The 56,555-nt window shown below is 45.3% G+C and carries 57 protein-coding genes, 1 tRNA gene, 2 rRNA genes and 1 riboswitch; of the genes, 42 read left to right on the forward strand and 18 right to left on the reverse strand.

Going from position 1 to position 56,555, the window contains the following annotated elements:
- From EJ063_RS18770 to EJ063_RS18780, 3 genes are all read left to right on the forward strand, one after another.
- Window positions 1–120: ribosomal RNA gene (locus EJ063_RS18770) — 23S ribosomal RNA — on the forward strand; the annotation flags it as partial.
- A gap of 111 nt (window positions 121–231) precedes the next feature.
- Window positions 232–347: ribosomal RNA gene (gene rrf, locus EJ063_RS18775) — 5S ribosomal RNA — on the forward strand.
- A 42-nt stretch (window positions 348–389) separates the two neighbouring features.
- Window positions 390–466: transfer RNA gene (locus EJ063_RS18780), tRNA-Asp, on the forward strand.
- A 282-nt stretch (window positions 467–748) separates the two neighbouring features.
- Here the strand turns inward: EJ063_RS18780 and EJ063_RS18785 are convergent.
- From EJ063_RS18785 to hemC, 5 genes are all read right to left on the reverse strand, one after another.
- On the reverse strand, window positions 749–1,084 hold the full coding sequence (locus EJ063_RS18785) for a c-type cytochrome (protein WP_126575834.1): 336 nt from the start codon (window positions 1,082–1,084) through the stop codon (window positions 749–751).
- 125 nt (window positions 1,085–1,209) lie between these two features.
- Window positions 1,210–2,397, reverse strand: a complete 1,188-nt coding sequence (locus EJ063_RS18790) for a heme biosynthesis protein HemY (RefSeq protein ID WP_126575835.1) — start codon at window positions 2,395–2,397, stop codon at window positions 1,210–1,212.
- Complete coding sequence (locus tag EJ063_RS18795; RefSeq protein ID WP_126575836.1) at window positions 2,397–3,593, reverse strand: uroporphyrinogen-III C-methyltransferase; 1,197 nt, start codon at window positions 3,591–3,593, stop codon at window positions 2,397–2,399. Before EJ063_RS18795 ends, EJ063_RS18790 begins: the two co-directional genes overlap by 1 nt.
- Window positions 3,594–3,596: 3 nt before the next feature.
- A complete protein-coding gene (locus EJ063_RS18800) occupies window positions 3,597–4,340 on the reverse strand; it encodes a uroporphyrinogen-III synthase (RefSeq protein WP_126575837.1) in 744 nt (247 codons plus the stop codon).
- Between the two features lie 6 nt (window positions 4,341–4,346).
- Window positions 4,347–5,285 carry a hydroxymethylbilane synthase gene (hemC, locus tag EJ063_RS18805; RefSeq protein ID WP_126575838.1) on the reverse strand — a complete coding sequence of 313 codons (939 nt, stop codon included), beginning with the start codon at window positions 5,283–5,285 and terminating at the stop codon, window positions 4,347–4,349.
- A gap of 335 nt (window positions 5,286–5,620) precedes the next feature.
- Between hemC and EJ063_RS18810 the strand changes: the two genes are divergently transcribed.
- Window positions 5,621–8,149, forward strand: coding sequence for a class I adenylate cyclase (locus tag EJ063_RS18810; RefSeq protein ID WP_126575839.1), 2,529 nt, complete (start codon window positions 5,621–5,623; stop codon window positions 8,147–8,149).
- A gap of 64 nt (window positions 8,150–8,213) precedes the next feature.
- Here EJ063_RS18810 and cyaY read toward each other — a convergent pair whose 3' ends face one another.
- Window positions 8,214–8,528 (reverse strand): iron donor protein CyaY, encoded by a 315-nt coding sequence (gene cyaY / locus EJ063_RS18815; protein ID WP_126575840.1) that lies wholly within the window; start codon window positions 8,526–8,528, stop codon window positions 8,214–8,216.
- A 75-nt stretch (window positions 8,529–8,603) separates the two neighbouring features.
- Between cyaY and lptM the strand changes: the two genes are divergently transcribed.
- From lptM to EJ063_RS18850, 7 genes are all read left to right on the forward strand, one after another.
- A complete protein-coding gene (lptM, locus tag EJ063_RS21575) occupies window positions 8,604–8,723 on the forward strand; it encodes an LPS translocon maturation chaperone LptM (protein WP_439333296.1) in 120 nt (39 codons plus the stop codon).
- 30 nt (window positions 8,724–8,753) lie between these two features.
- A complete protein-coding gene (gene lysA, locus EJ063_RS18825; protein WP_126575842.1) occupies window positions 8,754–10,007 on the forward strand; it encodes a diaminopimelate decarboxylase in 1,254 nt (417 codons plus the stop codon).
- 10 nt (window positions 10,008–10,017) lie between these two features.
- Window positions 10,018–10,848: a diaminopimelate epimerase gene (dapF, locus tag EJ063_RS18830; RefSeq protein ID WP_126575843.1), complete on the forward strand. Its 831-nt coding sequence runs from the start codon at window positions 10,018–10,020 to the stop codon at window positions 10,846–10,848.
- 150 nt (window positions 10,849–10,998) lie between these two features.
- On the forward strand, window positions 10,999–11,703 hold the full coding sequence (locus EJ063_RS18835; RefSeq protein WP_126575844.1) for a DUF484 family protein: 705 nt from the start codon (window positions 10,999–11,001) through the stop codon (window positions 11,701–11,703).
- Window positions 11,675–12,604, forward strand: a complete 930-nt coding sequence (xerC, locus tag EJ063_RS18840; protein WP_126575845.1) for a tyrosine recombinase XerC — start codon at window positions 11,675–11,677, stop codon at window positions 12,602–12,604. The genes EJ063_RS18835 and xerC overlap by 29 nt, the downstream gene beginning before the upstream one ends.
- On the forward strand, window positions 12,604–13,326 hold the full coding sequence (yigB, locus tag EJ063_RS18845; RefSeq protein ID WP_126575846.1) for a 5-amino-6-(5-phospho-D-ribitylamino)uracil phosphatase YigB: 723 nt from the start codon (window positions 12,604–12,606) through the stop codon (window positions 13,324–13,326). Before xerC ends, yigB begins: the two co-directional genes overlap by 1 nt.
- Window positions 13,327–13,421: 95 nt before the next feature.
- Window positions 13,422–15,884, forward strand: a complete 2,463-nt coding sequence (locus tag EJ063_RS18850; protein WP_126575847.1) for a bifunctional diguanylate cyclase/phosphodiesterase — start codon at window positions 13,422–13,424, stop codon at window positions 15,882–15,884.
- Here the strand turns inward: EJ063_RS18850 and EJ063_RS18855 are convergent.
- Together EJ063_RS18855 and EJ063_RS18860 are read right to left on the reverse strand one after the other, a co-directional pair.
- A complete protein-coding gene (locus tag EJ063_RS18855) occupies window positions 15,881–16,495 on the reverse strand; it encodes a tRNA-uridine aminocarboxypropyltransferase (protein WP_126575890.1) in 615 nt (204 codons plus the stop codon). The two genes, EJ063_RS18850 and EJ063_RS18855, sit on opposite strands and share 4 nt — an antisense overlap.
- A 23-nt stretch (window positions 16,496–16,518) precedes the next feature.
- Window positions 16,519–18,063, reverse strand: a complete 1,545-nt coding sequence (locus EJ063_RS18860; protein WP_126575848.1) for a COG3650 family protein — start codon at window positions 18,061–18,063, stop codon at window positions 16,519–16,521.
- A 38-nt stretch (window positions 18,064–18,101) separates the two neighbouring features.
- On the opposite strand from EJ063_RS18860, the gene EJ063_RS18865 reads away from it, so the two are divergent.
- Window positions 18,102–18,572 (forward strand): EVE domain-containing protein, encoded by a 471-nt coding sequence (locus EJ063_RS18865; protein ID WP_126575849.1) that lies wholly within the window; start codon window positions 18,102–18,104, stop codon window positions 18,570–18,572.
- A gap of 51 nt (window positions 18,573–18,623) precedes the next feature.
- On the opposite strand, the gene EJ063_RS18870 is transcribed toward EJ063_RS18865, so the two are convergent.
- The gene (locus EJ063_RS18870) at window positions 18,624–19,451 is read right to left on the reverse strand and encodes a Cof-type HAD-IIB family hydrolase (RefSeq protein WP_126575850.1); all 828 of its coding nucleotides are present in this window, start codon (window positions 19,449–19,451) and stop codon (window positions 18,624–18,626) included.
- Between the two features lie 138 nt (window positions 19,452–19,589).
- Window positions 19,590–20,576, reverse strand: coding sequence for an alpha/beta fold hydrolase (locus EJ063_RS18875; RefSeq protein ID WP_126575851.1), 987 nt, complete (start codon window positions 20,574–20,576; stop codon window positions 19,590–19,592).
- Window positions 20,577–20,663: 87 nt separating this feature from the next.
- Between EJ063_RS18875 and rhtB the strand changes: the two genes are divergently transcribed.
- From rhtB to EJ063_RS18910, 7 genes are all read left to right on the forward strand, one after another.
- Entirely contained in the window at window positions 20,664–21,281 is a 618-nt protein-coding gene (rhtB, locus tag EJ063_RS18880; RefSeq protein WP_126575852.1) for a homoserine/homoserine lactone efflux protein, read from the forward strand.
- Between the two features lie 26 nt (window positions 21,282–21,307).
- Window positions 21,308–22,546 (forward strand): EAL and HDOD domain-containing protein, encoded by a 1,239-nt coding sequence (locus tag EJ063_RS18885; RefSeq protein ID WP_126575853.1) that lies wholly within the window; start codon window positions 21,308–21,310, stop codon window positions 22,544–22,546.
- A gap of 95 nt (window positions 22,547–22,641) precedes the next feature.
- A complete protein-coding gene (locus EJ063_RS18890) occupies window positions 22,642–22,983 on the forward strand; it encodes a metalloregulator ArsR/SmtB family transcription factor (protein ID WP_126575854.1) in 342 nt (113 codons plus the stop codon).
- A 22-nt stretch (window positions 22,984–23,005) separates the two neighbouring features.
- Window positions 23,006–24,007, forward strand: coding sequence for an ArsJ-associated glyceraldehyde-3-phosphate dehydrogenase (locus tag EJ063_RS18895; protein WP_126575855.1), 1,002 nt, complete (start codon window positions 23,006–23,008; stop codon window positions 24,005–24,007).
- Between the two features lie 152 nt (window positions 24,008–24,159).
- The gene (locus EJ063_RS18900; RefSeq protein WP_126575856.1) at window positions 24,160–24,657 is read left to right on the forward strand and encodes a cyclin-dependent kinase inhibitor 3 family protein; all 498 of its coding nucleotides are present in this window, start codon (window positions 24,160–24,162) and stop codon (window positions 24,655–24,657) included.
- 97 nt (window positions 24,658–24,754) lie between these two features.
- Window positions 24,755–25,975, forward strand: coding sequence for an organoarsenical effux MFS transporter ArsJ (gene arsJ, locus EJ063_RS18905; RefSeq protein WP_126575857.1), 1,221 nt, complete (start codon window positions 24,755–24,757; stop codon window positions 25,973–25,975).
- Between the two features lie 96 nt (window positions 25,976–26,071).
- Window positions 26,072–27,085 (forward strand): acyltransferase, encoded by a 1,014-nt coding sequence (locus EJ063_RS18910; RefSeq protein ID WP_126575858.1) that lies wholly within the window; start codon window positions 26,072–26,074, stop codon window positions 27,083–27,085.
- On the opposite strand, the gene EJ063_RS18915 is transcribed toward EJ063_RS18910, so the two are convergent.
- On the reverse strand, window positions 27,082–27,411 hold the full coding sequence (locus EJ063_RS18915; RefSeq protein ID WP_126575859.1) for a DUF2500 domain-containing protein: 330 nt from the start codon (window positions 27,409–27,411) through the stop codon (window positions 27,082–27,084). The genes EJ063_RS18910 and EJ063_RS18915 overlap by 4 nt on opposite strands.
- A 266-nt stretch (window positions 27,412–27,677) precedes the next feature.
- Here EJ063_RS18915 and EJ063_RS18920 point away from each other — a divergent pair, with 266 nt between their 5' ends.
- The 4 genes from EJ063_RS18920 to EJ063_RS18940 all read left to right on the forward strand — a co-directional run bounded on the left by EJ063_RS18920 (window position 27,678) and on the right by EJ063_RS18940 (window position 30,577).
- A complete protein-coding gene (locus EJ063_RS18920) occupies window positions 27,678–28,043 on the forward strand; it encodes a DUF4145 domain-containing protein (RefSeq protein WP_126575860.1) in 366 nt (121 codons plus the stop codon).
- Between the two features lie 904 nt (window positions 28,044–28,947).
- Window positions 28,948–29,571 (forward strand): lysoplasmalogenase, encoded by a 624-nt coding sequence (locus EJ063_RS18930; protein ID WP_126575861.1) that lies wholly within the window; start codon window positions 28,948–28,950, stop codon window positions 29,569–29,571.
- Between the two features lie 60 nt (window positions 29,572–29,631).
- Window positions 29,632–29,868, forward strand: a complete 237-nt coding sequence (locus EJ063_RS18935) for a YecH family metal-binding protein (protein WP_126575862.1) — start codon at window positions 29,632–29,634, stop codon at window positions 29,866–29,868.
- A 121-nt stretch (window positions 29,869–29,989) separates the two neighbouring features.
- A complete protein-coding gene (locus EJ063_RS18940; RefSeq protein WP_126575863.1) occupies window positions 29,990–30,577 on the forward strand; it encodes a YhgN family NAAT transporter in 588 nt (195 codons plus the stop codon).
- Window positions 30,578–30,609: 32 nt separating this feature from the next.
- Here the strand turns inward: EJ063_RS18940 and EJ063_RS18945 are convergent, their stop codons facing one another.
- Complete coding sequence (locus EJ063_RS18945) at window positions 30,610–30,876, reverse strand: DUF1145 domain-containing protein (protein ID WP_126575864.1); 267 nt, start codon at window positions 30,874–30,876, stop codon at window positions 30,610–30,612.
- A 12-nt stretch (window positions 30,877–30,888) separates the two neighbouring features.
- Complete coding sequence (gene rsmD / locus EJ063_RS18950; protein WP_126575865.1) at window positions 30,889–31,491, reverse strand: 16S rRNA (guanine(966)-N(2))-methyltransferase RsmD; 603 nt, start codon at window positions 31,489–31,491, stop codon at window positions 30,889–30,891.
- Window positions 31,492–31,699: 208 nt separating this feature from the next.
- Between rsmD and ftsY the strand changes: the two genes are divergently transcribed.
- The 6 genes from ftsY (at window position 31,700) to glpG (ending at window position 37,232) form a co-directional block, all read left to right on the forward strand.
- A complete protein-coding gene (ftsY, locus tag EJ063_RS18955; protein ID WP_126575866.1) occupies window positions 31,700–32,917 on the forward strand; it encodes a signal recognition particle-docking protein FtsY in 1,218 nt (405 codons plus the stop codon).
- A gap of 45 nt (window positions 32,918–32,962) precedes the next feature.
- Complete coding sequence (ftsE, locus tag EJ063_RS18960) at window positions 32,963–33,637, forward strand: cell division ATP-binding protein FtsE (RefSeq protein WP_126575867.1); 675 nt, start codon at window positions 32,963–32,965, stop codon at window positions 33,635–33,637.
- Window positions 33,627–34,595 (forward strand): permease-like cell division protein FtsX, encoded by a 969-nt coding sequence (ftsX, locus tag EJ063_RS18965; RefSeq protein WP_126575868.1) that lies wholly within the window; start codon window positions 33,627–33,629, stop codon window positions 34,593–34,595. The genes ftsE and ftsX overlap by 11 nt, the downstream gene beginning before the upstream one ends.
- 200 nt (window positions 34,596–34,795) lie before the next feature.
- Window positions 34,796–35,653, forward strand: coding sequence for an RNA polymerase sigma factor RpoH (gene rpoH / locus EJ063_RS18970; RefSeq protein ID WP_126575869.1), 858 nt, complete (start codon window positions 34,796–34,798; stop codon window positions 35,651–35,653).
- A 414-nt stretch (window positions 35,654–36,067) separates the two neighbouring features.
- Complete coding sequence (gene glpE / locus EJ063_RS18980) at window positions 36,068–36,394, forward strand: thiosulfate sulfurtransferase GlpE (protein ID WP_126575870.1); 327 nt, start codon at window positions 36,068–36,070, stop codon at window positions 36,392–36,394.
- Window positions 36,395–36,398: 4 nt separating this feature from the next.
- Window positions 36,399–37,232, forward strand: coding sequence for a rhomboid family intramembrane serine protease GlpG (gene glpG, locus EJ063_RS18985; RefSeq protein WP_126575871.1), 834 nt, complete (start codon window positions 36,399–36,401; stop codon window positions 37,230–37,232).
- 41 nt (window positions 37,233–37,273) lie between these two features.
- Here the strand turns inward: glpG and EJ063_RS18990 are convergent, their stop codons facing one another.
- On the reverse strand, window positions 37,274–37,681 hold the full coding sequence (locus tag EJ063_RS18990) for a flagellar basal body-associated protein FliL (RefSeq protein WP_126575872.1): 408 nt from the start codon (window positions 37,679–37,681) through the stop codon (window positions 37,274–37,276).
- Between the two features lie 165 nt (window positions 37,682–37,846).
- On the opposite strand from EJ063_RS18990, the gene EJ063_RS18995 reads away from it, so the two are divergent.
- Entirely contained in the window at window positions 37,847–38,389 is a 543-nt protein-coding gene (locus tag EJ063_RS18995; RefSeq protein ID WP_126575873.1) for a chorismate lyase, read from the forward strand.
- Entirely contained in the window at window positions 38,386–39,240 is an 855-nt protein-coding gene (gene ubiA, locus EJ063_RS19000) for a 4-hydroxybenzoate octaprenyltransferase (protein ID WP_126575874.1), read from the forward strand. Before EJ063_RS18995 ends, ubiA begins: the two co-directional genes overlap by 4 nt.
- Window positions 39,241–39,291: 51 nt before the next feature.
- On the opposite strand, the gene plsB is transcribed toward ubiA, so the two are convergent.
- Window positions 39,292–41,727 carry a glycerol-3-phosphate 1-O-acyltransferase PlsB gene (plsB, locus tag EJ063_RS19005; protein ID WP_208640378.1) on the reverse strand — a complete coding sequence of 812 codons (2,436 nt, stop codon included), beginning with the start codon at window positions 41,725–41,727 and terminating at the stop codon, window positions 39,292–39,294.
- A 203-nt stretch (window positions 41,728–41,930) separates the two neighbouring features.
- Between plsB and EJ063_RS19010 the strand changes: the two genes are divergently transcribed.
- The 6 genes from EJ063_RS19010 (at window position 41,931) to fghA (ending at window position 47,684) form a co-directional block, all read left to right on the forward strand.
- Window positions 41,931–42,293 (forward strand): diacylglycerol kinase, encoded by a 363-nt coding sequence (locus tag EJ063_RS19010; RefSeq protein ID WP_126575876.1) that lies wholly within the window; start codon window positions 41,931–41,933, stop codon window positions 42,291–42,293.
- Window positions 42,294–42,379: 86 nt separating this feature from the next.
- Window positions 42,380–42,997, forward strand: a complete 618-nt coding sequence (gene lexA, locus EJ063_RS19015; protein ID WP_126575877.1) for a transcriptional repressor LexA — start codon at window positions 42,380–42,382, stop codon at window positions 42,995–42,997.
- Window positions 42,998–43,076: 79 nt separating this feature from the next.
- Window positions 43,077–43,895, forward strand: coding sequence for a class I SAM-dependent methyltransferase (locus EJ063_RS19020; RefSeq protein ID WP_439333297.1), 819 nt, complete (start codon window positions 43,077–43,079; stop codon window positions 43,893–43,895).
- Window positions 43,896–43,969: 74 nt separating this feature from the next.
- Window positions 43,970–45,274 (forward strand): MATE family efflux transporter DinF, encoded by a 1,305-nt coding sequence (dinF, locus tag EJ063_RS19025; RefSeq protein ID WP_208640379.1) that lies wholly within the window; start codon window positions 43,970–43,972, stop codon window positions 45,272–45,274.
- Window positions 45,275–45,508: 234 nt separating this feature from the next.
- Window positions 45,509–46,657: an S-(hydroxymethyl)glutathione dehydrogenase/class III alcohol dehydrogenase gene (locus EJ063_RS19030; protein WP_126575880.1), complete on the forward strand. Its 1,149-nt coding sequence runs from the start codon at window positions 45,509–45,511 to the stop codon at window positions 46,655–46,657.
- 187 nt (window positions 46,658–46,844) lie between these two features.
- The gene (gene fghA, locus EJ063_RS19035; protein WP_126575881.1) at window positions 46,845–47,684 is read left to right on the forward strand and encodes an S-formylglutathione hydrolase; all 840 of its coding nucleotides are present in this window, start codon (window positions 46,845–46,847) and stop codon (window positions 47,682–47,684) included.
- A gap of 77 nt (window positions 47,685–47,761) precedes the next feature.
- Here the strand turns inward: fghA and sthA are convergent, their stop codons facing one another.
- Window positions 47,762–49,192: a Si-specific NAD(P)(+) transhydrogenase gene (gene sthA, locus EJ063_RS19040; RefSeq protein ID WP_126575882.1), complete on the reverse strand. Its 1,431-nt coding sequence runs from the start codon at window positions 49,190–49,192 to the stop codon at window positions 47,762–47,764.
- Window positions 49,193–49,447: 255 nt separating this feature from the next.
- Here sthA and fabR point away from each other — a divergent pair, with 255 nt between their 5' ends.
- Complete coding sequence (fabR, locus tag EJ063_RS19045; protein ID WP_126575883.1) at window positions 49,448–50,089, forward strand: HTH-type transcriptional repressor FabR; 642 nt, start codon at window positions 49,448–49,450, stop codon at window positions 50,087–50,089.
- On the forward strand, window positions 50,089–50,475 hold the full coding sequence (locus EJ063_RS19050) for a YijD family membrane protein (protein ID WP_126575884.1): 387 nt from the start codon (window positions 50,089–50,091) through the stop codon (window positions 50,473–50,475). The genes fabR and EJ063_RS19050 overlap by 1 nt, the downstream gene beginning before the upstream one ends.
- A 70-nt stretch (window positions 50,476–50,545) precedes the next feature.
- Here EJ063_RS19050 and trmA read toward each other — a convergent pair whose 3' ends face one another.
- Complete coding sequence (gene trmA, locus EJ063_RS19055; RefSeq protein ID WP_126575885.1) at window positions 50,546–51,655, reverse strand: tRNA (uridine(54)-C5)-methyltransferase TrmA; 1,110 nt, start codon at window positions 51,653–51,655, stop codon at window positions 50,546–50,548.
- Between the two features lie 201 nt (window positions 51,656–51,856).
- Window positions 51,857–52,056, forward strand: a riboswitch (cobalamin riboswitch).
- A 56-nt stretch (window positions 52,057–52,112) separates the two neighbouring features.
- Here trmA and EJ063_RS19060 point away from each other — a divergent pair.
- Genes EJ063_RS19060 through murI form a run of 3 tightly spaced genes read left to right on the forward strand, consistent with a single transcriptional unit; the run spans window position 52,113 to window position 55,619 of the window.
- Window positions 52,113–54,056 carry a TonB-dependent receptor gene (locus EJ063_RS19060; RefSeq protein WP_126575886.1) on the forward strand — a complete coding sequence of 648 codons (1,944 nt, stop codon included), beginning with the start codon at window positions 52,113–52,115 and terminating at the stop codon, window positions 54,054–54,056.
- 50 nt (window positions 54,057–54,106) lie between these two features.
- A complete protein-coding gene (locus EJ063_RS19065) occupies window positions 54,107–54,784 on the forward strand; it encodes a Dph6-related ATP pyrophosphatase (RefSeq protein WP_126575887.1) in 678 nt (225 codons plus the stop codon).
- A 40-nt stretch (window positions 54,785–54,824) separates the two neighbouring features.
- Entirely contained in the window at window positions 54,825–55,619 is a 795-nt protein-coding gene (gene murI, locus EJ063_RS19070; protein ID WP_126575888.1) for a glutamate racemase, read from the forward strand.
- Here murI and EJ063_RS19075 read toward each other — a convergent pair.
- Window positions 55,585–56,034: an RNA recognition motif domain-containing protein gene (locus EJ063_RS19075; RefSeq protein ID WP_126575889.1), complete on the reverse strand. Its 450-nt coding sequence runs from the start codon at window positions 56,032–56,034 to the stop codon at window positions 55,585–55,587. The two genes, murI and EJ063_RS19075, sit on opposite strands and share 35 nt — an antisense overlap.
- Window positions 56,035–56,555 lie beyond the last annotated feature (521 nt).

Raw genomic sequence — 56,555 nt, forward strand, 5'->3', positions numbered from 1 at the left:
TTCCCTGACCCCTTGAGGGTCCTAAAGGGTTGTTCGAGACTAGAACGTTGATAGGCAGGGTGTGTAAGTGCTGTGAGGCATTGAGCTAACCTGTACTAATTGCCCGTGAGGCTTAACCATACAACACCCAAAGGGTTTTGATGGACTCGATACAAGAATTAACTTGATTGTGTTTTAGAGAACGCAAACAGCTTTCCAGATTATTCTCTRGAAATAGAGAGAAAGAATTTGCTTGGCGACCATAGCGMTTTGGACCCACCTGATTCCATGCCGAACTCAGAAGTGAAACGAAKTAGCGCCGATGGTAGTGTGGGGTTTCCCCATGTGAGAGTAGGACATCGCCAGGCTTTAAATTATGGAACCATGCCYAAGGGCATGTTTACCACTGCGGAGTGGTAGTTCAGTTGGTTAGAATACCGGCCTGTCACGCCGGGGGTCGCGGGTTCGAGTCCCGTCCACTCCGCCACTTATCAGAAAGCCTAGTCTTACGACTAGGCTTTCGTCGTTTCTAGTGTTAGCAAATCCAGCCTCTCATAAACATCCCTTCAACCTAATGCTCAGATCTCGAGTGTTTGCTCATCCCTATTTCTCAGGCTTGAGTTTGTTTCCTAATTACTGTGTTGACGGTTTCATCGAATATCTTTATCAATAAAGTCTTATATGGACTCAGATTGGGTAGCTTCCTGGATCAACAGAAAGAACCCAGCCTAGAGGCAGGGTTCATTTGTAATGGTTATAGTGGCTATTGCTACGGGGTATTCACCTTCTTCACATATGCGAAGATATCTTTCACGTCATCTGCTGTTAGTATCGACTTCCAGGCAGGCATACCTTCATTTCCATTCAGTACCGTATCGATTAACTCTGCTTCACTCTCAAACCACGAATTGAGTCCATCATTTATATTAGATGGCTTTTCTGAGAGAGCTTTTCCTGCAATACCGTCACCATGGCCTTTCTCCCCATGACAGGCTATACATAGGGTCTTATAGTTCTGTTCACCTTTTTCCACATCGATGGTATTCGCTTGAGTGAGTGAGAACACAGAAAGGGAAATAACGGGAATCAGCACAAGGTTTTTCATCAGTATCGCTCTCACTATCAGTATTTGCATTAATGATAAGCTATACACTGTTAACGCTAGGTGAACAGGCTCGTCAGATATAAAAAAACCACCTACAGGAGGTGGTTTTTGTCTCAGTGGTCAAGTTAGGCTGCGGGTTCTTTGATAAGCGTTAGCGCTTTCTTTGAAACCTCATGGGCAGCTTTCGTGAGGTTCTGTTTTTCTAGGGCATCAGATAGGTAACCGTAATCGGACACATTAGAACGAACAGAAAGTGCTTTTTCGAAGTGTGTTTGTGCCTCAGACCATTTTTCTTCGCGGAGATAGAACTGAGCAACGGCGCTGTGTGCATCAGCATTATTGCCATCCTTGCGAAGAACGCCTTCTAGGAAGGTAACGGCTGGATGGCTATCTGCTAGCTTCAGCTCAGGCAGCAACGCATAGAGATTGGAGTTAGGGTGTTTCTTCAACGTCTCTTTGATTAAGGTAAAGGCTTCATTGTCAGCTTGACGAGAGATCAGCTGTTTAGCAAAACATTCAATCAAATGAGTATCCGCTTTCACTTTGCGTGGTAAAGCGTTCCAATGCGCCACTAAACCTTCACTTCCTTTTTGCTCTGCGACCTCTTGCAGAAGACCACATTGAGCTCGTTGGACTAATGGCTCTTGTTCTTCTTTCGATACGATTTTGTGCTTCACTAGGTTTGGCAGCAAATCCAATAGTGGTTGCCAGAGCTTGAGTTCAGTGTAGACCTGTTTCAGAAGGTTGAGCACTATAGCGTTATTAGGGTAGCTTCCCTTCAACGTTGATAGTGTATCGAAGGCGCTAGAATAGTTTGCCTCGCGGATTTGCTGCTTAGCTCGAGTTAACTCCACTGCCAGTTGAGAGTTTTCCTGTTTAGCGGCTAATTCAAGGTAGCGATCACGTTGTACGTCATCGCCCATACCTTGCGCGGCTTCCGATGCAACTAAGTAACATAGCAGTGGCATATCGTGGTGGTTTGCCCAGCGAGTTACCTTTTTCTCTGCTTGTTTGAAGTCACCTTCAAGTAGCTTAATGATACCTTCATTCGTATTGCGTCGTGAACGGCGCATCTTACGCACACTGAAGTAGTTCCACGTCGCTGAGCTAGCGTAGAACGCTTTTTTCACTAGGTACTCAAGACCAAATAGACCAGCCAAAGCAGCAATCACAAAGATGACTAAGGTCGTAACACTCATTTCTATGGTTTTACTCGCTACAGAAATCAGCACGTAGCCTTGTTGACCAGCATATTGCGTTCCAGCAAATAGCCCTAGCCCAAGTACAACAAAGAGGAAAATCAGACGAAACATTATTTATCCTCCGCTATTAGAGTCGTGACCTCACGGCGTAGGCGATCACGAATGACATCAGATAACTCTTGCTGAGTTTCTAACTTCACTGGGTATTCGACTTGGATTGTCTGCTTCGAGAGTAGTTCTAGAGCGCTGTTAAACTCTTTTACTTCGTTAGAGTCTTGGTTAAAGAAAGTGCTCGACCACTTATCTGCGGTCGTTAAAGCCGTTGAGTAAATCTCTTGTTGCTCAACATAGACCGCTTTAATCGCTGTTTCTAATTTCGCCTTAATGTTCTCTTTTAAGTAGAAATGTTGTTGAGGTGATAGTAGAGGAATGACATTGCCATCACGGGTGCGGAAGGTAATGAAGTTCTCTGAAAAATCTTTCAACGAAGTCATTAGGTTGTCTTGCCAGTCAGTAACATCTTGCGATACGACTTGCTTTTCAACTTTATCGGCTTCAGGCAGTAGCGCGTTAGCGAGAGGAAGCTTGTCAACTTGTTGTTGTAATGCAGTGATGCGCAGAACCAAACCCTCACGGTCAATCAAAGGTACGGTCTTGAGCTTGGTAATGTCATTCGCCATCGATTTACGTAATGGCACCAAGCTAGGATCATTGAGCGCTGCGATGCGTTGATCTGCACTTTCCATTAACTGAGTAGCGCTTACTGCGTCATGTTCTAAGAACAGTTTACGACCCGCGAGTTTAACCAAGTAATCTGCTTCAGCCAAAAGCCAATCATTTGGGCGGCGTCCTTTGACGTCAGCCATGGCAAGCTGAAGGCTTTCGATGCTTTTCTGTTGCTGTTCAAGAACGGTTTCCGCGCGGTGAGTAATTTCAGTCGCTTTTGCGATTGCTTTTTGTTGGCTTGTTTCGAGATCAGATTGAATGCTCGATTGAGTTTGCTGTAGCTGAGTCTGGAGGGCATTGATTTGAGCTTGATACTCGGCATTCTTCTGCTGCGTATAGATAGTTAGACCACCGCCGAATAAGATTGAGATAACTAGCGCAACCGCGCCTAATTTAACACCTCGCTTACCGTGTTTTTCTTCGAATTCAACGGAAGTCGACGTGGCTGTGGCTGGGGACTCGGGTTCTTTTGCCGTCGTTTCTTTAGCATCGGTCGAGGCAGCTTGATTCGCTTGTGTTTCCTCTGCCTTATTCTTTTCTTGGTCAGGGGCAATGGTTTCGTTTTTATTCTTGCTTGTCATTACTTATTGTCCTGTTTCATCTGACTGGAGAGCAGCCAATAACACTGGGTTAGAAGCACTTAAGGTATTGGTGACAGCGTTAAAACCAATCTCACGTGCTTGCTGTGCAATTCGTTCACTTGGAACATACAAGTGAAGCGTGAATAACCAGTTACGTTCAATACTCGAAAGTTGAGAGATAAAATACTCAAGCTGACCTGAACTGGTTATGACTAACTGGGTAATTTGTTTATCTTGCCAGAGAGGAATGAATAAATCTGAGCGGAAAGCTAGGTTTTCTCGTTTGTAGACTTCGCGATATTCAACTAGAGCCCCTCTTTTCAACAAGGTCTCAAAGATGAGCTCTCGTCCTCCGTTTCCTCGCAAGATAAGGATCTTTTTGTTGGTGACATTTTGCAGAAAACTCATCAGCAATAAGTGTTCACTGTCACCAATGTCTGGGTAGTGTACTGTCTGCTGAATAGATTTGCTTAAAACATGTGCAGTTTTTTGACCAACGGCAAGATAGAGTGCATTTGACGGCCAACTTTGACCTATTTCTGTAAGATAGTCGCTAGTTTGGGACACTGCGTGTTGACTGACAGCGATAATAATATCGAAAGAAGAGAGGTGGTTCTCCAGTCCTTTGAGTTGATCTCCGGACTGGATTTCAATCAGAGGGTGGTGACAGTTATCTATCCCCACCGTTGATAATTGTTGGCAAAGTGAAAGGCCTTGCTTTCCCGGCCTAGTGACCAGTACTGCCATAGAGCATTACTCGTGATCAGCGTAAAGTTTGGTTAAAATTTCTTTAGCGCCATCGTCGAGTAGCTGATTGGCGAGCTCAACACCGAGTGACTCTGCGTCTTGGCGCGAACCACGAATTTCACCTCGAACAATCTTCGAACCATCAGGTTCACCGACTAACGCACGTAGCCAAATGTTGTCACCGTCAATAAGAGAGTAGCTACCAATTGGCACCTGACAGCCGCCCTCTAAAGTAAGATTCATTGCACGTTCACAAAGAACACGATCAGCGGTTTCTTTGTGGTTTAGCGGCTCAAGTAACTTAATTAGGCGTTCATCATCAAGGCGACACTCAATACCCACGGCGCCTTGGCCAACCGCTGGCAGTGATTGCTCTGGCTCAATAAAGCTCTTAATGCGCTCTTCAAGCTCTAAACGTTTTAGACCTGCAGCAGCAAGAATAATCGCATCATATTGACCATCGTCCAGTTTCCCTAAACGAGTGCCCACATTTCCGCGTAATTCTTTAATCACTAAGTCAGGGCGGTATTCTTTCAGTTGGCATTGACGACGTAGGCTGCATGTACCCACAACCGCGCCTTGTGGCAGCTCATCAATGTTGTTGTAAGTGTTCGAAACGAAGGCGTCACGCGGGTCTTCACGTTCACAAATCGTCACAAGACCTAGTCCTTCAGGAAAGTCGACCGGGACATCTTTCATTGAGTGAACGGCTAAGTCAGCACGTCCTTCTAGCATCGCAACTTCTAATTCTTTAACGAACAGACCTTTGCCACCTACTTTAGCTAATGGTGTATCTAGAATGATGTCACCTTTAGTCACCATAGTAACAAGTTCAACTTCTAGACCAGGGTGCGCCGCTTTGAGTGCATCTTTAACGAAGTGAGCTTGCCAAAGAGCAAGTGGGCTTTTTCGCGTTGCGATTCGAATAGGAGTGGATTGAGTCATAGCGTTCTACTGAAAACAAAATAATGAGCTAATCCTACCACTGTCGACTCAAAAAGTATTATTGGTTCTTTCTTCGAGCTTCGGTTTAATAACCGCTAGCATAAAATCATTAAAAGAGTGTGATTAAGGTCTCGTTTGTAAAGTAGGCTATTATTATTAATAGGAGTTACGTACCACACTATGGACGACAATGATGGGTGGGCAAAATAGTGTCGAATTGATCGTACATTTCTTTACCAGCTGAAAGAAAAGTGTTAGATTGATCACGTTTTGTTGGTGCTTTAGAACAATTAATAGTCAAAGCACTCTCTAGGATATGAACCAAGGAAGCTCTCTTGCAGGCTTACACCAAGACGCTAACTAAAAGACTTGATAACCTCAACCAGCAACGTATTGAACGTGCGCTGGCTCTTATGGATTTACCTAGTCAGCGTGTATTCCATCTCATTCCAACCTTATTTCATTTCAATCACCCAGTCATGCCGGGTTACTTCGATGCCAATGTCCCTTTTGGTATTTGTGACTTTGAACTTAATGAAATTCAACAACAGTTTGTAGAAGATACACAGTTAACGATTGGCCAAGACTTACCGAAAGCTGATGAACCCGAAATCTTGGGTTTGTACACCATGGGCAGTACTTCTTCCATTGGTCAAAGCACGTCGAGTGATCTCGACATTTGGGTGTGTGTTTCTCCTAGTATGAGCGCCGATGTTCGCGAAAGCCTCACCAATAAATGCCTACTAATTACAGACTGGGCTCAGACTCAGGGTGTCGAAGCCAACTTCTTCTTGATGGATGAAGAGCGATTCCGCTCGAATCATTCAGAAGAGATGACTGGTGACAACTGTGGCTCGTCTCAACACCTACTTCTTCTGGATGAATTCTATCGCAGTGCGGTCCGCTTAGCCGGACAACGTTTACTGTGGCAAATCGTGCCGCCAGAGATGGAAGAGTGCTACGACGAATATGTGTCAGACCTATGCAGTAAAGGGTACATTGATTGTTCTAAGTGGATCGATTTCGGTCAACTTAATCGTATCCCTGCAGAGGAGTATTTTGGCTCGAACCTATGGCAACTGTATAAGAGTATCGACTCACCATACAAATCGGTTCTGAAAGCGATTTTACTTGAAGCCTATTCGTGGGAGTACCCAAACACTCAACTTCTTAGCTTAGATACCAAACGCCGCTTCTTTGCTCATGAGCCTGATCTCTATGGCATGGATGCGTATTATCTGATGCTTGAAAAGGTAACTCGTTACCTGGAGCGTATTGGTGATACCACGCGTTTGGATTTAGTGCGTCGCTGTTTCTATCTGAAAACCCACGAAAAGCTCTCACGAGAGCCAAGTGTTGGGTCAGTAGCTTGGCGTCGTGAAGCGATGACGGACATGGTCCAGAAATGGGACTGGTCAGACTCAGTGATTGCTGAGCTCGATGATCGTCGTAACTGGAAGGTTGAGCAGGTTAAAGACGTTCACCACGCTTTGCTTGATGCATTAATGCAGAGTTACCGTAACCTAATTCAGTTCGCACGCCGCAATGACATTACTTCGGCGATCAGCCCGCAAGATATCAGTATCCTAGCGCGTAAGCTGTATGCTGCGTTTGAGGTTCTTCCGGGCAAAGTCACTCTGTTAAATCCGCAGATTTCGCCTGATTTACATGAATCTGATCTGACGTTTATTGAAGTTCGTCCTGGGCGCACCAATAAGTCTGGTTGGTATCTGTATAAGCAGCCACTGACGCCACATCGAATTCTTGGCCAAGCACCACTCGAACACAACGAATATTTGAGTAAGCTGGTTGCGTGGTCATTCTTTAATGGTTTGATTACGGAATCGACGCGTTTGCATTCGGTGATTCGTGATGCGCATTTAGACATCGATAAGTTCTATCAGATGGTAAGTGACCTGCGAAACACCTTCTCATTGCGTAAGCGTCGCCCGACCATGCAAGCTCTGTCGAGCCCGTGTGAGATTAGCCAGTTGGCGATGTTCATCAACTTTGAAAGCGATCCAACCTCAGAGCTCAGCGGCAAGTCACTGAAACTGGACCCAAGAAGCACTGACATCTTCAGTTTTGGTCCAGAGCAGAAATGCTTAGTGGGCAGCGTTGATTTGGTGTACCGCAATTCATGGCATGAAGTTCGTACCTTACATTTTAAGGGCGAAACAGCGATGCTGGATGCGCTGAAAACCGTACTGGGTAAGATGCACCAAGATGCGATTCCACCTGAGTCTGTGGATGTGTTCTGTTACAGCAAAAACCTACGTGGTGTGATGCGTAATATGGTGTATCAGCTATTGGCTGAATGCATTGATTTACGTTTAAAGCCAGTTGAGCAAGAAAAACGTCGCCGCTTTAAAGCACTACGCATTGGTCAGCAAACGCATGGCTTGTTCTTTGAACGTCGTGGCGTGTCGGTGCAAATGCTTGAGAACTCGGTCGATTTCTACCGCAGTATTTCAACCAACAAACTTAAGGGCTCCCCTTTACTGATGTTGGATAAAGAGCAAGATTATCAGTTGCCAGAAGTGGTGGATGGTTTTGCGAGTGAAGGTTTGGTTCAGTTCTTCTTTGAGGATAATGAGCAGGGCTTCAATATTTATGTATTGGATGAAGCCAATCGCGTTGAAGTCTATCACCAGTTCAAAGGTGAGAAAGACGACATGATCGCGAGTGTAAATAGTTTCTATACTTCGGTTCAGGACGAGAACACACTCTCTTCTAAGCTCATTAACTTTAACTTACCTCAATACTATCAGATTGTTCAGTGTGAGGATGATGAGCCCTATATCGTGCCTTACCGTAATGATGGTGCAAGTTACTCAAGACCAAATAAAACGGTCAATGCGTAACACGAAATCAGTTGAAACAAAAAAGAGCACAGTGAGTGCTCTTTTTTTTGATTTTTTTGGAGTTTTAAACCCACTCAATCTCTTCATCACAGTGCTTTTCACACTCTTGTTTAACCATGGCGATCAGCTCCATTTGTGTTTTAGAGCAAGTCCATTGATCATCAATCAGTGAGAAGTGAAAGCCGCCAGATTTCGATGCTAACCAGATCTCTTTCATTGGTTCTTGGCGGTTGATAATGATTTGGCTACGGTCTTCAAATTCTAGTGTCATAACATTGCCAGAAGTCTCGTAGTCGATGTCCGCGCCTGAATCATCAATCATTTCCTCGATGATTTGCATTTTTACATCTACTAACTGATGAAATTCAGTCTCGTTCATCCAATCTATCCTATTGCTTTTCTTGAGTGTGGTGCGATTATAGGGGGCATTGAAAGAATAATCACGATACAACCGATGAAAAAATCACTCTTAGCGCTATTTATCTTCACACTTCTTGGCTTAGCTGGCTGTGGTCAAACTGGACCTCTTTACATGCCGAATGATGCTCCGCAGAACGAGCAACCTTCGCAATAAAAATAGAATCAGAATATAAGGGAAAGAACTTTGGATTACTTCAATTATCAGGATGATGGCCAGCTTTGGGCTGAAGAAGTCTCACTAGCAGAACTGGCTCAGCAATTTGGCACACCTTTGTATGTTTACTCTCGTGCGACTTTAGAACGCCACTGGCATGCGTTTGATAAATCGGTTGGCGAGCACCCACACTTGGTTTGTTATGCGGTGAAAGCAAACTCCAACCTTGGTGTTTTGAACGCACTGGCACGTTTAGGCTCTGGCTTCGATATCGTATCGGGTGGTGAATTAGAGCGTGTTATCGCTGCAGGCGGTGAAGCAAGCAAAGTTGTGTTCTCTGGTGTGGGTAAAACAGAAGAGGAAATGAAGCGAGCACTTGAGCTTGGTATCAAGTGTTTCAACGTGGAATCGGAGCCAGAGCTAGAGCGACTAAACAAAGTTGCTGGTGAGCTTGGTGTTCAAGCGCCTATCTCGCTGAGAATTAATCCTGATGTAGATGCTCATACTCATCCTTATATTTCTACTGGTCTGCGTGATAACAAGTTTGGTATCGCGTTTGATCGTGCGCCTACCGTGTATAAATTTGCTCAAAGCTTAAAGAACCTAGATGTGAAAGGCATTGATTGCCACATCGGCTCTCAGCTGACTGATATTGAACCTTTCATTGATGCAACAGACCGTTTGTTGGCTTTGATTGACGATCTGAAAGCGCAAGGCGTAACCATTGAACACCTTGATGTCGGTGGTGGCTTAGGGGTTGTGTATCGTGATGAACTGCCACCTGAACCATCGGACTATGCGAAAGCACTGTTAGGTCGCCTTGAAAACCATCAAGACCTAGAGCTTATTTTTGAGCCTGGCCGAGCGATTGCAGCGAATGCCGGTGTGCTTCTGACCAAAGTCGAGTTTCTAAAACACACAGAGCACAAAAACTTCGCCATTATCGATGCTGCGATGAATGACTTAATGCGTCCTGCGTTGTATCAAGCATGGCAAGATATCGTGCCGGTTTCTCCTCGTGAAGGAGAGGCAGTAACGTATGATTTGGTTGGCCCTATTTGTGAAACGGGTGATTTCCTAGGTAAAGACCGCGCATTGGTTCTAGAAGAGAACGATCTTCTTGCGGTTCGCTCAGCCGGTGCTTATGGCTTTGTGATGTCATCTAACTACAACACACGCTCTCGTGCGGCAGAAGTGATGGTTGATGGAAAGCAAGCGCACCTTGTTCGTCAGCGTGAAGAACTCACTAGCCTATGGGCGCTTGAAAACGTACTTCCGGAGTAATTGAAGTCTTATGCATTTCCACTTTTCAAAAATGCACGGTTTGGGGAATGACTTCATGGTCGTTGACTGCATTACCCAAAATATTTTCTTTTCCCCTGATTTGATCCGCCGTTTGGCGGATCGTCATACGGGTATTGGCTTTGATCAGCTTTTAGTCGTTGAAGCTCCGTATGACCCAGAAACCGACTTCCACTATCGTATTTTTAATGCAGATGGCAGTGAAGTCGAGCAGTGTGGTAATGGCGCTCGCTGCTTTGCTCGCTTTGTGCGTATGAAAGGACTAACCAATAAATACAGCGTTAGTGTGAGTACCAAGAAAGGCAAAATGGTTCTGAACATCGAAGAAGATGATCAAATCACGGTCAACATGGGAGTCCCTGTGTTTGAGCCGAGTAAGATTCCTTTTAAAGCGAAGCAGATGGAGAAAACCTACATTCTACGTACTGAAGACAAAACCCTGTTTTGTGGTGCAGTAAGCATGGGTAACCCTCATGTTGTGACCGTAGTCGATGATGTCGCTACCGCAGAAGTTGAAACGCTAGGTCCTTTGTTAGAATCGCATGAACGTTTCCCTGAGCGCGTCAATGCAGGTTTCATGCAGGTACTTGACCGCAACGAAGTTAACCTACGTGTCTATGAGCGTGGTGCCGGTGAAACTCAAGCATGTGGCAGTGGCGCATGTGGTGCAGTAGCTGTAGGTATCGTTCAAGGTTTATTGGATGAGAAAGTTACGGTTAACCTGCCAGGCGGTTCATTGAAGATTCAATGGCAAGGCCCAGGTAAACCGCTTTACATGACTGGCCCGGCTACCCATGTCTTTGATGGGCAACTAAGCTGCTAATATACCCTGCACATTTGAAGCTTCAGCGTCGTTGACTGCATCAATTCGCCCTAATCACATAGAAACACCTATGCTCATAGGGTTGAATTGACTTGTCGCCTAGCTGAATCCCCAACTATTTTGGGTAGATAATAATAAAAAGGAACAATTGTGTCTCATATCGAAGCAGATGCGCTGACGGCAGAAGTCGTAGCTGAATACCTGCGTGATAACCCTGACTTTTTCTCTCATCGCCGAGAGCTGGTGGACAGCCTTGCTTTATCTCATCAAGAGCAAGGAGCCGTCTCTTTGGTTCACGTGCAGATGAACCGCCAACGTCAGCGTATTGAAGAGTTGGAAGAAGAAATTACAGCGCTAATGTCTCTGGCTAAAAATAACGATCAAACGTTTCATGAGTTTATGGATCTGCAAGAACAGATTTTAAAGAGTGAGGCACTATTGAACGTCATCAAGGCGATTGAAGAGAAGGCGAAATCACTGGGCTTAGTGGCGTATGTTCGCTTGCTCAATTGTGACTCCAATTACTATGAGCTCAACAAAGATAACTACCAACGATTTGCGACTAACCATCTCAATGGCAAGAGTGCCTATCTAGGCCGTATGCGTAAAGTGGATCGCGAACTGTTGTTTGGTGAGAACTCGCATGCGCCAGAAATGGGGTCGTATGTTGTTTTACCGCTATACAAAAAAGCGTTCCAAGGTGTCTTAGCGTTTTCAAGCAGTGATGGTGGGCATTTCCAGCCGCACATGGACACCTTATTCCTACGCCACCTTTCACTAGTTCTTTCCCATTTAATTGAATCTCTTCCTTGGCAATGCGACATCAATGAGCGAATCAGCACTACCTCTGCCTAACGGACTGCAACAGCCTCTTGAGCGTTTCTATGAATACCTTAGAAGCGAAAAGGGGCTCAGTCTTCATACTCAACGTAACTACAAACAGCAACTGGAAACCATGGCTAACCATCTCGCCCAAATGGGGCTGAAAGAGTGGCAGCAAGTAGACGCCGGTTGGGTCCGTCAGTTGGCCAGTAAAGGCATGCGTGAAGGAATGAAAGCCAGCAGCTTAGCAACACGCCTGTCGTCTTTACGCAGCTTCTTTGATTTTCTGATGCTACGCGGAGAAATGACCGCTAACCCTGCAAAAGGAGTGTCTGCACCGCGTAAGAAGCGCCCACTACCAAAAAATTTAGATGTAGATGAAGTTAACCAACTGCTGGAAGTGAACGAAGGCGATCCTTTGGCCGTTCGAGATCGTGCCATGATGGAACTGATGTATGGCGCGGGCCTACGTTTGGCGGAATTGGTCAGTATCAACGTCAAAGATATCAGTATTTCTGCGGGTGAAATTCGCGTTGTTGGTAAGGGTGATAAAGAGCGTAAAGTGCCTTTTACCGGAATGGCGGCGGAGTGGGTCTCTAAGTGGCTTAAGCTACGTCCAAGCTTATCTGACAGCGGTGAACCTGCGCTATTTGTATCGAAACTGGGTGTGCGTATCTCTCACCGCAATGTGCAAAAACGGATGGCAGAGTGGGGACAAAAACAGGGGACCGCGAGTCATGTCAGCCCGCATAAATTGCGTCACTCCTTTGCGACTCACATGCTGGAGTCGAGTAATAACCTAAGAGCAGTGCAAGAGTTATTGGGCCATGAGAATATCTCAACCACCCAAATCTACACCCACCTCGATTTTCAACACCTTGCGGAAGTGTATGACCAAGCACACCCACGAGCGAAAAAGAAAGGAAAAGAGTGATGAAGTTTTATCGACCGCTATCGTCTATAAAAGCCATGACGTTTGATCTTGATGATACCTTGTATGACAACCGTCCAGTGATTCGTCATGTTGAAGCGGAAATGGCAAAGTGGCTTCATCACCATCACCCAGTATCGGCTTCTCAGCCACTGAGCTGGTGGAACGGTATTAAGCTTCGTCTTGCTCAAGAAGATACTTGGTTGACGAACGATATGACGCTATGGCGATTCAAGCAGATTGAACAAGGCTTAATGGCGTTAGGCTATACCTTAGAGCAAGCGAACCAAGCCGCAAATGATGCCATAGAACAAGTACATCGCCTGCGCAGTGACTTTACGGTTCCTCAAGAATCCCATCAGGTATTGGCGGCGTTAGCAGATAAGCTTCCCTTAGTCGCGATCACGAATGGCAATGTGGATGTTGATAAAATCGGCTTATCTGATTATTTTTCTTTGGTTCTAAAAGCAGGGCCAGATGGCTATGCTAAGCCGCATCAAGAGATGTTTGATAAGGCGCAGCAATTTCTCTCTGTTCCAGCTCAGAATATTCTGCATGTGGGTGATCATGTCAATTCAGATGTGGCAGGTGCTGTTCGAGCGGGCTTTAAAGCGTGTTGGTTTAACGATCAACAGCTAGATATCTATTCATGTCCCAAAAGCCGAGTGTTACCTGATGTGGAAGTAAATCGTTTGCGTGATTTACTGCTATTGATTGAGATGTAAATAACAGCAAATCAAATCAACTCTTTTCATATAGCTGCACATGAATTACCGTATAGAAAAATACCAATAACATTACAACGTCTCAGGCTAATAGAATGCGCAGCTATTCCGCTCTGATTACTGATCATCAGCAACTCACGTCTTTTTTTCAGACGTTCTCAACGACCGATCCTGCTTCTTATTTGGTTCAGATTCTTTCTGTCGACCTTGAAGAAAGAGTGCGTGATTACGCACGGCAGGTTTCTGCTGCTTTACCAAGTAGCCACATTATCGGCCACAGCACACGCCACACCATCTTTGATGATCAAATTCATCATGAAGGCTCTCTGATTATTGTCTCTGTTTTTGAGCGTACGGCGATTACGTCAACGGTCATGCCGTTGTCGGAGAAGGTGACTCACCATGTGGACACTGTAAGTGAATCATTGGTTTTGACGGAAAGCAGTAAGTCGATCATTAGCTTTGCTACTCAGGCAAATCCGATTTTTAGTGCGTTTGGTCAACACAGTGAAGTGCCAATTAGTGGTGGTCTCGCGAGCTCCGTAGATGAACGTTGCGAATGGGTATTGCACGGCACTCAAACTTACCGTAACGCCGTGGTCTTTGCCGCCTTGCATGGTGAATATCTTCAGGTGCAGCGTAATGCGTTTTCTGAATGGAGCCCTATTGGTGGTGCACTGCGAGTCACGGATGTCGAAGGCACGGTGCTAAAATCGTTAGATTATCAAACAACCTATCAGATCTATCAGCAGAGGTTGGCAGAAAATCACCCCATCATGCTTGAGCACCTTTATAGCTTCCCACTACGAACCAGCTCAGGGAAAATCTGTAGCCCGAGAGAAATCTATGACGATGGCGGTATTCGATTTGATCAATCGGTGGACATCGGCGATGAAGTTCGTATTTGTTACAACCACCCATCGCTGACATTAGAGCAGGTTCGCCATGATGTGCTGAAACTGGCGCGCCATAACCCGGAATCGGTGTTTATTTATAACTGTGAATCACGTTTAGAGTTTCTTGAAGGCACCAGTGAAATTAAACCGTTTGAGCATTTTGATCTGTGTAATGGTTCCTACTGCATGGGTGAAATTTATCGCGGTGAATCGCAAGGTACTCTGCACCATAGCATGACCTATTTGGCATTAAGTGAAGATGCTGAGCGCCCACCGTTAGAAATTGAACAGACAGAAGATGGTCCTATCTCTCCGCTTTTTCATTTGATTCGCCACTCCATTGATGAGCTCGATCAGACTCAAAAGGGTATGGAGAATAAGTTAGCCAAGCAAGCTGAAAAGCTGATTGAAAGCTATCGACTGGATAAGCATACGGGGCTCAAAAACCGCGTGGCGCTACAAGAACGCTTAAAATCACTGAAAGCCGATGAGCATGTGATTACGATTAAGCTATCTAATTTCCATCAAGTGAATGAAAAGTATGGTTACCAAGTGGCGGATGAACTTATTCGAGATCTGAGTGACCACTTCATTGAGCGTTTATCTCAGCGCCGCGGCAATGACTTCGTGAAAAATCTCTACTACATTGGCACTGCTGAGTGGGCGATCGTCTTTAAAGCAGAGGTATCCAGTGAATTGATACAGCGCGAGTTCTCTGCTTTCGCCGACCAAATGGAACGCATCAACTTCGAACCTTATGGGCTACCGGATATAGACTACCTTTCTGTCTCTATTACTGGAGGGATCGCCAGTGCCAGTGATTTTCCTGAAGTGCAGGGTGATGAGCTGTTATTGAAGTCGATTGATGCAAGGCGTACGGGTAAAGAGCGCAACACACATTTCTTTAACGCTAAAGATTGCCTTGTGACCGCTGAGCAGCAACAAGACAAGATAGAGCTAATGGGGGTAGTGAGCCGCGCTATTCTCAGAAAGAACATCATCACTTATAGCCAACCCATTTTTGCCGCGCATACGCGTGAGCAAAAATCACAAGAGTGTCTGGTTCGTATTGAAGATGAAGGCAACATTATTTCACCAGGGCGCTTTTTACCGATTATTGAAGGAACTCATCTTTATACACGATTGAGTCGCTACATGCTTTCCTCAACGTTAGGCTATATGGCGGATAGAGAAGAGTCTTTTTCGATCAACTTATCTCCACAAGACATGCTCAGTGATAAAACCTTATACCTGCTAGAAGAGTCGATTGCTAAGCTGAATGACCCTTACCGATTGGGGATTGAGGTACTGGAATCAGAGCAGATTAAAGATTTTGGGCGCATGTCAGAAATCTGTAGCCACTTTAAGCAGATGGGAGTTCGTCTGCTGGTGGATGACTTTGGCTCTGGCTATTCCAACATCGATGAAATCATCCGTTTAGAGCCGGATATCATTAAGCTAGATGGTAGTTTGATTAAGACGATTGATGTCGACAAGAAGCAACGCCAAATCACCGGGCAGCTGGTGAAATTGTGTCAGGTACTCAACGCCAAAACCATCGCAGAATTTGTCCACAACCAAGAGGTATGCAATATTGCCGAAGATCTTGGCGTGGACTATTTACAAGGCTTCTATTTGGCTGAACCAACCCGTCTGTTTTAACTCTTGAGTGAATGACCACTCTTGTCGGCTTTAAAGGCTAGCATGTAGTGGTCAAAAAACTGCAGAAGCTGTTCCGACTGGGCTTTTTCACCGACTGCACTCAATACCTCACAGCCGACCTCTAGGGTACACAAGTGCCCCTCTTCTTGATTGCGGCGTAGCTGATAATTAGACGTCTTACTGGGCGTCACATGCGCCAATGGAATTGACTGTAACCATGGGCTTTTGCGCAGCATCTTCTTCGCTTCTTGCCATGTACCATCAAGCACAATAAAGAGTGGAAGTGTTTGTGTCTCTCCAGCTTTGGCACATGCTCGTGTGACCTCGATGCTCTCATCACCAGGGAAAAGCAAATAGGCTTGATAGCGAGGGTTTTCGAGTAAGGCAACGAGCTTCGGACACGGGGATTTGCGCTGCCAAATATGAACACTGGTGGTGGAAGGCATACTTTTCAGGAGCCATTGACCAGTGTTGGTTTCCCTATTTTGCTCATTTTCATGTATTAGCAGGGCGAAATGTATTGAGCTGTCTAGCTTAGGCAGTTGTTCACACACGCACTGAAACCGCAATTGGCATTGAGGGCAAGTACTTGGAGGGCACGTATCTGACATGCCCTCGGCGTTATCTACCTTGGTCACAGACGAAGGCCTTCTTGGTGAGGGGTTAAGCCATCAGAAAAAAGCTGAACTTGGCTGATTTGTTCATAGCTTGCCACCGGAGCTGTACTTGGGTTAAGTGGGTAACTAACCCCAGTGTATTCCATGATGTGTTGATTGGGTGTAGCTCCGCCACCACTAACAAACAGCACCAGATCTCGCCAGCCTTCAGATGAGTTTACGCCTAGGTTTATAGGTGTGTTGACTAAGGTCATACGGCTATTGAAACGCCAGTTATCTTGATGGTTTTCAAAAATGAGTAGGGTACAACCACCCGATCCACACCAATCAAGTTGGGTAATTAGCTCTTCATTGCCGTCACCATTCAGATCGTAGGTGAGCCAACGATAGCGCGTGCCTGTAGGATCCGTTTTGTTAATCGCGAAGTAGTCGCGTAAGGCACGATCAACTTTAGGATTGAACTCGGCAGAAGACGGGACTTTATCTTCAGATAATACAGGGTCTAATTCAGTCTGTGTCATCACCGTCTGTGCCTGAGATTTGGTTTTGAACAAAGTCAGGCCGCCATCTGAAATCGGGTAGACGATATTACCCACTTTCTCTTTTGTGGCGGTTAACTGATATCCATCACGGGTAAATAAGCGTTCAGAAAGCAGAGGTTGCTGCTGGTGGTGCGTCATCACGGCCTGTACTTGGTCAGGGCTCAACTGCTGCCAGTAGCCACGTTCCACCGAATCAGCCTGGCCATTGTTGTATTGGTAAGACGTTGTCGCTGTGTGGTCAGAATTGAGTTTCAGAGAGACAGTAAAGTCACTGCCTTGGGTTGAGGCCGCTTGGTAAAGTCCAGTCCAGTTTTGCGTACTGTCTTTATTTGAGAGCGTCGCACAGCCTTGGTATTTCTCATCTTCAATGGTCAACGAAGCACTCCAACCGTACAGAGAGTCGCTCATTCCATCGACACAGCTGCGCTTCGCCAGTTCAAGAGAACCTTGGTCAAACTGATAAGAGCGGCGATCGAGTTCAATTCTGCTTGAGCTAAGATCGAACTGACGTTTCTCTTCGCCGAGTTTGGCAAAAACCAACTGGCTCTTTTCAAAGCTGACAGACCAAAATGGCTCATTGCCAAAGGCTCTAGTTGGTCGGACGGGCTGATCACAGCGCTTCGGGTTTTCGGCACTCAGAATATTGATTGAGTCCACCACAAAGCGAGCAGCGTAATCCGATACAAAGCCATCCGCGATGCCTGTTTCTAAGTGGCCAATCACTTCACCATAAAGAGGTTCATATGGGCGGCGAACGAGTGACATCGCCTGCTGGAATCGGTCATTTGGCATTTCAAGCCAGTATTGTTGCTGACTTCCACAAGGGGTAATCGAGCGAACCTCATGGCCCAAAACGACTTCACCTCGCATCACAAACGTTTGTGGCTTGATGCTAGCGGGTTTGTCTAAGCTCGCTGGTGGCTGTTTAGACTCGACTTGGCTGGCTTGTTGAGTTGCCGTAGAACACGCTTGTAGTGTAAGTAATGTGATTAGTGCGACTGGGTTTCGAAGCGCCTTCATGCTATATCTTCCCTATTCAGAAACTGGCGGAATCTATTATGGCATATTGGTTGTTCAAAACTGAACCTGACACCTTCTCTATTGACACATTACGAACACAAAACCGCTCATGCTGGGAGGGAGTTCGTAATTATCAAGCGCGGAATATGATGCGTGATGAAGTGAAAGAAGGCGACTTGGTGCTGATCTACCACTCTTCTTGTAAGAAAGTTGGTGTTGCTGGAATTGCGAAAGTGACCAAAGAAGCGTATCCCGACCATTTTGCCTTTGATCCGGAAAGTGACTACTACGATGCTAAGTCGACACCAGAGAATCCGCGTTGGGTGATGGTTGATATTGAATTTGTGCGTAAGACAGAGCGACTGATTTCGCTCAGCGTGATGAAAGCCATGCCGGAATTGGAGAACATGCCACTAGTGAAGAGGGGTAATCGTCTGTCAATAATGCCGGTCAGCGAAGAAGAGTGGTTGGCGATTCTGAGTAAAGAAAAACTACCGAGTCAGCGTTAGAATTGAAATAAATCAGGCAGCGAATCGCTGCCTGATAAATGTTCGCCGAGTTTAAAGCAGGTGGTCTTGCAAGTAGTGCGCAACCGCATCGTCTGCATTACTGCCAATCACTTCATTGTTTGGCAGCGCCTCTTTGACTTTGTGGTGTGATGTGCCCATCACCAAGCCTTTACCTGCCATCGCCAGCATTTCAGCGTCATTCATACCATCACCGAAAGCGATACAGTTTTCTAGCGTTAGGTTTAGCGATTGAGCAACCGCTTCCAGTGCGTGACCTTTCGAAACTTCTGCAGCCATGACTTCTAAACACCAAGGTGTAGAAAAGGCGATATTCAGTTGATCACCAAACGCTTCTCTTAGCTTGTTTTCAAACGTAACTAGGTGGTCATGGTCTTGCTCTGGGTGGGTAAAGAAGATCTTAGCAATGCCATCTGTCGGTGCGCTCTCAGCAGAAAAACGTTTGTAAGCAAAGCCAGATTCACTGTGGAACTTAGCCAACATCTCATCGTCTCTATCCAGTAGCCAATCATCATTTTGGTACATGTGGATAAAAATCTCAGGATCCTGTCTGATCACATCGATCACTGACTGCACGAGTTCCTCAGGTACGTTTTTGCTGTACATCAGTTGATCATTTTGGTCATGAACGCGCGCGCCATTGGAGGTAATCATATAAGCAGGGATACCGGCAATCTCACGAATACCCGCCACATCGACATGGTGACGACCTGTTGCAAAAATGAAAGTGAAGCCTTTCTCATGCAATGTTTTCAGAGTTTGTTTGGAAAATGTGCTGAGCTGATGGTTTGGTGCGAGTAAAGTGCCATCTAGATCAGAGGCAACAATGTGAAAAGGAGTATCTTTGCGTGCTTCGGTCATATCACCCTCGTGTGTACAGCGTTAAAGTCCCTGCTGGGAGAGAGTGTAGTTTACTGGAATAGAAAGGGGAAAAAGAGGGTAAAGATCACCCTCTAGTATTTCCTATTTTTGCGCGCAGATAAGTGGAAGGCGTACCACTTAATACTGATTGAAGAAGGTTAAGGTGGCGTCTAATGCTTGATTGCGGTATTCATCTTTCTCAAACAGCAATTCATGTTTGGCTTCATGGATGATCTTAAATGCACACTGAGTATGTGTTTTGGCAAGCTTCTTCATAAATTGAACTTGAGCTTGGTTAGCTACTATTTGGTCGTCACCGGCTTGCATCACCAGCAATGGTACTTTGATTTGTCTGGTCATTTGGTAACACTGCTTACACGCCATTAAACCTTGCCACACCCAGCGTGTGCTTGCTCCGCCAATTTTCAGTTCTGGGTTCTGCTCATACCAACCTCTAAACCAGTGATAACGTACATCGCTTTGGCTTAAGAAGTTGCCTTCAAACGGTTTCGGGAAATAAGCCACTTGGCCTGGTGCAAAGGTTGGCTTTGGATAAACGGCCGTGAGCAGCTGGCCCAATAATGTGGCAACGGGTTTTAAGTGCCAAGGTAAGTTTACGCCAAACATAGGTGCGCTCAGAGCAACCGCATCAAATGTCGCATCATGGGTTTGAAGATATCGCGTGACAATGTTGCCACCCATTGAGTGACCGAGCATAAAGCGCTTTGCATAGCTTGATAAATCAAAGTGACTCACGACCTGCTCGAGATCTTTAATGTAGTCGTCGAACTCATCAACGTAGCCCATTTGCTTATCTTCAATCAACCTGTCAGACAATCCTTGACCACGATGGTCATAGGAATAAACGTCATAGCCTTGTTGGAACAAGTCGTAGAACAACTCCTGATACTTAGAGCAACATTCAATACGCCCGTTGACTACCAAAATTGCTTTGTTATGTTCTGGAGAGGTGAGCTTCATCCAGTAAAGAGAACGCTTGTCAAAAGCCTTGAGATAGCCTTCTTCACGAGTGCGCCATAACTCAGCAATATTGCCATTGATTGCTTGCTCAAAATCGGACTCTTGAGTATAAGATGAAATAATATGGGAGCGTGAATCATTCATGGTGTAGTACGGCCTGATTTTCGTTTCAGCTATGCGACAAGATTAGATTATGTGGGGCGAGCAGCCTTTAGTCGAGAGGAATTCGTAATGGATATGCATGTTTGGCTGGCTTATGTAGTGACGGCGATTGTTTTTAGCTTGGCGCCGGGGTCTGGTACGGTCAATTCGATCAGTAATGGCTTAAGCTATGGAACCAAACGTTCATTGGCGGCCATCGCCGGGCTGCAAATTGGGCTTGCTGTGCATATTGTTCTGGTGGGGGCAGGCATCGGTGCGTTGGTTGCTCAATCAGCTTTAGCCTTCACTATTATCAAGTGGGTTGGTGCGGCTTATCTTGTGTGGTTAGGTCTTCAAAAATGGCGTGATCGTTCAACGCTTGCAACAGCGCAAACTGTGAACCAACTTTCATCAATGCGCTTGATGCGGAATGCCATATTGATTAACCTAACTAACCCTAAGTCGATTGTTTTCTTGGTGGCGCTGTTCCCTCAGTTTATTGACCCTACTAAGGATCAAGTGACACAGATTATGGTGTTAGGTCTGACAACGGTCTTTATTGATGCGGTGGTGATGCTTGGCTATACCAGCCTTGCTTCTCAGATGGGACGTTTCATTCGTTCAGACAAGATCATGTCTAAGATCAACAAAGTATTTGGCTCTATGTTTATGGGGTGTGGGGCGTTACTCGCCGCTGCCAAAGCCTAATTTAACCAAGAGATTTCACTGTCACGATGCCGCAACGAATTAAAGAGACCTATGTCGCTCGTCAACCTATCTTGAACGCCAAGCGACAAACATTAGGTTACGAATTGCTGTTTCGTGATAGTGACAATAATGCTTACCCCAGCCACATTAATGCCAATCGTGCGACCTATCGTCTAATTGTTGAGAACTTCCTGACCGCAGGAACAAACCCAACCTTTGCCAACTCTCGCTGTTTTATTAACTTCCCTCATGAAAGTTTAGTTCGCTTGCTGCCGCTCTCATTGCCAAAGAACCGTATCGTGGTTGAGGTGCTCGAGACATGCACACCGAACGATGAGTTGCTTGAAGCCATCAAACAGCTCTACGCGAATGGCTACCTGATTGCCCTAGATGACTTTATCTATACGCCGGAGTGGGAACGCTTTCTGCCATTCGTACATATTGTGAAAATCGATATTATGGCGGTGGGGTTAGAGCAAGCCTGCGCGATGGTGAAAGAACTCAAGGCTAAGAGCTCTAAACGAAAATTCGTCGCCGAGCGGGTTGAAACCGAGGAGGAGTTTCTTGCGGCACGTTCTGCAGGGTTCAGTTTCTTTCAAGGTTACTTCTTTAGTAAGCCTGAGATCGTGCGCCAACGTTACTTAAGCCCAGAGCAGTTGATCGCGATGGAGCTGTTCCATGAAGTGTGTAAGGCGGAAGTCGACTTTGCCAAAGTAGAAGCGATCGTGGCGAAAGATGTTGCTCTGTCGTATAAGTTGCTGCGATTTGTGAATACCATGTCAGATCGGCTAGAAGTGAATATTTCGTCATTTCGACAAGCACTTGTCTATTTAGGGCAAGATAAACTTAAGCTATTTGTCTCGCTTGCCGTCGCTTCGTTTGTGTCTGCCAATAAACCCAAAGAACTCTACACACTCTCCTTGCAACGAGCCCAGTTTTTCATGTTGATGGCTCGTGAGAACCCCTTTAGCCAATTCCGCGATCAGGCGTTTTTGATTGGTCTGTTTTCTCTGCTTGACGCACTCATGGACGTCTCTTTGAGCGATCTTGTCGAGCAGTTGCCACTTTGTCCTTCCATCAAACAAGCGCTGCTGGAGCGTAAAGGGCCGTTCGGCCAACTTCTACAGTTGGAAGAGTGTTATGAGAGAGCCGATTGGTTTGGTGTCGAAGATGCCTGCCAGAAACTAAGTCTATCAGTCAGTGATGTGATGCCACGAATCACACAAGCTCAACGTTGGAGCCAAGAGCTCAACCCAATCCTTTAGCTAGATGAAACTTTTATGACACTTTGAATTAGGTGTTGATCTCCGCACAAGAATAAATAAATATATGCGCATATCCATATATGAGTATGTTTTGAATGTTACCGCATCAGTTTTTCAAATTATTATCCGATGAAACTCGCGTACGCAGCCTGATGCTGATTGTGCGTGAGGAGTGCTTGAGCGTGGGTGAACTGACTGAAGCACTGCAAGAGAGTCAACCTAAAGTCTCTCGTCATCTTGCTCAACTACGTACCAATGGCATTTTGGTCGATGTAAGACAAGGGCAGTGGGTCTTCTACCGTTTAGCGTCAGGTTTGCCTGGTTGGATGAATAAACTGATTGATGACCTTGTGGCTTCAAATTGCCTAAAAACAGAATACCAACAAGATTTAGAACGATTACATGCGATTCAGGCTCGCCCTGTTTGCTGCCAATAAATTGAAAGAAAGAGATTAAGTTATGACGATTAAAGTAGGAATTAACGGTTTCGGTCGTATTGGACGTTTAGCACTTCGAGCGGCTTATGATTGGCCTGAGCTAGAGTTTGTTCAAATCAATGATGTGGCAGGTGATACCAAGACACTGGCACATCTTCTAGAGTTTGATTCAGTTCAAGGTCGTTGGCACCATGAAGTGGCAGCCGATGGTTCAGAGATGATCATCAATGGTCACAGCATTAAGACAACGCAAGAGCGTGATATCGAAGCGATCGACTGGTCGGATTGTGATGTCGTCATCGAAGCGACAGGTGTTCACCGTAAAACCTCTTTCCTAAACAAGTATCTTGAACAGGGTGTTAAGCGTGTTGTTGTTTCTGCTCCGGTGAAAGAAGAGGGCGTTGCCAACATCGTGGTGGGCGTGAACGACCACATCTTCGACCCAGCTGTGCATAAGATCGTGACGGCGGCTTCATGTACGACCAACTGTATTGCGCCGGTAGTTAAAGTGATCAATGAAAAGCTGGGCATTGAGAACGCTTCATTTACGACAATTCATGACTTAACCAATACTCAAACAATTCTCGATGCGCCACATAAAGATCTACGTCGTGCTCGTGCATGTGGTATGAGCCTAATCCCAACGACGACGGGTTCGGCTAAAGCAATTGTTGAAATCTTCCCTGAGTTAGAAAACCGCATCAACGGCCACGCTGTACGTGTACCACTGGCGAATGCTTCTCTGACTGACATCATCTTTGAAGTGAAGCAAGATACGACTGCTGAAGAAGTGAATGCATTACTAAAAGAAGCATCACAAGGTGAGCTGAAAGGCATACTTGGTTTTGAAGAACGTCCACTGGTTTCTATTGATTACAAAGGGGACCAGCGTTCAACCATCGTCGATGCACTTTCAACAATGCTAGTCGGCAAGCGTATGGTGAAGATCTACGCTTGGTATGACAATGAAATGGGTTACGCAACGCGTACAGCTGAGTTGGTTCGTAACGTTGGCTTAGCATAATACTCTTCATACTTGAAATCGCAGCGTTGTTAACTGCGTAAGCTCACCCTAATCACATAGAAGATCTATGCTCATAGGGCTGAGCTTACTGGTTGCCTAGCTGCAACTCCAATTATTTTGAGTATTCACCTAAACATATAATAATTTTGGTAATGACTATGACACATCCTACATGGCAACTTGATGTTGATAATGGCGCTTTGGTTCTGACTCCTTGTCCGGGTACGAAAGGCACGGATTTAGACGCATCACTTGAGCAGCTGAAAGCACAAGGTGTACAAGCGATTGTCACCGCACTGGATGATGCGGAACTTGCGAGTAAAGACGTAGCAGCTCTCGGTGAGAAGGCGAACGCACTAGGTATGCAGTGGTTCCAAATCGAGATTGAAGACGACTGTGCGCCAGGTGATGCATTTGCTGCGAAATGGCAAACAGCAAGCCCTGCCTTACACAATGTTGTCGATAACGGTGGCAAAGTGGCGGTGCATTGTATGGGCGGCTCAGGTCGTACAGGACTGCTAGCAGCTCACCTGCTACTTGAGAAAAACTGGCCACTTGCAGAGATCGTAACGCAAGTTCAAGCGCTTCGTCCGGGGGCTTTTACCAAGCCGATTCAAGTTGATTACATTAACGGTGTGGCAAGCAAATAATAGTTTGTTCAGCGTTTTGAGCTTTTGGATCACCATGATCCAAAAGCTCTCTGATCGGTCACTTCTCTGTTTTATTCCGTCCTATGGGTAAGATGTTATGTTCTCAAACCTGAGTAAGAGTGTTCGCCAATATATGCTGGTGACCTTCAATTACTGGAACTTCACCATTACGGATGGCGCACTGCGTATGCTGGTGGTGCTCTATTTTTATGACTTAGGTTATAGCTCGTTAGAAATTGCCTCACTGTTCCTGTTTTACGAATTTTTTGGTGTGGTTACCAACCTGATTGGTGGTTGGTTAGGCGCTAGGTTGGGTCTGAACAAAACCATGAACTTAGGCCTAGGGATGCAAATTGTCGCTTTGGGTATGTTAGCAGTGCCAAGTGCGATGTTAACCATTCCTTGGGTGATGGCGGCTCAAGCACTGTCGGGCATTGCCAAAGATCTCAATAAGATGAGCGCCAAAAGCTCTATCAAAACTTTGGTACCAGATGAACAGCAAGGCGCTTTGTATAAGTGGATTGCGATCCTGACGGGTTCGAAGAACGCTTTGAAAGGGGCGGGGTTCTTTGTCGGTGGCCTATTACTTGCGACTATCGGCTTTCAATATGCGGTGCTTGCAATGGCGGCAGTGCTCACCTTGGTGTTCATGGGCAGTGTGTTGAGCCTTGAAGCTGATATGGGTAAAGCAAAGAACAAGCCTAAGTTTAAGCAGATCTTTTCTAAATCAGAGTCGATAAACATTCTGTCAGCCGCGCGTATGTTCCTATTTGGCGCACGTGACGTGTGGTTCGTGATTGCGTTGCCTATCTACTTGGGCAGTGTCTTTGGCTGGAATCATTCGATGGTGGGTGGCTTCTTAGCAGCCTGGACGATTGCGTATGGCTTTGTTCAGGGCATTGCGCCTAAGCTTACCGGTAAAGCGGAAGGTAAGGTACCAGATGGTCGCGCGGCTATGTTGTGGGCTGGTGGACTGGCTTTGGTGACCGCTTTAATCGCTTATTCAGTGCAAATTGGCTGGCAGCCTGAGATAGTCATTGTCGGTGGTTTGATGATATTTGGTGCCATTTTTGCGGTGAACTCTTCATTACATTCTTACATGATCGTGAGTTATGCCAAAGGTGATGGTGTGTCACTCGATGTTGGTTTCTACTACATGGCTAATGCCATGGGGCGCTTAATTGGCACGATTTTGTCTGGATGGGTGTTCCAAATGGCAGGGCTCGCTGCTTGTCTTTGGGTCTCGTTTGCGTTCTTAGCACTAACTACTTTGATATCGGTGAAACTACCGAAAGTAAAACCCACCGTTACTGCATAGCCGCCAACAATTTACTGACTAAAAGCTGACCAAGTGTGTTACCTGGTCAGCTTTTTTATTGCTATATTCAGTAGGTTACTAAGCGAGAGTGTGAGTATGAGAGAAAGAGTTCTGTTTTTTGATTTGTTGCGTTGTGTGGCTGCGATAGCGGTCATTGCGATCCATGTTCTCGCACCTTATCGACATGAATTGGGCGTAATCCCTTTTGGTGAATGGGCAACAGCAGTTGGTGTGAACAGTGTGACTCGCTGGGCGGTACCCGTGTTCATTCTGATTACTGGCGCTTTGATGCTCAGTGACAAACGGCCATTTGATGCAAAATATTATGTGAAGCGTCGATTGGGGAAAGTGCTTGTCCCATTTCTTATTTGGTCTCTCTTCTATGCCATCTTATCTGGTTTAAGTAGCGCAGGTTATGACGTTTCTGTCACTCAGCAGGTGTTGGCGGACAGCCCTCATCATGCCACTTATTACCACCTAGGCTTTTTCTACTACTTTATTCCCCTCTATTTTGTGATTCCGTTTTTCCAACTGGTCGTGAAGCATTCTGGGCCGACGGCATTGTATGGATTTGTCGCGGTTTGGTTAACGACAACGTTACTCTATTTGATGAAAATTGATGGGCCATGGAGTCACGAATTGTGGCTCTATAGTGGTTACTTACCGCTAGGCTATTTGTTATACCAGCGAGTGCCGTTGAATAAATTCTATGTGGCGGTGTTTGCAGTCCTCGGATTCGCTGCGTTAGTGACAACCGCTTACATGGTGATCGGCACAAGTCAGCAAATGGGTGAATACACCGTAGGGCGTTGGTTATCGTACAAGACGCTCAATGTCGTCTTGGCAGCGAGTATGGTCTTTATGGTCTGTCGATACGTCGGAGAAGGGCTGTCTGATGGGGTGAATCGAGTTGTGGGCTTTGTGAGCCAACATAGTCTGGGCATCTACATCTTACATCCTATTTTCTTATGGCCGATGAAAGAGTTTGGTTGGTACCAAGGCCACCCTGCTTGGGTAATTCCATTATGGATTCTGCTAAGTGGTGCCGGTGCGCTAGCGTTAAGTTATTCACTCTCGAAGTCGGAGAAAACGCGTTGGTTGCTGCCTTAACGTTTTAGGGCAAAGTGAAGAAACTTATCGCCCTGATAAGTCAGTGTGCCTTGATCGCCAGGGTTCAAAGCGTGGAAATAGTGAATACCAACCTGAAATTCGCGCTTTGGACCTAAGCGTCCTTTCTGAACGTAGATCCAATACTCTTGATCATCCTGTCCTGGCTGCGCGTCTTCAACATCAATCGACTGTTTATCGAGTACGGTAACGACGGCGGTTTGCTCTGGTGCGTTTTCGCCTTGAATGTGCTTGCGATAGAAATGGACGAAAGCCCACCCACTGATGGCAGCGAAAAGAACAACAGCGATAAATAGCGTTACAGGCATAAAGAGACTCTCAGAAAGACTTATCCGAATATCTTAGCCTGATTCGCGTTTGGATTCTGGGTATGAGTCTTGCTATAAAAATAAAACCGTCAATGATGCAGAAACTATTCGAGCTACATCACATTCAATCTTTCATTAAGATTGGGATCGACGTTTAAGTGTTGATTCTTCTGCACAAATTTTCTTGCAACTTAGAGAAAAAGTGGGAGAGTGGAAACTAGAGGGACCAAACACCGCTAGAATAAGAGTAGCAATGGAGGGAAATCATGTCTGATATCGAAAAAGTGGTTATACGCACTCGTCGTATCGAGAAGCTTCTCCGTACCCAATATCATGCTGATGGCAAAGGGCTTCATCAGTTGATTACCAGCTGTGAAGAGCGGTTACCTCATGATGTGATAGGTAAGCTCAGATACATTGCGACGATCAGGAACAAAATTGTTCATGAAGATGGCTATAAGCTTGATAGTCGGAAAGACTTTTTGTCGACATGCGATGAATGTGAAAAAGAGCTCACACCGAGAAGTAGCCGTTTTATTTGGCGAGCAGCGATAACGTTAATGGCGCTGAGCACACTTGCGGCATTACTTTTCTATTATGCTCATTGGGATGTGCTATCGAAACATCTTTAGTAAAAACACCACTTTATGTGGTTGTGTCAGAACTAGACATATCGCTGATTTTTAAGCCATTAATGATCTTATAAACGCTATAAAAACAAAAAGGGACGCTGATGCGTCCCTTTTTGTTTTTATACTTTGACTTAGTACATCATCGGCAGTGTCATTAGGCCTACAACTACTGCGATCATTACAAGTCCTTGTTTTTGTGAAGAAGAAATCATAGCACTGCTCCTTTTGAATGATGTTTGATTCTATGCTTATTAGAATAGCAGTGTTTTGACGGTTTGATCAAGTTATTTATTGCCTAAGCCTTAAAATTATAACTTTTCTCATGTTTATCTGCTCGTTTATCTAGGTTTTGTTTGCTTTTATAAATTGATAGATTGCGTATTAAATAATCTCGAGTGTTTTGATTTCTAATTAAGGTGTTGTTTTTATTTGTTTTTATTGGTGTTTCTTTATTGTTAATCTGATTTTTGTTTGATTTTAAAGACTTCGATCTCTCAGCTACTCTAGTGCTTATTTTTTTAATTAAAGGCTGTTCTGGGGCTGATGTTTTTCTGACATAGGCAGTAACTTGTCAGTTTAATGCCAGTGTTTGAGAATGAAATTGTACCTAATGGATTTCAAAGGTAATTGGTTTTTTGTTTAACTTATTGATTTTGTTGGATTGGTGGTTTTGTTGGTCATTGTTTCTTTCCATATAGTGTCAGTTTTCAAACTCAGTTGGTGCTGTCTAATAAAACAGGGCTGTTTTTATGATTTTTGAGTAGACTAGCCGTTTTATGCGGGAATGTAGGGTTGCATATGCCTGGGTAAAGAAGTCATATCAAGATCCAAGTTTTGTGGTCTGTTGGTAGACATCTCATCCGGTCTGCCTAAACTGGCAGCTGATTTTTCTTGAGGTGTTCGAATGTGGAGCTGGTTATCGGTTGCCCTTTCTGGGTATATCAGTATTTCTGCTAATGAAAATAATCACACCAAGCAGGCTGTGATGTTTAAAACAATGTCGCTACTTATGTTGCTGGTGATGCTATGGAGTCAGTATTCATTAGCTACCCCTGCGGCGTTGTGGGTTAGTGCTGGTCTAGTGATCTCAATGATTGCGGATGCCCTCTATCTATTCAAAAAACACTTACGCCTTTGCTTTGCTGGGTTTATTGCTGCGCAGTTAAGTTACAGCGCCGCTTTTTGGCTGAAGCTTTCCGGTGACATGGTCTTATGGTTACCAGCAATGCTGTTAGGTGTAGGGGTCGTTTGTTTCTTCTTACTCTTACCGAAAATTGATCAGCTTATCTTCCCTGTTGTTATGATGGGGATCGTATTACTTCAACTTAACTGGGCGGCAGGCGAGGTTTGGTTGATTAACGGTGGTTTGGCTAGCGCGGTTGGCTTTATTGGTTCACTAACACTCACGCTTTCCGCCGTTTTACTGGCGATTCATGACTACAAGCATCCCTTGTATCAAGGCCGATACCTTATCTCTGGTAGTTACTTGCTGGCTCACAGCTTGATTACTGCATCATTGATTATCTAATATCAAAGAAACTCAGCACGACTTCGCTATGCTTTGCCAAAAGAGTGAAGAGGAAAAGTGATGACGACTGAAATTCATGCCCATAAGGTTCTAAACTTACTGAGAGAGCGTCCAATGTCTAAAGAGGCGCTCGAACAGGTTGTCTTCCAAGAGTTTGGAGAGCAAGCAAGATTCCGTACCTGCAAATGCAGTGGCTTTACGCTAGATACTTTGCTGGAGTTCTTCATTGAACGTCAGAAGGTGACGATTGAAGGTGGAGTATGGCAGGTGAATGCAGAGCGTGTTTGTAGCCATTAATTTAAGCCAACAGACTTTGTAATTTTAATTCTTGTTACGCCTCCAAATTGAACATTGAGATTGTTATACTTCGCCAACTTTTTTTGTGCGCTTGATGTAACCCACTTTGGAGGCTTAATTCATGGACATCCTTTCTGCCGCAACCATGATCTTTTTAATCATGGATCCACTCGGCAACCTGCCTATCGTCCTATCGATTCTTAAGCACTTAGACCCTAAGCGCCGCCGCATTGTTCTTGTTCGAGAACTGTTTTTTGCGCTCGCTATCTTGATGCTGTTCCTCTTTGCGGGTAAGAACATCCTGAACTTCTTGCACGTTCAACCAGAAACGCTCAGCATTTCTGGCGGTATCATTCTCTTTATCATCGCGATTAAGATGATTTTCCCAAGTGGTGGCAGCATTGTTGGTTTAGCCGCGGGTGAAGAACCGTTCTTTGTCCCTATGGCGATCCCAATGATTGCGGGTCCATCGGTGATTGCGGCGATTTTATTATTGTCGAGCCAACATCCAGACAATCTTTTAGAACTCTCAGGGGCTGTGATTCTCGCATGGGGAGCCACATTCTTTATTTTGATGTTCTACAACTTCTTCCACCGTATTCTTGGCGAACGAGGCTTGAAAGCAGTTGAGCGTCTGATGGGATTACTATTGATTATGATTTCAACCCAGATGTTCCTCGATGGGGTGAAGAGTTACTTGATGTCATAAATAAAAACGCCGCTCAACTGAGCGGCGTTTTTTTACATCATGTATTTGCGTCGAATGTCGAGTAGGGCAAAGATACCAAAAATCAAAATCGACCATTTCTCCCAACGGCTCATACTGATTTTGTCACCAAAGGCACCGATGAAGATCAGCATCTGCAAGCCATGCATGATGAAGAGAAACGCCGTCATAATGTACAACGCAATCGCAGCGTTGCCCGGAAATGGCATAAAGATATTAAGAATTAGAATAAGCCATACGAATCCAATCGCGGCTTTTGCGAGCATTAATAACGCTTTCATGACGACGTCCTATTATTCACTTTGTTGTCGTTCAAACAGGCAGTAACGAACCTGTCCTGCTGTTTTTTCTCGGTGTAAGTGCCAGTGTGCCGGAATTGCTTCCAGAGCCAACTCTTTTTCTGTTTCAATATAAATCATGGCGTCATCGGCCAGCCACCCATTACTTTCCAGCAGGCTGACGGTTTCATCCAAAAGCCCTTTTCTAAATGGAGGGTCAATAAAGACAACGTGATGAGGTGTGCCTGGCTGCTTTAAATAGCTTAGCGCATCACTGTTAATCGCCTGCAAGTTATTGCCTTTTAATGACGCGATATTGGTCTGAAGCTGCTTAAACGCTTGTGGGTTTAGCTCAATGAGCGTCACCATTTCTGCTTGTCGAGAGGCGGCTTCGAAACCTAATCCGCCAGAACCTGCAAAAAGGTCGAGGCATTTTGCTCGAGGCACATCTTGCGCAATCCAGTTAAACAGAGTCTCTTTTACACGATCGGTCGTAGGTCGCAGACCTTCCACATCATGAACAGGCAGTTTTCTACCTCTCCATAAACCGCTAATAATACGAACAAAGCCCGCCGATGGCTTTTTTTGTGATGAGTTTTGCTGGCGACGTCTTACCATAGATTTTTTGACCGCTAATAAAGTGATACTATACCCAGTCGCTCAGCGAATAAGCGTTGAGTACAGCCCAAATTTGTTGATAACAAAGTGTATACCATCGCCTTTGCAGTGAAAACTTTTCACTTTGTTGTCATTTGTCTTTTCAAAGTAGCGATAATGCAGACGAAAAGAGTCTGATTAAATTAAGACGATCTAGGAATAGCCCCAGATGACGGAAAAAAAGAAGCGCGGATTACTCTCTTGGCTTGGTTTTGGTGATGAAGAACAACAAGCAAAACAGCCTGTAGAAGACAACCAGCCAATTGCCGAAGAACAGCAGCAAGAACAAGTAGAGACGATTGACGAGCCGCAATCGGACGAGAAAAATCAACTAGCAGAAGCAGAAGCAGAAGCAGAAGCAGAAGCAGAAGCAGAAGCAGAAGCAGAAGCAGAAGCAGAAATTGTAGTTGAAGAAGAAGTTTCAGCGCCAGCGGAACCTCGCGTTGCAGAACAAGAGAAACCAACAGAAAGCTTCTTTGCTCGCCTAAAACGCAGCTTAGCGCGTACAAAAGCGAATATTGGCGCAGGTTTCTTTGGTCTATTTAAAGGCAAGCAAATCGATGATGACTTGTTCGAAGAGCTTGAAGAGCAGCTACTGATCGCTGATGTGGGCATGGATACCACACTAAAAATCATCGAAAACCTGACAGAAAAAGCGTCTCGCCAAGATCTAAAAGATGGCGAAGCGCTGTATGGCCTACTTAAAGAAGAAATGGCCGAAATCTTATCTAACGTTGAAAAGCCATTAGAAGTCGACACCAGCAAAACACCTTACGTTATTTTGATGGTCGGTGTGAACGGTGTTGGTAAAACGACCACGATTGGTAAGCTAGCAAAACAATTCCAAGCAGAAGGCAAAAAAGTGATGCTGGCGGCGGGCGATACGTTCCGTGCAGCTGCAGTAGAACAGCTTCAAGTTTGGGGTGAGCGCAATAACGTGCCTGTTGTGGCGCAACACACTGGTGCAGACAGCGCATCGGTTATCTATGACGCGATTGAATCAGCGAAAGCAAAAGGCGTGGATGTTGTTATCGCCGATACGGCAGGTCGTTTGCAGAACAAATCGAACCTAATGGAAGAGCTGCGCAAAATTGTACGCGTGATGCAGAAAGTGGATGGCTCTGCACCGCACGAAATCATGCTGACATTGGACGCAGGTACCGGTCAAAACGCGATTAGCCAAGCAAAACTCTTCAGCGACGTGGCGCCACTTACCGGTATTACCCTGACTAAATTAGACGGTACGGCGAAAGGCGGTGTGATCTTTGCGCTTGCGGATCAGTTCCAAATACCAATTCGTTACATCGGTGTGGGCGAAGGTATTGATGATCTGCGCCCATTTGAAACTCAAGAGTTTATCGACGCACTGTTTAGCCGAGAAGACTAACAACTTAATCAGCAATTGAAGAAACTCAGTTAAGAGGGATTTCGAGTGATAAAATTTCAGCAAGTGAGCAAAGCTTATCGAGGTGGTCGACAGGCTTTGCAGAAGGTTGATTTTCATCTCCGCCGAGGTGAAATGGCCTTTCTTGGTGGCCACTCAGGCGCCGGAAAGAGCACATTGCTAAAGTTGATTTGTGCCATTGAGCGTCCAACTGATGGCAAGATCAGCTTTAATGAGCACGACATCACTCGAATTCCTAGTAAAGACATTCCATTCTTACGTCGCAACATCGGCATCGTGTTTCAAGACCACCGTTTACTGATGGACAGAAGCGTGTTTGATAACGTGGCGTTGCCGATGCGCATCGAGTCTATTTCTGAAAATGAGATTAAACGTCGAGTCTCAGCAGCTCTCGATAAAACGGGTCTACTAGATAAAGCGAAGTGTTTGCCAAGCCAACTATCGGGCGGTGAACAGCAACGTGTCGGGATCGCGCGAGCAGTGGTGAATCGCCCAACCTTGCTTTTGGCCGACGAGCCAACGGGTAACTTAGACCCTGAATTATCAAATCGAGTGTTAAATTTGTTTGAAGAGTTTAACCGGGCAGGTGTCACCATTCTTTTAGCAACGCACGATTTGGGGTTAGTGAATACTCGCCCACAATATCGTCACCTAGAACTAAACCAAGGTTTTCTAAGTGAGGTCGAAGACTATGGCCGCTAATTCACGCAAGAAGAACAACCAATCCGCTCGCAATAAGAATCGCGTAAAGCGTGATAGTTTCTTCACCGTTCACCTTAAACAAGCTAAAACCTCATTAGGTGAGTTCTGGTTGCGTCCGATGGGGAACCTATTAACATTGGCGGTGATTTCAATGGCGCTCGCCATGCCGTCTGCGCTTTATCTGTTAGGAAAAAACATTTCTGAAGCCTCAACCAATGTGACCAGTCCTTCTAAAGTTAGTGCTTACTTAGCTGAACAGATGCCCGAAGCAAGAGTCATGGTATTGAAAGACCAACTTGAAACGGCAGATGATGTAGCGCTGGTGGAATACATTTCACCTCAGCAAGGGCTTGATGACTTAAGTCAGTATTCTGGTTTTGAGCGCGCGCTCACCATGCTGGATGACTATGCTCTACCTGGCGTGTTGATCATCACACCAAGTCAGGACGATAAGCAGTCGATTAAGCAATTGGCAGCGCGCATTGCTGAGCAAGAGGGCATTACCGATGTTCGCTTGGATGAAGATTGGTTGACTCGACTGGATGCAATCAAAAACCTGGTTGGCGGCATTGTCGTCACACTCTCAGTCTTGATGCTTGGTTCGGTGTTTCTTATCGTTGGCAACACACTGCGATTTAATGTGTTAGCGAATAAAGATGAGATTCAAACCATGAAGCTGATTGGTGCAACCAACAGCTATATCTTACGCCCTTATTTATACTCGGGGATGTGGTTTGGCCTATTGGGTGCCATCATTGCTTGGGTTCTTACCGCGGTTATCACAGTTTTACTCAATAACAGTGTTGAGCAATTAGCATTACTATATGATAGCCGCTTTAGACTGGTAGGCTTAAGCTGGGATGAGTCGTTATTGCTGATCATGCTAGGCACTTTCTTAGGTTGCTTAGCGGCTAAGGTATCAGCTCAGCGTCATCTGAAAGAAATTGAGCCAGTTTAACAACCTGCACAAGATAAATTGAACCTGCTTATTTTGCTGCTGTCATAATATTGAAAAAAGTACACGCTACCGTGTACTTTTGTCTTGTATAGACAGTTTGTTTATGCATAATAACTTTCCCCTGCTTGAATCCTGTTCATTTTAGGTTCAAGATTGATGGGTTAAAAATTACTCCAGATCAGAGATTGATGAGGAACTGAATGACAAATCAAGCATACCCAATGGCAGCTGTAACGCAAGATAGCTTAGATAGCTACATTCGCTCAGTGAACAGCTACCCAATGCTAACTCCTGAAGAGGAGCGTGATTTAGCGGAAAGACTGCACTATGATGCTGAAATTGATGCGGCAAAAGGGCTGATCCTTTCGCACCTTCGTTTCGTTGTGCACGTGGCTCGCGGTTATTCGGGTTATGGCCTGCCAATGGCTGACCTTGTTCAAGAAGGTAATATTGGTCTAATGAAAGCGGTAAAACGCTTTAACCCAGAAGTGGGCGTTCGCTTGGTTTCTTTTGCCGTGCATTGGATCAAAGCAGAAATCCACGAGTATGTGCTGCGTAACTGGCGTATTGTGAAGATCGCAACGACCAAAGCACAACGTAAATTGTTCTTTAACCTACGTAAGTCTAAAAAGCGTTTAGGTTGGTTCAATAATGGTGAAGTAGAAACGGTTGCAAAAGAGCTAGGTGTGGCACCTGCTGAAGTGCGTGAGATGGAATCTCGTCTTGCTGCACAAGATGCCACGTTCGAAATGCCAAGTGATGATGATGACTCGCCATCGTCTTACACCGCGCCGATGGTGTACCTAGAAGACAAATCTTCTGATCTTGCTGATAACGTTGAAGCGGATAACTGGGAAGCTCACACTAACAATCGTTTAAGCCTGGCGCTTAAAACGCTTGATGAGCGCAGCCAGCACATTGTTCGCTCTCGTTGGTTGGATGACAACAAGTCAACACTGCAAGAGCTAGCGGAAACGTATAGCGTCTCTGCTGAGCGTATTCGCCAGCTAGAGAAGAACGCCATGAAAAAGCTAAAGGCAGCAGTCGGCGAGTTCTAATCTCCTGACAATCCCCAAATTTAATAAGCCGAGGTCGTATGATCTCGGCTTTTTTATTCTTGATCGAAAATCATCCATTCCGCTCATTTTCGGATCGAAAAGCAAAACGTTTGCCTGTGGGTAACTCTGTGACAAATTTCTTCGCTATCTGTCAGAAAGCAGGGTGAATAAAGGCGTTTAGGCATGATTTGCAATGGGGATAGTTTTCTCATTACACACAAAGAAATAAGGATCATCACTATATATTGTGGATCCAAGATCATTTAGGCACTTTATCAACGCAATCCACAGATTTATCCACAGATGATGAAAATATGATCGCTAGTGGATAACCTTACTCGTGCTATGTACTTGTTAACCACTGGATAGGTTACAATGGCGGCAATTTAAGTACACGACAAAAGAGAATGATTCATGGACCAGTTTAAGCACATAGATGTTGCGGGCGCTCAGCGATTGTTAGAGCAAGAAGAAGCGAGAATGGTCGATATTCGTGACCCTCAATCTTACGCTGTTGCCCATGCCAATGAAGCGTTCCATTTAACCAACGACACTATGGTGAGCTTCATGGACGACGTGGAGTTTGAAACGCCTATCTTAGTGATGTGCTACCACGGAATCAGCAGCCAAGGTGCCGCTCAGTATTTGGTTAACCAAGGCTTTGAGCAGGTGTATAGTGTTGATGGTGGCTTTGAAGCGTGGCAAAGAGCCCAATTGCCGACAGAATCTCATTTAGGATAGTTATATGCATCGACTCATCTCTCTCAACAATCCACGGATGGCACAAGCTTTTATCGATTACATGGCATCTCGCCAGATTGATATTCAAATGATGCCTGAGGGAGATGGGCAATTTGCACTGTGGCTAACCGATGCTCAACACCAAGTGGAAGCGCAAGCCGAACTGGACCACTTTTTAGCTAATCCAAACGCCAACAAATACCAAGCAGCTTCTTGGGAGATGGCAGAGTCACGTAAGACGTCTTTTAACTACCACTCTCCGAGTATGCTCGCGATGATCAAAGCGAAAGCCGGGCCAATGACACTGCTGGTGATGTTGGTGTGTAGTGTTATTTTTATTTTGCAGCAAATCGGCTCTGGTCAGGCGATCTTCTCACTACTGCACTTCCCCGCGTTTACTGGGCAAGAGTGGCAGTTGTGGCGTTGGGTGAGCCACGCATTGCTGCACTTCTCGGTCATGCACATTGCTTTTAACTTACTTTGGTGGTGGCAACTAGGCGGAGACATTGAGCAAAAGCTTGGTTCAGGTAAGCTAGTCCAGTTGTTTGTGGTGTCGGCGGCGCTGTCTGGGGCAGGGCAGTTCTGGGTTGAAGGGGCGAATTTTGGCGGCTTATCCGGTGTTGTTTACGCGTTAGTCGGCTACTTATGGATGCTAGGCTATAAAGCACCGCAAGTGGGTTTGAGCATGCCTAAGCCGGTCATTGGCTTTATGTTAGTGTGGTTGGTTTTGGGCTTTATGCAGCCCTTTATGGCTATTGCCAATACGGCACATTTGGTTGGACTGATATCGGGTGTTGTATTCGGCTTGGTCGATGCCAGTCGGTTCAAAGCGAAATAAAAAAAGCGGCGAATATCGCCGCTTTTTTGTGAGTGTTAGTTCTACTGGTAAAGATACTTAGTAAACAATAAGTCTGCGATGATGGTTTTACCCGTTTCTGGAAGTAGAGTTTCGTTAAGCTGACTCACCAGTGTTTTACGTAAATCCTCACGGCCTGCTAATGACGTGATGGTCTCTTCTGACTGTCGACCAAGCAGCTCAATGACCGCGTCGCGAATCAATGGCTGGTGCTGTTCGATCACTTTCAAATCGGCCTCACTGGCGACCATAATATCGATACGGACCTGAATGTAGCCGAGCTTTTTGCCTTTGGTAAAAAAATTGGTGGTGAGATCAGGCTCTAAAGTGAAATAGGCTAACTTCGGGGCTGATTCATCTTCCGCTAGTGCAGGCAAGGTGATGAGCAAGCTTAAAACGCAAAATATTTGGGCTAGGTAACGTTTAATCATATTTATAACTTTTCTTTCTTCCAATCACGATACTCGAATCGCCAGAGTCTTGTTACAATGGCGCATCTATTTGTAATAAAAATGCGTTAACTGCTCGAAATTGCGGTTAACATAAAAGATTGAAGCTTTATTGTACGATGATAAGGCTACTTATTGAATACTAGTATGAATCAATTGACTGCGCTTTATTTATCGGCATTACGTCAGGCCAAGTGGCAAGACCCCGATAATTTTAGCTTTCCTACACAAAGTGCAAAAAAATGGTTGTTAGAACAGGGCTCATTATCTCGTTTATTAGAGTCTTACTGCCAATCTTTGAACGTAGACCTCATTCATAACAAGGTGGTCAAAGCTGAAAAGCTTAATGATCAAGAGATCGCTTTGTTAGCCAAAGAGTCGTGCCTGTTACGTAAAGTCGTGTTGAAAGGCGATGGTGAAGCTTGGGTATTGGGCCGAACTTTAATTCCGCATTCATCACTGCAAGATCAACAATTTGATTTAACGCAGCAAGGTGAAATCCCGCTTGGCTTAACGGTGTTCAGTGCCAACAATGTTAAGCGAGATGCGCTTCAAGTCAGTCTGGTTGAGGTGAATGATCAGCAGCTGTTAGCTCGCCGTTCTCGTTTGTGGATGAATCATAAGCCGATGTTAGTGGCAGAGTTATTCTTACCAACAGCACCTATCTACCAAGAGGAGAGCGTTGAATGACCTCGGATAAGGCGGTTGCTTACTGGCAACTGATGCGAATGGACAAGCCAATTGGAACCTTATTGCTGCTGTGGCCGACGTTATGGGCGTTGATCATTTCGGCGCAAGGTATGCCAGACATCAAAGTGTTGATTGTGTTTATTCTTGGGGTTGTCTTCATGCGAGCTGCTGGCTGTGTGATCAACGATTTCGCCGATCGCAAAGTCGATGGTCATGTAAAACGTACTAAGCAGCGTCCTTTGCCTTCAGGGCGAGTAAGTTCAAAAGAAGCACTGGGCTTATTCTTTCTTCTCTCTATTAGCTCATTTTTGTTGGTATTGAGTATGAATGCACTCACGATTCAACTCTCTTTTGTCGGCATCGTGCTCGCGTTTATTTACCCATTTATGAAGCGTTTTACTCACTTACCGCAGTTATTTCTAGGTTTGGCGTTCAGTTGGGCGATCCCGATGGCATGGGCGGCACAAGCGCATGAAGTACCAATGATGGTGTGGTTTATCTTCGCTATTAATGCGCTGTGGACAATTGCGTACGACACGCAATATGCCATGGTCGATAGAGACGACGACTTGAAAATTGGGATTAAATCGACCGCGATTCTATTTGGCCGTTTTGACAAGATGATCATTGGTGTGCTGCAGCTAGCCACTTTAGCTATGCTAATGGCAGTGGGTACTTGGTGTCAGCTGGGTGCCAGTTACTACTGGAGCTTACTCATGGTGGGCGCGTTGTTTGTTTATCAGCAGCACCTGATTCGCCACCGTGATAGAGAGCTCTGTTTCCGGGCATTTCTCAATAACAACTACGTGGGTATGATCGTTACCATCGGGTTGTTTATCGCATTCTGGTAAAAAGAAAGGGCATCTATTGAGATGCCCTTTTTTGTACGTGGTCCGTTGCGCTTATTTTGCTTCTACCGTTTGGTAGATACTCTCTTCAATCGTTAAACGCACTTCTGGATACAGCATCGAGTAGAGAAGGGACGCCAGTTGCTCGCTCTTCTCGCTATCGCAGTTTCCATCAACATCGAGATACGCTTGCTGCTTCAACGTCGTAAACAGAGCTGAGAACACGCCTTTATCAAAGAACTCTGGCGCATTGATACCGTGCAGACGGCCAAGGCGCTGTGCAATGTCTTGGCTCTTCTGCTCTAGGTCAGACTTACCAAACTCAGGGTTAGCGACCAATAGGTTCAGCGCAATTGAGTAACGTTGCAGAGTTTCCGTAATCGTGCGACCCAACAGCACGAGCACTTGGCTGTTCGCTGGGTTGATAGACACCTGCTGCTCACTGTTAATGGTAACCAGGCCTTGACGAGCGATCTCTTCAATATACGCTTCGGTTAGCTGACCAAGGTCGGCTTCGTCTACGCTTAAGAACAGCTCTTGCTTAAGGAATGGATAAACCATTGCCACGTTCTGTTTGATTTGCTCTAGCGACAGCTGTTGATGACGAACTAGCATCTGTGCAATCAGCGATGGTAGAGCAAGCAAGTGAATGATGTTGTTGCGGTAATACGTCATCAAGATTGACTGGTTACGGTCAAGTGAGACGATGTCGCCCATGCTGTCTGCTTCAAGCATAAACTTATCCAGAGACTCAGCATGCTTAACTAGAGATTCCGCATCTTCGGTCGGTACTGTGTAAGTACTCGAATAAGGCACATGCTTCAGAATAGATAAGTAACAATCGATCTGATTCACCAAGCTGTCACGAGATAAGGCACGTTGGCGAGAAGCCAATAGCGCTGTAGCACAGAGTGTCAGAGCGTTAGTCGCTGCCGCATCGTTAATGTGCGTCATCATCTTGGTCGCAAGATCGTTCACCACAGGATTAAGCCATTGTGGCTTGCTTGAACCCATTGGGTCGATGTCTTTCGTCCACTCTGGTGCTTTTTCGTTAAGGTATTGGTTTAGTGGAATCGGCTCACCGAAGTTCACATAGCCTTGGCCAAAGTTGCGCAGCTTACGAATCGTTCTAAGTACCTGACCGGCATTCTCTTTCTCTTTACGCTTACCACGTAGCTCTTTGGCATACGTTGCTACTTCCATTACGTGTTCGTAGCCAATATAAACAGGCACTAACGTAACCGGGCGGTTAAGGCCGCGCAGCATCGCTTGAATCGTCATTGCTAACATGCCGGTTTTCGCTTGCAATAGGCGACCCGTACGTGAGCGACCGCCTTCACTGAAGTATTCCACTGAGTAACCTTTGGCAAACAGCTCTGCTAAGTACTCACGGAAAATCGTTGAGTAAAGTTTGTTGCCTTTGAAGCTACGGCGAATAAAGAACGCACCACCACGGCGGAAGATAGGGCCTGCCGGGAAGAAGTTCAGGTTGATACCGGCTGCGATGTGTGGAGGAACCATGCCTTCACGGTATAGAACGTAAGACAGCAGTAGGTAGTCCATATGGCTACGGTGACATGGCACGTAGACAATTTCATGGCCATCTTGGGCTAGTTTACGAACAGTTGTCGCATTGGTGATGTTTAAACCTTGGTAGATACGGTTCCATAACCAACCTAATAGTCGTTCACCATTTTTAATCAGTGAGTAAGAGAAGTCTGCAGCAATCTCATCCATGATCGCTTGCGCTTCTTTACGTGCTTTTTCTATTGGGATGTTTTTCGCGTTTGCTTCGTCTTGAATCGCTTTTTCAATCGCTTTGGATTTCATTAAGCGATCAAACAGCGCTTGGCGACTTGGTAAGTTAGGGCCAGATGCCGCTAGCTTTTGACGAGAGAAGTGAATACGAGCCACGCGCGCCAGTTTGTGCGCAATGGATGCATCCGTCCCGTGAGAGTCCGCCATGTATCGTAGTGATACTACTGGACTGATTCGAACCAAACAGTCACGGCCAGCCAACAGCATCGCTTTCGCTTTTTGAGGGCCATTGAGTGATTGCAAGTAAGGCTTGTGTTGAGATTCTTTACCTGGCTTTCGTCCCCACAACACAGTGGTTGGGATAACTTGTACATCAAGCTCTGAATCGAACTTGTGCTGCTCTAATAATTCAGAGAAGAGCGTAATAGAATCGCTAGGCACATCTTCATCGTTACCCATAAGGGTGTCACGGGAAGAGGTAAACACATAACGAGTAAAGGACTTGCCGTTGATCTCGACTGGGGTCAATGGGTCTGGTAGCCCGAGCTGTAGGACCTGAGTTTGCAATGCGAGTAAGTCAACATCCGAGCGATATGGCAAAGCGTAGACAATAGGCTTGTTGATATCAATGCTATGATCTTCAATTGGGTTTGAAGGGATGGTGGTTCCTTTCACTAGCACTGACATTGGCAGTTTTAGTAAAGAACGCGATAACATTCGTCCAGAAGACATAAGGTTCTTAGCCTCAAATAGGTGTTTGCATAAGCACATTACCAGTTCTTTAACTATAGAAGTGGTAATGTACCCAAGCGGGTATTTTTATAGCCGGCAAGGATAACAGAAACTGGTCGAACCTTTTACTGATTATTGATTATGAAAGCAGCAATTTTTTCACTTAAGAGGGGCGGTGTGTTAAACAAAATAGGAAAAAGTGCGTGAAGCCAAAAACAACCCATGGATTTAAACGGATCAAAAATGCCACTCGCTACTCTTGTCAGGGATTAAAAGCCGCATTTAAACATGAGCCGGCTTTTCAAGAAGAAGTCGTCTTGGCCTCGTTAATGATCCCGGCAGCCTTCTTTATTGCTGATTCTCAGTTAGAACGTTTCGCCCTGATTGGCACCGTTGTTTTGGTGTTGGTGGCGGAGCTGTTTAACAGTGCAATTGAAGCGGTGGTTGATAGAGCGAGTCCGGAGCATCATCCATTAGCAGGACGAGCAAAAGATATTGGTTCAGCGGCAGTGATGGTGACCATGCTGTTAACCGCTTATGTATGGCTAGAAGTGCTGTTTTTCTAAACTTACCAAAAAACAATCAATTGGCTTTTCATTTAAACAATTACTGGATATACTCACAGTTAACTGTATAAAAAGACAGGTGACTTATGAAGCCGTTAACGCCCCGCCAACAACAAGTTTTTGACTTAATCAAAGACAAAATTGATACAACCGGTATGCCACCAACTCGTGCTGAAATCGCACGTGAACTTGGCTTCCGCTCCGCTAATGCAGCGGAAGAGCATTTGAAAGCCCTTGCTCGCAAACAAGCGATTGAAATTATTCCGGGTGCCTCTCGAGGTATTCGCATTCTACTTGAAGATGCAGCCAATGATGACGGTCTACCTCTGATTGGTCAGGTTGCGGCGGGTGAACCTATTCTTGCTCAAGAGCATGTAGAGACCCATTATCAAGTCGATCCAGGCATGTTTAAGCCTCAAGCGGATTTCCTACTGCGCGTAAATGGCGAGAGTATGAAAGACATCGGTATTATGGACGGCGATTTACTGGCAGTACACAAAACTCAAGACGTGCGTGATGGCCAGGTTGTTGTCGCTCGTGTTGATGATGATGTGACGGTTAAACGCTTAGAGCGTAAAGGCTCAACAGTTCTACTTCATGCTGAAAATGAAGAGTTCGAGCCGATTAAAGTTGACCTAACTAGCCAACACCTAGCGATTGAAGGTCTGGCGGTAGGTATCATCCGTAATACTGACTGGATGTAAGTCTTCTTGAGATTTATTCTCATCTGTTGATTTTGCAATTGATATTCATTATCATCTACTTTCTGGCTACAGAAGGAAGATGATAATGGCCACCAAGCAGACATCCACACAACACCGTTACCAAATCCCCAGTAACTTGCTCAAGCCATTGTGGTTTCGTAGCCGTGAAAGCTTGGTTGATAACGGCTTAGTTTATGATCCTATTGCTGCTCGTGCTTGCCAACGTTGCCAATTAGCGCCGGAATGTTTTTCGGGCGACATTGATCAAAAGCAACTCCTCCACGCCACACTTACCCAATTGTGCGATCTGCACGTAACCGACTTTATCAAGCGTAACCCTGATGGCTGGATCGTCAATGTTGGGGCTGGCCTCGATACCCGTTTTTACCGAGTCGATAATGGCCGTTGTCATTGGCTTGAACTTGATGTGACCGAAAACCTTCTATGGCGCCAAAAGCTGTTCCACCGTAGCGAGCGTTATCATCATGTCTGCGGCAGCGTCGATAATCTTGAGTGGCTAGCTCAACTGCCTATCCCAGAAAAAACGCCAGTAATGATTGTCTGTGAGCATGCGCTGCTTGATTGTAAAGAGCAGCAGGTCGCAAAGTTTGTTCAGGCGTTAGGGTGTCACTTTGATTCTGCCCGAGCTTGTATTGTGTTAGCCGGTGATCTTACCGATTCCGCTTTAGGTCAGAAACTGGGTTCAGACATCTATCGTCACGGCTACAGTGATCCGGGGGCGGCGATGCTAGGCTATTTACCTTGGGCTCGTTGGGTTAAAGCCTATCAACCTTTAGAGCAGAATTGTGGCCGATGGAAATTATGGCAGCGCCTACTTAACAAAATTCATTTCTTGAAGCAGCGATTAACACCCGTGGTGGTTCAGCTTCGCTGGTGATCCCGTTACACTTGTCACTCGAATTTCTTTAGAGTGACAACGTGCAAATACTTCAAACTCTCTCCAATCGTGACATGCACAAACAAGTGCTACTGCTCGCGATCCCTATGGTGCTCTCCAATATCACTGTCCCTTTACTTGGGCTGGTGGACGCGGCTGTTATTGGCCATCTCGATCACGCCTGGTATTTAGGTGGGGTGGCACTGGGCAGCACCATGATCAGTGTAACCTTTTGGTTGCTTGGTTTCTTACGGATGTCGACAACGGGTTTGGCAGCACAATCTTATGGTGCGAGTGACAAACAGCAGCTAGGCCTAGTGTTCACCCAAGGTATGGCGATGGCGTTTGGGTTCGCAGCCCTTTTTCTTTTGTTCCACCAAGCGATTGCCAATTGGGTCTTTGGCTTTAGTGATGCCAGTGAGCAAGTCAAACACTATGGCGAGCAATACTTCTCTATTCGGGCGTGGAGTGCGCCGGCGGCATTGGCAAACTTTGTTCTTTTAGGTTGGCTATTAGGCACTCAGAACGCCAAAGCCCCAATGTGGATGGTGATCATTTCCAACGTTACCAATATCGCCTTGGATGTGTTGTTCGTGATTGGTTTTGGCTGGAAAGTGGAAGGTGCGGCGCTCGCTTCCGTTATAGCTGATTATACGGGGATGAGCTTTGGCTTATGGTGTGTATGGCGAAAGTGGCATCAAGACAATTTGCCTGCTGTTCTGGGCCTGATTAAACAGACCACGCAAGGGCTCAGCCGATTCGTAAAGCTTAATCGAGATATCTTTTTACGTTCGCTCTGCTTGCAAGCCACCTTTACCTTCATGACATTCCAAGGGGCAAGCTTTGGTGATGAGATTGTGGCGGCCAATGCGGTATTGATGAGCTTCTTGATGATGATTTCTTATGGCATGGATGGTTTTGCTTATGCCATGGAAGCAATGGTCGGTAAGGCAATAGGGGCGAAAGATCGCAACCAACTCAATCAGTCTCTTATCGGGACGTTTTTCTGGAGCTTGGTGATTTGTCTCGGGCTCACCTTGATGTTTGGTTTGGCGGGATCGGCGTTGATCGGTTTGATCACCGACATCGATCGTGTCCATGCAATAGCGTTAACCTACTTACCTTGGTTAGTCGCCATGCCGCTAGTATCAATGTGGTGTTTTCTTCTTGATGGTATTTTCGTTGGCGCGACAAAAGGCAAAGAGATGCGTAACAGTATGTTCTTATCCACTTGTAGTTTCTTCGCGATATTTTATTTATCGGCGGGCTGGGGAAATCATGCGCTGTGGTTGGCCATGCTCAGCTTTATGGCTACGCGAGGTGTGACACTGGCTATCGTTTTCGCGAGGCAGTGGAAACGAGGGGAGTTCCTTGCCTGAATCGCTATCGGGTTAAGCCAACCATCAAACCGAGCCTATGTGCTCGGTTTCTTGTATCTGAGTTTTGGGCTTACTTTTATTATTACCTATTTGTAATAATTATTTTCAAAATGATGGGATTATCAAATCTGAGCAAATGACTAAAATGGGCACCAACAAAACGACGCAGCAATAAGAAAAAAGCTCTACTACGCTTACTGCGTCCTCTTAACTCCCTTATTGAAGGAAAATCCAATGGCACTAGAACTGAAACCTGGTCAAACTCATATTAAATCAAAAGCAATGGTTGCATGGGCAGCGGGCGAACCACTTAAGCGCGAAGAAGTTGATGTACAACTTCCGAAAGCGGGTGAAGTTCTAGTCCGCATCGTTGCAACGGGCGTTTGTCATACTGACGCATTTACACTGTCAGGTGACGATCCAGAAGGTATCTTCCCTTCAATCCTTGGTCACGAAGGTGGCGGTATTGTTGAAATGGTTGGCGAAGGCGTAACAAGCGTTGAAGTCGGCGACCACGTTATCCCACTTTACACAGCTGAATGTGGCGAGTGTAAGTTCTGTAAATCTGGCAAAACAAACCTTTGTCAGGCAGTGCGTGAAACTCAAGGTAAAGGCCTAATGCCAGATGGTACAAGCCGTTTCTCTATCAACGGTGAGCCAATCTTCCACTACATGGGTTGTTCAACGTTCTCTGAGTACACAGTGCTTCCAGAAATCTCACTGGCGAAAGTAAGCAAAGAAGCACCGCTAGAAGAAGTCTGTCTTCTTGGCTGTGGTGTAACAACCGGTATGGGTGCGGTACTAAACACGGCGAAAGTTGAAAAAGGCGACACTGTTGCGGTATTCGGCCTAGGTGGTATCGGTCTTTCTGCAATCATTGGTGCTCGTATGGCTGGCGCAAGCAAAATCATTGGCGTTGATATCAATGAAAGCAAATTTGAACTTGCGAAACAGCTTGGTGCGACAGACTGCATTAACCCAATGAAATTCGACAAGCCTATCCAAGAAGTGATCGTTGAGATGACAGATGGCGGTGTTGATTACTCATTCGAGTGTATCGGTAACGTAAACGTAATGCGTCAAGCTCTAGAGTGTTGTCACAAAGGCTGGGGTGAATCAATCATCATCGGTGTTGCGGGTGCAGGTCAAGAGATCTCAACTCGTCCATTCCAGCTTGTTACTGGTCGTGTATGGCGCGGTAGCGCATTCGGTGGCGTAAAAGGCCGCACTGAACTACCTGGTATCGTTGACCGTTACATGGAAGGCGAATTTGGCCTTCAAGAGTTCATCACTCACACAATGGGTCTTGATGACGTAAATGAAGCATTTGAACTAATGCACAAAGGTGAGTCTATCCGTACTGTTCTACACATGGATAAGTAATTCACTTAGGTCTCTGATTAATAAACTGTCCTATTGATAAGAGACCGTCTGTTGACTCAGACACAATGTTCGCCACCTTTCGCCCGGGAGGTGGTGACATTCCTTTTATTAAGAGCTTTAAGCCAAGTGCTTTTAATAAAGTGAATGTTTTAAGAAATGAAACCGTCAGCCTTATGGAGAATAACTAATGACTATCGAAAATATTAGCCAAGCCAAAGTCGCTGGTGGTTGGCATAAGCAATATACTCACCGTTCTTCAACGCTGAATTGCGATATGCGCTTTGCGATATTCCTACCGCCAAACGTATCAAAATCAAGCCCTGTGCCCGTTCTTTATTGGCTGTCAGGTTTAACCTGTACCGATGAAAATTTCATGCAGAAAGCTGGGGCGTTCCAACGTGCTGCTGAGTTAGGTATTGCCATTGTTGCGCCTGATACCAGCCCGCGTGGTGACGAGGTGGCTGATGATGAAGGCTACGATCTGGGTCAGGGTGCAGGTTTTTATCTCAATGCGACTCAAGCTCCTTGGTCTCAGCATTACCACATGTATGACTACGTGACACAAGAGTTACCGGCATTGATTGAGGCGAACTTCCCTGTATCGAGCATTAAGTCGATTTCTGGTCACAGCATGGGTGGTCATGGCGCATTAACGATTGGTTTAAAGAATGCAGATAGCTACCGTTCTATTTCTGCGTTCAGCCCAATCAGCAATCCGATGCAAGCACCATGGGGACAAAAAGCGTTCCAAGCTTACCTTGGCAGTGACTTTGAAACTTGGAAGCAGTATGACGCAAGCGAGTTGCTGAAACAGGCGCAAGCTAAGCTACCTATCTTGGTTGACCAAGGCGATGCTGATAACTTCTTGGTTGAGCAGTTAAAACCAGAAGCATTGCAGGCAGCGGCGAAAGCACATGATTCCGATGTGGAAGTGCGTATCCAACCAGGCTATGACCACAGCTACTACTTCATTTCTAGCTTTATCGGTGAGCATTTGGAGTTTCATGCCGCTTACTTAAATCAATAAGCGCGACTGAGAGTACAAATAGAAAAGCCGCACTTCGATGGAAGTGCGGCTTTTTTAGATCGGAGAGATTCAGAATCTTAAAATAAGCGATTCAACCCGTTCAATGCAGCTACGCGGTAAGCTTCAGCCATCGTTGGGTAGTTGAATGTCGTGTTGACGAAGTACTCGATGGTATTCGCTTCGCCTTTCTGCTCCATGATCGCCTGGCCGATGTGAATGATCTCAGCGGCACGTTCACCGAAACAGTGAATACCTAAAATCTCTTTGGTTTCGCGGTGGAATAGAATCTTCAAGCTGCCGATGTCTTTGCCCGCAATCTGTGCGCGAGCAAGGTGTTTAAATGAAGAGCGACCTACTTCGTAAGGCACTTTAGCGGCGGTCAGTTCCTGCTCCGTTTTACCTACTGAGCTGATTTCAGGAATGGTATAAATACCGGTTGGAATATCTTCAATCAGATGACCATCAGCCTGACCTTTGTTGATGGCTTGCGCGACAAATCGACCTTGGTCATATGCAGCACTGGCAAGGCTAGGGTAACCAATCACATCACCCACTGCGTAAACATGCTCAATTTCTGTTTGGTAGTTGCCATCGACCTTTAATTGGCCGCGCGAGTCAGCCTCTAGACCCACGGCAGAAAGGTTCAGTTTATCTGTGTTACCGGTACGTCCGTTGGCGTAAAGAATGCAGTCTGCTCGCATCTTCTTGCCCGACTCTAGGTGAACAATCACCCCATCTTCTGTGCCTTCAATTTTTTCAAACGTTTCATCGTTACGAATGACGACACCGCTGTTCCAGAAGTGGTAGGAAAGCGCGTCTGACACTTCGTTATCTAAGAAGGCCAATAGACGGTCACGAGTGTTGATGAGGTCTGTTTTTACCCCTAAACCACGGAAGATAGACGCATATTCACAACCAATCACGCCGGCACCATAGATAATGATATGACGAGGATCGTGCTTAAGACTTAAGATTGAGTCGCTGTCGTAGATACGTTCATGAGTAAAATCAACACCCTCTGGTTGATATGGACGAGAGCCGGTGGCAATCACAAACCGATCGGCGCTGTATGTCTCTTCTGTACCATCGCTCTGCATAACGGCAATGGTGTACTTATCAATAAAACGAGCGGTACCAAAAATCAGTGAACACTGGTTGCGATCATAGAAGCCTTGGCGTAAGCGAGTCTGCTTATCGATCACTGATTTAGCGTGGCCTAAGATATTAGAAAACGTGGAATGCAGGCTAGTGTTGTTATGGCAAAACAGTGGGTTGTTGTTGAACTCAATAATTCGGCTGACAGCATGGCGAAGTGCTTTTGAAGGAATAGTCCCCCAGTGAGTACAACCACCACCGACACTGCTTTCTTTTTCGACAATGGCGACATTAAGCCCTGCTTTGGTTAATCCCATCGCTGCCCCTTCACCACCGGGGCCACTACCAATAACGATTACATCAAAGTGGTTACTCTCCACCATAGCTTCTTCCTTGTTATATTGTCTTAACATTGCTGTAGCGAGATTTTAACTGATTCGTAGGGCTCGTACACTAAAAGCACACTAGAGAGTCGGTGGGATCACGTAGAATCAAGCAAATAGATTAAAGGGTATGTCGTATGTCTCTAATTGAGGGGGAAAAGATTGAAAAATCAACGGAACTCGGTTTAATTGCCACTCGATCGTCAAAGCGAGAGATTTTGGGTTATCTCCTTAAGTCAATCGTTGTATATTAATGACCATCGCAGTACGAAGTAGAAAACGAATATGAAATCCATGGGAATCCGAGCACAGCAGAAAGAGAAAACACGACGTTCTTTAATTGATGCTGCGTTCAGTCAACTCAGTGCCGATCGAAGCTTCTCCAACCTAAGTCTACGTGAAGTTGCACGTGAAGCAGGCATTGCTCCTACCTCATTTTATCGTCATTTCAAGGATATGGATGAGCTGGGTTTGACCATGGTCGATGAAGGCGGTTTATTGCTGCGCCAATTAATGCGTCAGGCTCGCCAACGCATTGTGAAAGAGGGCAGCGTGATTCGTACTTCGGTTGAAACGTTTATGGAGTTTATCGAAAGTAGCCCAAACGTATTCCGACTATTATTACGTGAGCGCTCTGGGACTTCCTTTGATTTCCGTACTGCCGTTGCACGAGAAATGCAGCACTTTGTAGCCGAAATGACCGAATACCTGATCAGTACAGGTATGACTCGTGACGAAGCGTTTACCCAAGCGGAAGCTTCCGTCACTCTAGTTTTTAGCTCTGGCGCAGAAGCGCTAGACTTGGATGGACCTGAGCGAGATGAACTTGCTGAACGTCTAATAATGCAATTGCGAATGATAGCCAAAGGGGCTTTCTGGTATCGCAAAGAACGTGAACGTAACCGATTAAAAGGTGGGATAGATTAATGTCGAACGAAACAAACCAAGTTAATCGTGGTTCAGAGAAAAAAACCTTAGTACTTGCGCTGATCGCAGGTATGTGTGGTGACGCTATGTTGTCTTGGATGACGATGAGCGAAGTTTCTTTCTCTATTTTTCCACTGATTGCGCTTGTTCTATCAGTACAAGCTCTTTACCAAGAATACTTAAGTAACCCAGTATCAGAAGATATTCCGCTTGTCGGCCTTGCGTGTTTCTTCGTTGGTGCTTTTGGTCACTCAGCATTTGTTAAGGCGCAATACCCAGATGCAGGCTCTAACATGCTGGCGATTTTTGTGACGCTAGGTTTGCTACTGTGGGTAGCAAAGAAACTTGGCTTTTTGACACCGGCGTCAGAAAAAGCAGAATCCTAATCGATTCAAATCAGACTCAATAAAAAACGAGCCACTTGGCTCGTTTTTTTATGTCTTAGGCTAAGGGAAATTATGCTTTTCGCTCTAGCAACACACCCGCTTCCATGTGGTGGGTGTAAGGGAACTGATCAAATAGAGCAAAGCGTGTCACGTTATGTGTTTCGCAAAGCACATCGAGGTTCTCTTTTAGTGTGTCAGGGTTACAAGAGATGTACATGATGCGCTCATAGCCTTGGACCATCTTACAAGTATCAATATCCATACCTGCGCGCGGTGGATCAACGAAGATGGTATTACAGTTGTAGCTCTGAAGATCAACACCGGCATCTTTTAGGCGGCGGAATTCACGCTTGCCTTCGATAGCTTCGGTAAACTCTTCTGCAGATAAACGTAGGATCTGTACGTTATCAATCTTGTTTGCCGCGATGTTGTACTGCGCAGAAACAACAGACGGTTTTGCAAGTTCCGTCGCTAGAACGCGGTCAAAGTTTTGTGCCAGTGCAAGCGAGAAGTTGCCGTTACCACAGTACAGCTCTAACAAATCACCCGTACTTTCTTGAGTACAGTCCACTGCCCACTCAAGCATCTTCTCTGCCACTTTACCGTTTGGCTGAGTAAAACTGTTTTCTACTTGTTGGTAGATGTATGGCTTACCGTTCACGTCCAGCTTTTCAATCACGTAATCGCGATCTAGAACAATCTTCATCTTACGAGCACGACCAATGATGTTTAGGTTAAAACCTTCATCGTTCAGGCGCTGCTTCAGGGCTTTCGCGTTTTCTGTCCACGTATCATCAAGCTGACGATGGTAAAGCAGTGAGACTAAAATCTCCCCGCTTAGCGTAGAAAGGAAATCTACTTGGAATAGCTTACGGCGCAGTGAATCATTGTCTTTCATTGCATCGATAAGTAGCGGCATTAAATCGTTGATTAGGCGGCTCGCCGCTGGGAATTGGTCAACACGGTATTTTTCACGCGTTTCTTGATTAAACATGATGTAGTAAAGGTCTTCACCTTCATGCCAAACACGAAATTCTGCGCGCATGCGGTAGTGCTGCTCTGGAGATTCAAATACTTCCAACTCAGGTACATTGTAAGATGCGAACATTTCGTTAAGACGATCGACTTTATCAGCCAATTGTTCTTGGTAGGTTTGCGGGTTTACATCAAGAGTCGCCATGATTATTACCTTTGGGGTTTTGTACCTGCGGAAGGTGGTTTTAATTTGAGAGCGCAGATTTTATTCAATCTCAGCGCTATGTCCAGTATTGTCCTGTTATGTGTTAAAGATAGTGTGTAAAGACGCAGTTGTGAGTGCGATGAAATGTATCTAAATGATATAAATCTGCAATATTGGCTAGACAAACAACAGTTTGGTTAATACCATCATCGCCAAGCTGGTGTCATCTAGAAGTATAGATGGCTGAATAGGGAATCTGGTGCAAATCCAGAACTGACGCGCAGCGGTAAAAGAGAACGAACACTCATAGACACTGCACTTAGCATAGTGCGGGAAGTCGAGTAAGTAGGCGGTTAACCACGCTCTTAAGTCCGAAGACCTGCCAGCAGCTGAGCAAACACACTGGAAGCAAGGCGCTCCATGCTCAGTAGGACTTACGCGATTTAGGATTATAAAAATGAACCGATCTATTTTAGCGATGACAGTGGCATCGTTACTTTCACACGCCTCTTATTCTTATGCACAAGAAGTCTCAGCAGATGAGACTATGGTGGTTTTAGCCAGAAGTGATTTCAATAACTCGATTGAAGATATTCCGGCGAATGTAACTGTAATTAGTTCTGATGATATTGCTGCAAGTGGAGCAAAAAGCATAGAGGGTTTACTGCGCGCCCGTGCCGGTATTCAAGTATCAGATACAAATAGCGGCCCTTCTTTTTCTTTACGAGGCTTTACTGGGGAGCAAGGTGCGCATAACACTTTAATCTTAGTTGATGGTCGCCGTTTGAATAAGCAGGACTTATCAGCCCCTCAGTTAAGCTCTATTCTGGTTTCTCAAATTGAACGTGTAGAAGTGTTATCTGGTAGTGCAGGTGTACTTTATGGTGATCAAGCGGTAGGTGGTGTAATTAACATCATTACTAAAGGTGGTCGTCAAGATGGTGGTAATGCGTCAATCAGCGTGGGGAGTTTTGATTCTGTTGCGGGTAGCGTTGATGTTTCAAAGCAGCTAAATGACCAGTGGAATGTTTTCTTTAGCGCAAGCCAAGATAACAGCGATAACTACCGTGAACACAATAAGCGTGAAACGGGTGTGTTGTTAGGTCGTCTCAACTACGAACAGGACGAGACGGAGTTTTTCGCGGAAGCAAGTTACTACGATAATAATCGCGAATATGCTGGCTCTCTAACCGAGGAACAGTTTAAAGAAGATCCGACGCAAGCCGGTTCTCCGAACCCTACTGATTACTCTCACGATATCACCAAAGCCTTACGTGCAGGGTATAAGCGTAATCTAAATAGTGATTGGGTTATTGGGACTGATGTGATCTATGACAATACGTCGGGATCAGGCTTAGCTTGGGGCAGTGCGACAACCAGTAAGAGCAAGCAGCTATTTGGTTCGGTTAAAGTAGAAAATCAATTTTCGAACGACTTGGGTCAAGGCAATATCCTTTTAGGCCTTGAAGGCGCAGACAGAGACCATTCATACAAGTCTTCTTCAACAGACCGAGCGAATGAGCAAAATAATTATAGCGTCTATGGGCAAATTAATTATCCATTGATTGATAAACTGACCCTGACAACAGGTGCACGATACAGTGCTGTAGAAGACAAACTGTTCGATAGCGCTATCTACCCAGGAACAGAGAAACTATCAGAATCTCAAGATGCCTATGAATTAGGCCTTAACTACAAAATTAACGAATCTCAACGAGTCTACCTAAGGGGAGAGACGAACTTTAGATTTGCTAAAATTGATGAGCAAGCTTACACATCCCCGGGTGTTATGGGCCTTAAACCTCAAACCGGTAAATCAATCGAAGCGGGTTGGGGACTTTTTGAGACGGCTTATAGTGTAAAAGTTGATGTATTTAACTTACAGCTAGAAGATGAGATTGTCTTTGATAGTAGTGCGCCTACGCCAGTTGGTGGTTTTTTCTCTGGTGCGAATGTTAACGCTGATGAGTCGGAAAGAAATGGGGTTAGCGTAAGCGGTGATTTTTACGCACTTGAAGAGCTGCTACTTGGCGTGGAATATAGTCTCATCGATGCGGAGTTCTCTAGCGGTGACAACAAAGGTAAACAGCTCCCTTGGGTAGCTCGTAATACTGGTCGAGCATTTGCAACTTATGACATTAGCTACGATTGGCAGCTTTTTGTTGAAGGCGTTTACACTGGTACTAGATATAAAGATGGTGATACGTCAAATAGTCTAGATAAATTACCAGCATACTGGTTGAGCAACATTGCAATCAACTTTACTCAAGACACTTGGTCAGCAAGTTTGCGTGTTGATAATGCGTTTGATGAAAAGTATGCGGCAAGCGCAAACAACTGGGGAGCTTACTACCCAGGGGATGGTCGTAAAGTAATGCTAACCGGTGCTTACCATTTCTAATTACTCTAAACCGCCTTCGGGCGGTTTTTTCTTATCTATAGAAACAAGTTATGAAAAAGAACGTCATTATTAGTTGGTCGAGCGGCAAAGACTCGACCCTCACTCTAGAAAGATTAATCGATAGCGACGATTACCAAGTTGTTGGCCTCTATACTACCTATGTAAAAGACGAAGTCCCATTTCAAGCAACGCCAATAGAAGTTCTCGATATTCAGGCTGAGTTGCTGGGGCTTCCTATCTTCAAAATTGAAATGCCAGAATCGTTCCCACCGAACGATATATACCAATCCACGATTGTGAAAGCTTTGAAAGAAAGTGATCTCAATATAGAAGCCGTCGCATTCGGAGATATGTTCTGCAATGGTATCGAAGCATATCGCCGTAGCTATATAGAACCCGCAGGCTGGGAGTGTGTATTTCCATTGCTTGGCGAAGAGAGTGAATCATTAGCCCAAGAGATCCTCCAACGTGGTATCAAAACGCTGGTGGTTACGACGGACGGCACACAAATCTCATCGGACTATTGTGGTCAGTGGTATAGCCAAGAGTTTTTAGACCGCCTGCCTGAAGGGGTTGACCCTTGTGGTGAAGATGGCGAGTTCCATACCTTAGTCACCGAAACCAGAAGCTACTCAGGGAGCATCAAGCTTGAACTAACCCACATTGAATATGGGGAACGTTTTAGTCATCAACGTTACGTAGCGAAGAGATTGCCAAATAGTCACTAGCGAGTATCATTGCCGGGTCGATATAGAATGAGTGACTCAAGTGTCAAATCAACAAGCAAAAATCCTTATCTTTGATTCTGGTGTTGGCGGTTTATCTGTTTATAAAGAAATCCACAATAAGTTACCGCAACTTGAGTACCTCTATATTTTTGATAATGAGGCTTACCCTTATGGTGAGCTTGACCACGATACATTGATCGCTCGCGTTGATAACCTAGTCACTTCCCTTGTTGAAAAGTACAACATCGACCTAGTAGTGATTGCTTGTAATACGGCAAGTACTATTGTTCTGCCAACATTACGCGCTAAATTAACCATTCCAGTGGTTGGGGTTGTACCCGCCATTAAGCCTGCTTCAAATTTGGCTAATAAAGCTGTTGGCCTAATTGCGACTCCGGCAACCATCACTCGACCTTATACTCACGAACTGATCAGAGACTTTTCCCAAAGCAAACCTGTCGAGCTTTTGGGGTCGACACGCTTGGTGGATATCGCTGAAGAGAAGTTAAGAGGCAAAAGCGTTGATTTGGACGAGCTTAAGAAAATACTTTTACCCATAGAGAATAAAATTGACGTTGCAGTGCTTGGGTGCACTCACTTTCCGCTAATTAAAGATGAAATACAGATCGTGCTAAGCGATAGAGTCTTATTAGTTGACTCAGGGGAAGCAATTGCTCGAAGAGTAGAAGATCTATTAAGAATAGAGAAAGAAGAAAGAGAGGTCGGTACAAGAGAGATTTTCTCAACAGCTCCCCCATGGAAAGAGGGAGCGTTGAATAAAGCGCTAAATCATCTCGGGTTTAGTTCTGTTCAACATTATCCGATTGCGATTTAGGATCATTAGCAATACGTACTTTTAGAGTTCGCTGCATATAATCTTGTTCATTTAAAGCATCGATGGCGTTTTGAGCATCAGATGCCGCCATTACTACAAAGCCAAAGCCTCTTCTTTTACCTGTGCGTTTGTCTTTCATTAAACGCACCGCAAAGACTTCACCATGTTTAGCGAAAAGTTCTTTGACGTGAGACTCGTTTGCCTTATATGGAAGGTTACCTACATACAATGTGTTTGTTGAAGGGTCGGTTGCTGATTCTTGTTCAACACTGGTGCTTGAAAGTTTAAGAATAAAAGCGGAAGCCAAAACACCCAATACAAAGCTTAGAGCCGGAGATATCGCTACTTGCGAAAAGATGATTCCACCTAAAACTGCTAAGGCGACAATCATTAACGTCGATTTGTTTGAATTCATATCGGAATACAACTATTAGTTTACGAAAAATAGAGTGTCTACTGTTAACAAAATAGACACAGAGATATTACGTATATGGTTGTTGTTTTTCCAACGTATTGGTGTGACATGACTCAAATGTTGAAATTTTATTCTATTTTTAATGATTTGATTTCTTTTTGAGCAAACAGAAATTAATTTCAAAAAAACACTTGTCATCCTCTCAGACCTCCCTATAATGCCGCTCCATCGACACGGAGTGAGACGAACATCACACACCGTGTTGAAACGAGAGAAAAGAAAGTTTGAAAAAATGCTTGACTCTCAAATCGGGAAGCGTAAGATACGCACCCCTAGCAGCGAGGCATTCAACGCAACGTTCGCTAGAAAAAGCTCTTTAAAAATATAGACCTATCAATCTGTGTGGGCACTCGTTGATGATAATCCAAAGCTTATTTCGATAAGCACAAAGATTTCAATGAACTGAGTGACCAATACAAATAATTACTTTCTTTATAGAGAGGGGTTATTTGGCACAGTCA

This window comes from Vibrio aquaticus (assembly GCF_003970385.1).
GTDB lineage: Bacteria > Pseudomonadota > Gammaproteobacteria > Enterobacterales > Vibrionaceae > Vibrio > Vibrio aquaticus.

Bases quoted from the DNA above. Each gene is read 5' to 3' on its own strand.
- EJ063_RS18785 (WP_126575834.1), bottom strand. From the start codon at position 1,084: ATGAAAAACCTTGTGCTGATTCCCGTTATTTCCCTTTCTGTGTTCTCA.
- EJ063_RS18790 (WP_126575835.1), bottom strand. From the start codon at position 2,397: ATGTTTCGTCTGATTTTCCTCTTTGTTGTACTTGGGCTAGGGCTATTT.
- EJ063_RS18795 (WP_126575836.1), bottom strand. From the start codon at position 3,593: ATGACAAGCAAGAATAAAAACGAAACCATTGCCCCTGACCAAGAAAAG.
- EJ063_RS18800 (WP_126575837.1), bottom strand. From the start codon at position 4,340: ATGGCAGTACTGGTCACTAGGCCGGGAAAGCAAGGCCTTTCACTTTGC.
- hemC (WP_126575838.1), bottom strand. From the start codon at position 5,285: ATGACTCAATCCACTCCTATTCGAATCGCAACGCGAAAAAGCCCACTT.
- cyaY (WP_126575840.1), bottom strand. From the start codon at position 8,528: ATGAACGAGACTGAATTTCATCAGTTAGTAGATGTAAAAATGCAAATC.
- lptM (WP_439333296.1), top strand. From the start codon at position 8,604: ATGAAAAAATCACTCTTAGCGCTATTTATCTTCACACTTCTTGGCTTA.
- dapF (WP_126575843.1), top strand. From the start codon at position 10,018: ATGCATTTCCACTTTTCAAAAATGCACGGTTTGGGGAATGACTTCATG.
- xerC (WP_126575845.1), top strand. From the start codon at position 11,675: ATGAGCGAATCAGCACTACCTCTGCCTAACGGACTGCAACAGCCTCTT.
- yigB (WP_126575846.1), top strand. From the start codon at position 12,604: ATGAAGTTTTATCGACCGCTATCGTCTATAAAAGCCATGACGTTTGAT.
- EJ063_RS18850 (WP_126575847.1), top strand. From the start codon at position 13,422: ATGCGCAGCTATTCCGCTCTGATTACTGATCATCAGCAACTCACGTCT.
- EJ063_RS18855 (WP_126575890.1), bottom strand. From the start codon at position 16,495: ATGTCAGATACGTGCCCTCCAAGTACTTGCCCTCAATGCCAATTGCGG.
- EJ063_RS18860 (WP_126575848.1), bottom strand. From the start codon at position 18,063: ATGAAGGCGCTTCGAAACCCAGTCGCACTAATCACATTACTTACACTA.
- EJ063_RS18865 (WP_126575849.1), top strand. From the start codon at position 18,102: ATGGCATATTGGTTGTTCAAAACTGAACCTGACACCTTCTCTATTGAC.
- EJ063_RS18870 (WP_126575850.1), bottom strand. From the start codon at position 19,451: ATGACCGAAGCACGCAAAGATACTCCTTTTCACATTGTTGCCTCTGAT.
- EJ063_RS18875 (WP_126575851.1), bottom strand. From the start codon at position 20,576: ATGAATGATTCACGCTCCCATATTATTTCATCTTATACTCAAGAGTCC.
- rhtB (WP_126575852.1), top strand. From the start codon at position 20,664: ATGGATATGCATGTTTGGCTGGCTTATGTAGTGACGGCGATTGTTTTT.
- EJ063_RS18885 (WP_126575853.1), top strand. From the start codon at position 21,308: ATGCCGCAACGAATTAAAGAGACCTATGTCGCTCGTCAACCTATCTTG.
- EJ063_RS18890 (WP_126575854.1), top strand. From the start codon at position 22,642: ATGTTACCGCATCAGTTTTTCAAATTATTATCCGATGAAACTCGCGTA.
- EJ063_RS18895 (WP_126575855.1), top strand. From the start codon at position 23,006: ATGACGATTAAAGTAGGAATTAACGGTTTCGGTCGTATTGGACGTTTA.
- EJ063_RS18900 (WP_126575856.1), top strand. From the start codon at position 24,160: ATGACTATGACACATCCTACATGGCAACTTGATGTTGATAATGGCGCT.
- arsJ (WP_126575857.1), top strand. From the start codon at position 24,755: ATGTTCTCAAACCTGAGTAAGAGTGTTCGCCAATATATGCTGGTGACC.
- EJ063_RS18910 (WP_126575858.1), top strand. From the start codon at position 26,072: ATGAGAGAAAGAGTTCTGTTTTTTGATTTGTTGCGTTGTGTGGCTGCG.
- EJ063_RS18915 (WP_126575859.1), bottom strand. From the start codon at position 27,411: ATGCCTGTAACGCTATTTATCGCTGTTGTTCTTTTCGCTGCCATCAGT.
- EJ063_RS18920 (WP_126575860.1), top strand. From the start codon at position 27,678: ATGTCTGATATCGAAAAAGTGGTTATACGCACTCGTCGTATCGAGAAG.
- EJ063_RS18930 (WP_126575861.1), top strand. From the start codon at position 28,948: ATGTGGAGCTGGTTATCGGTTGCCCTTTCTGGGTATATCAGTATTTCT.
- EJ063_RS18935 (WP_126575862.1), top strand. From the start codon at position 29,632: ATGACGACTGAAATTCATGCCCATAAGGTTCTAAACTTACTGAGAGAG.
- EJ063_RS18940 (WP_126575863.1), top strand. From the start codon at position 29,990: ATGGACATCCTTTCTGCCGCAACCATGATCTTTTTAATCATGGATCCA.
- EJ063_RS18945 (WP_126575864.1), bottom strand. From the start codon at position 30,876: ATGAAAGCGTTATTAATGCTCGCAAAAGCCGCGATTGGATTCGTATGG.
- rsmD (WP_126575865.1), bottom strand. From the start codon at position 31,491: ATGGTAAGACGTCGCCAGCAAAACTCATCACAAAAAAAGCCATCGGCG.
- ftsY (WP_126575866.1), top strand. From the start codon at position 31,700: ATGACGGAAAAAAAGAAGCGCGGATTACTCTCTTGGCTTGGTTTTGGT.
- ftsX (WP_126575868.1), top strand. From the start codon at position 33,627: ATGGCCGCTAATTCACGCAAGAAGAACAACCAATCCGCTCGCAATAAG.
- rpoH (WP_126575869.1), top strand. From the start codon at position 34,796: ATGACAAATCAAGCATACCCAATGGCAGCTGTAACGCAAGATAGCTTA.
- glpE (WP_126575870.1), top strand. From the start codon at position 36,068: ATGGACCAGTTTAAGCACATAGATGTTGCGGGCGCTCAGCGATTGTTA.
- glpG (WP_126575871.1), top strand. From the start codon at position 36,399: ATGCATCGACTCATCTCTCTCAACAATCCACGGATGGCACAAGCTTTT.
- EJ063_RS18990 (WP_126575872.1), bottom strand. From the start codon at position 37,681: ATGATTAAACGTTACCTAGCCCAAATATTTTGCGTTTTAAGCTTGCTC.
- EJ063_RS18995 (WP_126575873.1), top strand. From the start codon at position 37,847: ATGAATCAATTGACTGCGCTTTATTTATCGGCATTACGTCAGGCCAAG.
- ubiA (WP_126575874.1), top strand. From the start codon at position 38,386: ATGACCTCGGATAAGGCGGTTGCTTACTGGCAACTGATGCGAATGGAC.
- plsB (WP_208640378.1), bottom strand. From the start codon at position 41,727: ATGTCTTCTGGACGAATGTTATCGCGTTCTTTACTAAAACTGCCAATG.
- lexA (WP_126575877.1), top strand. From the start codon at position 42,380: ATGAAGCCGTTAACGCCCCGCCAACAACAAGTTTTTGACTTAATCAAA.
- EJ063_RS19020 (WP_439333297.1), top strand. From the start codon at position 43,077: ATGATAATGGCCACCAAGCAGACATCCACACAACACCGTTACCAAATC.
- dinF (WP_208640379.1), top strand. From the start codon at position 43,970: ATGCACAAACAAGTGCTACTGCTCGCGATCCCTATGGTGCTCTCCAAT.
- EJ063_RS19030 (WP_126575880.1), top strand. From the start codon at position 45,509: ATGGCACTAGAACTGAAACCTGGTCAAACTCATATTAAATCAAAAGCA.
- fghA (WP_126575881.1), top strand. From the start codon at position 46,845: ATGACTATCGAAAATATTAGCCAAGCCAAAGTCGCTGGTGGTTGGCAT.
- sthA (WP_126575882.1), bottom strand. From the start codon at position 49,192: ATGTTAAGACAATATAACAAGGAAGAAGCTATGGTGGAGAGTAACCAC.
- fabR (WP_126575883.1), top strand. From the start codon at position 49,448: ATGAAATCCATGGGAATCCGAGCACAGCAGAAAGAGAAAACACGACGT.
- EJ063_RS19050 (WP_126575884.1), top strand. From the start codon at position 50,089: ATGTCGAACGAAACAAACCAAGTTAATCGTGGTTCAGAGAAAAAAACC.
- trmA (WP_126575885.1), bottom strand. From the start codon at position 51,655: ATGGCGACTCTTGATGTAAACCCGCAAACCTACCAAGAACAATTGGCT.
- EJ063_RS19060 (WP_126575886.1), top strand. From the start codon at position 52,113: ATGAACCGATCTATTTTAGCGATGACAGTGGCATCGTTACTTTCACAC.
- EJ063_RS19065 (WP_126575887.1), top strand. From the start codon at position 54,107: ATGAAAAAGAACGTCATTATTAGTTGGTCGAGCGGCAAAGACTCGACC.
- EJ063_RS19075 (WP_126575889.1), bottom strand. From the start codon at position 56,034: ATGAATTCAAACAAATCGACGTTAATGATTGTCGCCTTAGCAGTTTTA.